This is a genomic window from Nocardia salmonicida NBRC 13393, assembly GCF_001613085.1.
Classification (GTDB): Bacteria; Actinomycetota; Actinomycetes; order Mycobacteriales; family Mycobacteriaceae; genus Nocardia; species Nocardia salmonicida.
In genome coordinates, this window is sequence record NZ_BDBR01000063.1 from 1 (window position 1) to 47,441 (window position 47,441).

A 47,441-nucleotide genomic window follows, 5' to 3' on the forward strand; every position below is an offset into this window, starting at 1 on the left:
CCGGCGCCTGACCGGCGGCCCCTCAGGGCCGCGGACACGCGCGCGCCAGCGCGCCAATAAACACAGCGTCAAACCACCTGGGACTACCGAACCCAGGTCATCTCCATAACCGCCCCCGCAACAAACTGACCCCCACACCCACCACAACCGCCCCCACCTGCACACCCGCCGACACCCGCACCGCCCGCCGCAAATCCCCAGCCGTAGGCGCAGGCCCATCCCCAAGAGTCGGCCGAAGCTCAACCCCATGCCGGTACTCCGTACGCCCCCCGAGCCCGATCCCGAGAGCCCCAGCCATAGACGCTTCGACAACCCCAGCATTGGGACTCGGATGACCACCCGCATCACGTCGCCACGCCCGCAACGCCCCCGAAGAACTCCCACCGACAAGCGGCGCAAGGCCGGCAGTAAGCAACCCGGTAACGCGAGCAGGAACGAGATTGGCAACATCGTCGGTCCGAGCGGCAGCCCAACCGAACCGCTCGTACCGCTCGTTCCGGTAACCGATCATCGCGTCGAGAGTGTTGACCGCGCGATACCCGAGCACCCCCGGCACCCCCGCGACAGCACCCCACAGCAACGGAGCAACCGTCGCATCCGAGGTGTTCTCGGCAATGGATTCGAGAGCGGCGCGCGCGAGTCCATCGGCATCGAGAACCGACGGGTCACGCCCACACAGCGACGGCAACAGTTCGCGGGCACCGGCGAGATCGTCGGCCTCGAGACGGTCGGCCATAGCGAACCCGGCGCGCACAAGGCTGCGACCACCCAGCGCGGTCCACGTCGCCAACGCCGTCACCAGCACACCGCCACGCCCCCGACCGCGGGTGGCGAGCAGACCGATTCCGACGACCGAGCCGACCGCGATCACCTCGTGCACCACCCCGGCGCGACGATCATCGACGTAGGTCTTCGCTTCCAATGCCACTGCCGCCGAACCGAATCCGGCCACGGGATGCCACCGCCGCGGATCGGCGAACACCCGATCGAGCACGAACCCCAGCACCAGCCCGACCGCCGTCGATGTCGCTTTCCGCACCGGCCGAGGGTAGCGGGCGGCGGGGATGTCACACCGGCGACCACTGGTTCGTCATCACTGTGACGGCACTTCTAGACTCGCCGGGACCGAGCAAGATCAACCGAACGGGCGCACACCATGACCTCACCGCAGCCTCTCGACCAGGCCGAACTGGCCCGCCGCTTCGAGGAACATCGCCCCTACCTGCGTCGACTCGCCTACAGCACGCTCGGCAGCCTCACCGACGCCGAGGATGTGGTGCAGGACGCCTGGCTGCGCCTGCAACGACAGCTCGAAGCGGGCAAGGCCGACGAGATCGACAACCTGCGCGCCTGGCTCACCACGGTCATCGGCCGCCTCGCCCTGGACCAGCTCGGGTCCGCGCGCGCCCGTCGCGAACAGTACGTCGGCGAGTGGCTGCCGGAACCGGAAGTCACTTCCTGGGACGATCCCGCCGACCGTATCTCCCAGGACGAACGCGTCACCACCGCGCTGCTGGTGGTCCTCGAGTCGCTCTCGCCCGCCGAACGCACCGCTTTCGTGCTGCAGGATGTGTTCGGCATGACCGGCCCCGAGGTCGCCGAGGTAGTCGGACGCACGCCCGCCGCGGTCCGACAGCTCGCCTCTCGCGCCCGCAAACATGTCGAGAACGGCACGCCACGTTTTCCCGCGTCCCCGGTCGAACAGGAGAAGGTCGTCTCGGCGTTCGCGCTGGCCTGGCGTTCAGGCGATCTGAGTTCGCTGCTCGGCGTGCTCGACCAGAACGTGGTCCTCACCGCCGACGGCGGCGGCAAGGTGCCCGCCATCCGTCAGCCGGTGCGTGGCGCGGAGCTCATCGCCAAGATGCTGCTCGGCTGGTACAACACCGCGAACGGCTGGGGTCGGTCGGTGCTGGTCAACGGCATGCCCGGCCTGGTCGTCTTCGACGGCACCAATGTCGGAGTTTTCTCGTTCATCATCGACGCGGGCCGCGTCGTGGCGATCAACGTCGTCCGTAATCCCGACAAGCTCCGCGACCTCCCCACCGAGGGCAACCCGGACTGGTACCTCGGCGGCGGCGAGTAGCCCGTTCCGGTTATGCGCCGATCGAATACCCGTGCGCGGCCGCGACTTCGGCGGACAGCAGCTTGCCGTCGACAGCTGTGAGACCCGCGGCCAGACCCGGGTCCGCGGCGCATGCTCCACGCCATCCCTTGTCCGCGATCACCAGCGCGAACGGCAGGGTGGCGTTGGTGAGTGCCACGGTCGAGGTATGTGGCACCGCGCCCGGCATGTTCGCCACGCAGTAGAACAGCGAATCAGCCACGGGGAAAGTCGGATTCGCGTGCGTGGTCGGCCTGGTCGAGGCGAAGCAACCGCCCTGATCGACGGCGATGTCGACGAGGACCGAGCCGGGCCGCATCCGCGCGACGAGTTCGTCGGAGACCAATTTCGGCGCCTTGGCTCCCGGCACCAGGACCGACCCGATCACCAGATCTGCGGCGACCACGGCTTTGTCGATCTCCAATGCGTGCGAGGCGAGGGTGCCGACCCGGCCGGCGAAGCGCGCGTCGAGCACACGCAACCGCGCGAGATTCGTATCGAGCACGTTCACCCGGGCTCCCATGCCGACCGCGATACTCGCCGCGTTCGTCCCCGCGACGCCGCCGCCGAGCACCACCACGTCGGCCGGTCGCACCCCGGGCACACCACCGAGCAGCACACCACCGCCACCCATCGGCGCCATCAGGTGATAGGCCCCGACCTGCGCGCTCAGCTTGCCCGCCACCTCGCTCATCGGCGCGAGTAACGGCAGTGATCCGTCGGCCCCACGCACGGTCTCGTAGGCGATGGCGACGATCCCCGAGGACAGGATCGCGTCGGTGCATTCCTTCGACGCCGCCAGGTGCAGAAAGGTGAACAGCACCTGATCGCGGCGCATCAGCGGATATTCCTGCGCGACAGGTTCTTTCACCTTCACCACCAGATCCGATCGAGCCCAGACCTGATCGGCGTCGGCCGCGATCCGCGCACCCGTGGCGCGATAGTCGTCGTCGGCGAATCCCGACCCGACCCCGGCACCGGCCTGCACGAGCACCTCGTGCCCGCGCCCGACCAGTTCAGCGGCGCCCGCCGGCGTGAGCGCCACCCGGAACTCCTGCGCCTTGACCTCCGTCGGCACCCCGACGACTACGCCCGTTCGCGTCATCCGACAAGCCTAGGACCCGCACCAGAGCTCACCCGCCGCCTCGATCGCCTGTCGCGACCTCCCGTCTACGCCGGGGCCGCAGCCGCCGGGCTCGACGTGGTTTCCGGGGCGGTCGCCGGAGCCGTGGTGGCGGACGGCGATGTCGTTTGCTCTGTTGTCGTCACCGGAGGCGGGGTGGTGGTAGTCGGGTCCACGGTTGTCGTGACCGGCGGGGCCGTCTCGCCGCACTCGTTGTGACCACAGGTGTCTGTTCCGCACTCCGGGCCCGGCATGCACGTGTGCCCGGGCGGGAGTCCACATTCGTTGTGACCGCAGGAATCCGTTCCACACTCCGGGCCCGGCACGCAGGTGTGCCCGGGTGGAATTTCGCCCTGCGCGGGCGTGCCCGGCGCAGCCTGGGTGGGCGAGTGATAGTACGACGACTCCGGCGCCGATCCGCCGCCCGAACCCCCCGGAACAGTCGCGGCCGCAGGTGAACTCGTCGGCGACACCGATGTCGTTGCGGTCGCGGTCGCCGAGGTCTTCGACACCGAACTCGATCCCGACCCACCGGAATCGCCGCCATCCGACGAACACGCACCGACCGCGAATACGACCGAGGCCAGCAGCACACCGAGAACCACGCGAGACAGATTGCCCCTCAGTAACTTCCGCAACACGTCTTCTCCTCAGCACACGGACCCGCGCCTGCCAGGAGCAGGCGCGGGTCGACGAAAGATGTTAGATAGCAGAACTATTCAAGGAATCGCCGCTCACACCGAAAACATTTCACCCCGCACCGGAACGATCAGCTGGTGCGCGCGATCGGCGTAGGCGAAGGTGCGCTCGAGGTAATCCAGCGACTCACTGAAGTGACCCCACCCCTCCGCGTGCACGGCGACGATCACCGCGTCCCCGAGCGCCTCGGCGGCCGCGACGGCGGTGCGGGCATTCAATGTGACGTCGCTGTCGCCGAACCGCCCCACATTGGCCCCGCCGATGTTCAACACCGCGGCGTCGATGCGTCCGATCCGCTCGGCGATCCGCTCCACCAGTTCCACCGACGCGTTGTCACCGGAGACGTACACCGTGGGCTCCCCCGGCGCACGCAACACGAATCCCGTGACCACACCGCTGAACGGCTCGCACCCCTGCGGTCCGTGCAGCGCGGGTACCGCGGTGATCTCCACCGCGCCGACGGTCACCGTCTCCCACGGCACCAGACCGCGCACACCCTCGATCCGGTCCGCGGCGTCGGGGGTCGACAGGACCGTGTCGACTCGAGCGAGAAGGGCGCGACCCGCGTTGTCGAGGTTGTCGGCGTGCTGGTCGTGCGAGAGGAGCACGACATCGATCGTTCCGATCTCCTCGACCGGCACAGCGGGACCGCTGAGCTTGTGCAGGGTGATCGGACCCGGGTAGTCGCCGGGCTCGTCGAAGGTGGGATCGGTGAGCCAGGTCAGTCCGGCGTAACGGAAACGCAGGGTCGGACCGCCGATATGCAGGGCGGCGGCCAGAGCGGGGCGGGTGATCATCTCGGTCATGTGGACAACTTTCGCCGAGCGAGCCCCGTCCTGACAGTGGCCTGCAGGCCGTACACCGATAAGATCGGGCCATGACCTCGGTGGCCGTGATCGCGTTCGACGGAATCAGTCCGTTCCACTTGTCGGTGCCGACCCTGGTGTTCGGCAGATCCGGCATCGGCGTCGACAACACGTCGCCCTATGACGTGCGGGTATGCGCCGAGGAGCCCGGAACACTGTCCACGGCAGCCGGTTTCGACATCACGGTCCGACACGGCCTCGACATCGTGAGCACCGCCGATCTGGTGGTCTTTCCCGGATGGCTACGCGACCGAGGAATTTCGCCCGCGCTGAACGAGGCGGTCCACACCGCCCACGCGAACGGCGCCCGGCTGATCGGGCTGTGCCTCGGCTCCTGGGCGATCGCGGCGACCGGCCTCGCCGACGGCCGCGACGTCACCACCCATTGGGCCGCCGCCGACGCCCTCGCCCTGGCCTATCCCGCGATCAATGTGCGCGCCGACACCCTGTGGAGCGACCTGGGCGACGTGATCACCTCCGCCGGCGTCGCCGCGGCACTCGACTGCTGCCTGCACATCGTGCGCACCGACCTCGGCGCACGCGCTGCCACCGAACTGGCGCGATCGCTGGTCACCGCCCCGCACCGCAACGGTTCGCAGGCGCAGTACATCCCGATCGCGGTACCCGACGAAGACCCCGACGACCCGATCGAATGCGCGATGGCCTGGGCTCGCGCCCGCCTCGACACCGCCGTCGACCTCGACAACTGGTCCCGCGAGGCACTGATGTCGCGACGCACCTTCACCCGCCGCTTCCGCGATCGCACCGGCACCAGCCCCCAGCAGTGGCTGTTGCAGCAGCGCATCGACCATGCCCGGCTACTGCTGGAGTCGACCGACGACACCGTCGACCGCGTGGCTCGCGACACCGGTTTCGGCAGCACGGTGAGCCTGCGCCACCACTTCCACCGCATGCTCGGCACGTCGCCCGCGGCCCACCGCGCGCAGTTCCGCGGTGCGGCGCAATAATGACGTTCATGATCATCAAGGTGAGCGGGTTCACTCCCGAGATCGACGACACGGCCTGGATCGCGCCGAACGCGACCGTGATCGGCCGGGTGCGCCTCGGCGCCGAGGTCGGCGTCTGGTATTCGGCGGTCCTGCGCGGCGACCTCGAACAGATCAGCATCGGCGCACGCACCAATATCCAGGACGGCTGCGTGCTGCACGCCGACCCCGGTTTCGCCCTCACCGTAGGCACCGGCGTTTCGGTGGGCCACAACGCGATTCTGCACGGCTGCACCATCGGTGACGATGTCCTCGTCGGCATGGGTGCGACGGTGCTCAACGGCGCGGTGATCGGTGCGGGCAGCCTGATCGCGGCCAATGCGCTGATTCCCGAGGGCGCGCAGATTCCGCCCGGCTCGCTCGTGGCCGGCGTGCCCGGCAAGGTGCGTCGTGAGCTCACCCAGGCCCAGCAGGACGGGATCAAGCTCAACGCCGCGGTGTATCTGCACAATCTGACCAACCACCGTGCCGCCGAGGTGTTGTGACTAGTCACACTGAGCAAGTGACCAGTAGGTTTCCCTGATAGCATTTGTCCTGCGTATTGCGTGCCGATCATGAGAGTGGCGATCGGCAACCGGATACGCGAGGCAGGAGGTATCACGGTGGCATACATGCATTCCGGTGTGCACCGAGCGACGGGTCGGCTCAGCGTTGCCGATATCGCCGCCCAGCCCGGTGGCATCGAGGCACTACACATCCGCGTTCACGAACTCCGTTCTTCCGGAGTGCATTTCGCGGCCAATGCGATCGAGCAGGAGATGGCCGCGTTGGATCTTTCCCCATAGGGATAATGGGGTAATGCCTACTGTTTCGTCGATCCTCGCGCGGATACTCGAGAAACCCGTCACCGATGGGGAAAAGCTGCTCGACAGTGCGCTGTCGGCGTTCCTGGACTACGGGATCAAACGCACGAGCATGGGCGAGATAGCGCGGCGGGCCGGCATCAGCCCGGCCACCCTGTACCGGCGCTACGAATCCAAGAACGACCTGGTCGAAGCCGTCGGCGTGCGCGAGGCGCAGCGCTATGTGACCGATATCGACGAGCGGGTACGCGCGGTCACCGCACCCGACGAACAGCTGGTCGAGATCTTCGTCGCCTTCGTCACCACCATCGCGGGCAACGAACTGCTGCGCCGGTTGCTCAGCACCGAACCGGAGATCATCCTGCCTCGCCTCACCACCGAGGCCGGGCCGATTCTCGCCGTCGGGCGTGCGTATCTGGCCGAGAAGCTACGCGAACTACCGGTCCCCGAATTCGACCCCGATCTGGTCGCCGAGATCATGGCGAGGCTGGCCCTGTCGCTGGCGCTGACCCCGGACGGGCTCATTCCGCTCGACGACGCGGAAGCCGGGCGGGAGTTCGCGCGGCGCACCCTGCTACCGATGGTCGGTATCCGCGACCTCCCCTGACACCCCGAACGCCGCCGCCACCACCTCATCGATGCCCGAATCAGCCACCGGCACACCGTCTTCCAGCAGCGCGCGTACCCTTCGCACGACCTCACCCGCCGCCGCGCAGGCCGGATCGGGCAGCGGCAGTCGCGCTACGTACTGGGTGATCCAGCGGCGTCGGCCCGAGTACAGCCGGTTGCCGCAGACTGCATCGTAGAACCGCAGGCCCAGTGCCGAATTCGCCACGCCCATCAGCAGATATGCCAGGTCGGTGGCTGATCGGCCACTGCCGAGGTCGGTGAGCGAGATCCAGTAGCAGTCACCGTTGACGACCGCGCCCGACCGATCGAGCGCGAAGCGCGGACGTTCGCTGATGTCGGGGAACACCAATTTCGGGGCGCCCCAGAGGTGCGGGCGCTGCGGCACCCAGATCTCGAACCACTTCCGGCCACCGTCGAGGACATAGCGTCTGCCCGACAGCACCTGTTCGTGAGAGCGCAGATACGCGGCCGCACCGGGGAACTCGGCGAGATCGATCGGGGTGCGCCGTGGCTTGCGCAGATCGTAGGGATAGAGCACCCTCGTGCCACGCGCCATCGCGACTCGCCACGGTTGCAGATCATGGTGGGTGATCAATTCCCGCAGCAGCTCGGGCTCGGGCGTCGGATCCATCTGGTCCCACCGGTCCGAGATGAACACCCGATCCGCCGTGGTCTTGATCCCCACCCTGATGCGTGCCGTCTCCCCGAACGAGCGCCAGGTGCGATCGGCGATGCGGCCGAGCCAGTGATCGACCGAGGGGCGCGACATACGCCAGGCGGTGTCCCCGTGACGATCGGACCGGCCACTGTCGACCGGGTCCACCACCGCAGGGCCGGGTAACGGCCCGCCCGTCGGGACCGTTGCGATGCTCGCGGATTCGCCGGTCGCCAACACGCCGACCTCTATCGCGAACACCCGCCCGCCCTCGCGGACGAGACAGGCGTCCTCACCCGCGAGGGCGTCGAAAAGCTCGGTAGTGCAATCGGGTTCGACGCCCAGCTCCTCGTAGACCGAGACGTAGCGGCAGTCGGGTGGGCCGGTGGCGCGCAGAGCCACGGTGATCGCGGGCAGCACCGCGGCGGCGAAGAGTTTGGTGTCACCGAGGTCGTAGAGCTCCACCGGCGTCAGTTCACCGGTGAGGATCCGGCGCAGGTTCGCCCCGGCCCGCGTGGTGAGAAACCGATTGGCACAGAGCAATCCGAGCACTCCCCCGCCAGTCAACAGCCTCGGCGCGACGGCCACGAAGGGATGGGTGAGGTCGATCCGGCCGCGGAGGCCGAACTGCTTGCTCAGCAGTTGGGCAGTCGCCCCGCCCAATTGCTGGGTCCGGACATACGGCGGATTGCTGATGATCAGGTCGAAGGAGCCGTCGGCCAGATGAGCGGATGCCGCCAGGAAATCGCCCGCACGGCAGTCTATTTCGACGCCGAGCGCGGCAGCCCGCCCGGCGATTTCGTTGACAGCCTCTCGATCCAGGTCATATCCCGTGAGATGAACCGTGACATCCGGTGCGCTCGCGGCGATTTCCCGATGCACCGCCAGTAACAGCTCGCCGTCCCCGCAGGCCGGGTCGAGCACACGCAGCTCCCCGGCGCGCGGGACGTAGCGCAGCGCCCGTCGCGCCAGGAACCGCGCGAGCTCCGGTGGCGTGTAGTGCCTGCCGTGCCGTTTGCGCTCGTGCGCGTCGCGGGCCTGCAAAGCCATGCGGTCGATTGTGCCCCGGAACGGACCCGATGCGGCGCAGGCGCGAGCCAGGCCGTAGCGCGAAGGCTTCACCTGCGCATATGCCATCGAGTGTTTCAAACAGTGCTTTGCACCACTTCGGCAGGGGTAGAGCAAGAAGTGGTCGATAGGTAACGTCTGTCCGGTTTCACCCCGCTGCACCGAAGCCGAGGACGATGTCGAGACTCAGCACGCTGACCGCCGCACTCACCGCCGTAGCCCTGGCCGCGCTGCCCGCGTCTCTCCCGGTCCTCGCGCACGCCGACCCCGGGCACTACGCGCCGGCCATGTTGATCCTCGACGCCTCCGGCTCGATGGAGCGCCCCGATCAGGGCGGCACCATGATGGATTCCGCCAAGCGGGCCGTCCGTAGTTTCGTCGCCTCGGCGCCTGCCGAATCCTCGGTCGGTCTCACCACTTACGGCACCGGCACCACCAATTCCGAGGCGGACAAGGCGGCGGGCTGCCGCGACGTGCAGGTGCTGCAGCAGCCGAATACCATCGACAAGCCCGCCCTCACCGCCGCCGTCGACGGTATCCAGGCGCGAGGCTGGACTCCGATGGGCGTCGCGCTGCGCCAGGCCGTCGACGCGCTGCCCGATTCCGGGCCGCGTTCGATCGTGCTCGTCTCCGACGGTGACGACACCTGTTCGCCGCCGGACCCGTGCGAGGTCGCCAGGGAGTTGAAGCAGCAGGGCCTCGACCTGATCGTGCACTCGATCGGGTTCGCCGTCGACGACAAGGCACGTGCCCAGCTCACCTGCATGGCGCAGGCCACCGGCGGCACCTACAGCGATGCCGCCGACGGCGCGGCGCTGGAACGCATTCTGCCGCGGGTCAGTTCGGCCGCCCTGCGCAATTACCAGGCCTCCGGCACACCCATCACCGGCACCGACGAATACCGGACCGCCCCGATCGCGAAGCCCGGCCAGTACCTCGACACCGTCGGCCAGCAGCAGAAGCGGTTCTACGCGGTCGACGTGCCCGCGGGCGCCACCGCCTACTTCACCGGGATCGTCTCGTTCCCCCGGGCGAAGGGCGTTTCCACGACCGAGGACATGAACGCACTGGAACTGCGGGTCTACGGCCGCGACGGCGTGGACTGCACTATCCGCGAGCGTGAACTCGAGACCAGAGCCAGCGACGGTGTGGCGCTCACCGTCGCAACAGCTTTCAAGGGAGCGACCGAGGAACCCACCAGCGCTGATTCGGCGAAGTGCAAGGGTGCGGGTCGCTACTACTTCGAGCTGAACTGGGATCTGGTGGCCAAGGGCTCGCCCGCGCGACTGCCCTTGGAAGTACTCGTCGGCGTCGAACCCGGGGTCACCGATCCCGGACCGGCCGCGGTGAGCACCCCGGTCACCTTCACCGACCCGGCCGGGCCCGCGCAACCGGTGAGCGGTGCGGGCTCGTTCACGGCCGCCGCCACCTTGCCCGGCAGCGGCAACTTCACCGACACGCTGCAGTCGGGTGAGTACGTCTTCTATCGCGTGCGGCTCGACTGGGGGCAGGGACTGGCCTACCGCGTGCGGTTCGCCGAGACCGGCGGCGCGAACAGTACCGCCGCGTCGAATGTGGAAACCACCCTGTATTCGCCGCTCGGTCGCGCAATCGACTCCGACACCGCCGCGTACACCGGCAGGTCGAGCGCCGAACTCACGCTGGCTTCGGTGCCGGTGCGATACGCCAATCGAGAAGAGTCCGACGCGCAAGTACAGCGGGAGTCGGTGGCCGGCTGGCACTACATCGCCGTCAAACTCGGCATTCCCATGGGCGCGGACGCGATGCCGCCGACTCCGGTGCAGCTCGACGTCACCGTGTCGGGCACGGCCGAACCCGGGCCGACCTACCTCGGTGTCAGCGCGCAGGCGGCGCAAGAACAGCCTGTCGCCGTGAGCAGTCCGGCCACAGTCGCCCGGCCGTGGGCCATGTATGTCCTGATCGGGGCGGGAGCGGCGCTGGTCGTCGGCATCGGTGTCGCGATCTCGGTCGTCGCCCGTCGACGCGACTGATTTCGGCTCCGCCGACACCCGAATGCGCGGTGTCGGCGGGTTCCGCGGCGTTGACCCACCTGCTAAGTTAGTCTCAAAATGAGACTAGTTCTCCGTAGCCAAGGGAGCCGCGCGATGGCGCAGACCGACCACGACAGCGATTTCGCCACCCTGCGGCGGTTGGCCGACGAACGCTGGACCTGCCGCCAGTTCGCCCCCGAACAGGTCGACCGCGCGACGATCGAACAGCTCCTGACCCTCGCGCAGCGCACCCCTTCGTGGTGCAACACCCAACCGTGGCAGGTCGTGGTCACCACGGGCGAGGGCACCGACCGGTTCCGCAAGGAACTCCTCGACCACATCCAAACCGTCGGCACCGCACCCGATTTCGAATTTCCCGCCGCCTACGAGGGCATCTACCGCGACCGTCGTCGCACCTGCGGTTTCCAGCTCTACGACAGCGTCGGCATCGTCAAGGGCGACCACGAGAAGACCATGCGCCAGATGGTGCGCAACTTCGAGTTCTTCGACGCCCCGCACGTCGCCATCGTCACCTCCGAAGCCGACCTCGGCATCTACGGCGCCATCGACTGCGGCCTCTGGCTCGAGAACTTCCTGCTCGGCGCCCAGGCCCTCGGCCTCGGTGCCGCCCCCCAGGCAGCCCTGGCCTCCTACGCCCCCTTCATCCGCGAGTACTTCGCCATCCCCGACACCCGCAAGGTCGTGTTCGGCATCTCCTTCGGCCACCCCGACCGCGACCACCCCATCAACACCTTCCGCACCGCCCGCGCGCCTCTGGAGGACCAGATCACCTGGCATACGTCCTGAGTCAGGCGGGACGTGCGGCCGAGGTCATTCCGGGACCGGCTTCCAGCTCGATATCTCGAGCAGTGACCTCCAAGTCGCACGTGTCGCATGTCAGATGCGCGTGCGCTTCACCCGTGCAGCCGCGATGCCGGTATTCCACCGGCGGCCCGTCCGGCGCCATGTAGGTGTCGCCCCAGTCGCGGATCGCCATCAGGATCGGATAGATGGCGTGGCCTTTCTCGGTGAGGCGGTACTCCTCGTAGGCACCGTCCTCGGCCGGGCGTTTCACCAGGATCTCATGCTCGATCAGGCGCTCGAGGCGATCGTGCAACCGGCTGCGTGAGATGCCGAGCGCGCTCTGGAACGCATTGAACCGGCGCACTCCGGCGAAGCTGTACTTCAGAATCAGCAAGGTCCAGCGATCACCGAAGATCACCAGCGGCCGCGTGATCGAGCACGGGACATCTGCGAGTTCTTCATAGCGCACCCTGCCATTATGCGCGGTAACCCCTGTCGCTGGTTCGAACCAGCGACAGGGGTTACCGGAGTACGGGTCAGATCAGAGCGGGATGTTCTTGTGGTGGCTCTTGCGTGCTGGTGCCGACGCGAGGGCCGCGGCGATGATGCTGCGGGTCTTGGCGGGGTCGATGACCTCGTCGACTACGCCGATGGCTACGGCGCGTTCGACGCCACCTGCGAGCTGCTCGTGTTCGGCGGTGAGGCGCTCGTGGAGGGCTTCGCGCTCGGACTCGGGGGCGGCGGCCAGTGCCTTCTTGTGGAGGATGCCGACGGCGGCCTTGGCGCCCATGACGGCCACTTCGGAGCCGGGCCAGGCGTAGACGGCGGTGGCGCCGAGGGAACGGGCGTTCATGGCGATGTAGGCGCCGCCGTAGATCTTGCGGGTCACCAGGGTGACGCGGGGAACGCGGGCTTCGGCGAAGGCGTGCAACAGCTTCGCGCCGCGGCGGACCACGCCCTCGAGTTCCTGGCCGACGCCGGGCAGATAGCCGGGGACGTCGGTGACCACGACCAGCGGGATACCGAAGGCGTCGCACAGACGCACGAAACGTGAAGCCTTCTCGGCACTTTCGGAGTTGAGGCAGCCGCCGAGGCGCAGCGGGTTGTTGGCGAGGACGCCGACGGTGCGACCGCCGAGACGGCCGAGGCCGGTGACCATGCTGCGGGCGTAACCACCCTGGAGTTCCTCGAAGGAGGATTCGCCGTCGACGTTGTCGAGCAGCTCGTGCACGATCGGCTTCACATCGTAGGCGCGCTTGGCCGACTCCGGCAGCATCGCCTTGAGGTCGACGTCGCCGTGCTCGGCCGCGATCAGGTCGAAGTCACCCTGCTCGGCGAACATCGACACCAGCCGACGCGCGCGGTGCATGGCATCGGCCTCGTCATCGGCGGCGATGTGGCAGACGCCGGACTTCTTGAAGTGTGTGGTGGGACCACCGAGGGTCTCCATGTCGACGTTCTCGCCGGTCACCGAGCGAACCACGTCGGGTCCGGTGACGAACACGCGGCCCTCGGGCGCCATGATGACCACGTCGGTCAGCGCGGGACCGTAGGCGGCGCCACCGGCGGCGAAGCCGAGTACCACCGAGATCTGGGGCACGAGACCGGACGCGCGAACCATGGCCTCGAAGACCAGGCCTACCGCGTGCAGTGCCTCGACACCCTCGGCCAGGCGCGCGCCACCGGAGTGCCACAGCCCGACGACGGGAATGCCGGATTCGATCGCGGTGTCGATCGCGTCGACGATGTGCTTGCAGCCCTCCACGCCCATCGCGCCGCCCATGACGGTCGCGTCGGAGCAGTAGGCCACGGTACGGACCCCGTCGACCTCGCCGATCGCGGCGAGCACGCCGGAGCGGTCGCGCGGATGCAGCGGCAGGACGGTGCCGGGGTCGAAGAAACGTTGGAGCCGACCCAGTGGGTCGCGCGGATCGGTGGTGGTGTCTTGAAACGCGGGAGCAATGATGGTCATCGCGCTCACTCCTTCGAAAGAGATTGCCGCTGCGGCGGCTGCTGTGGCGAACCGCCGGTGGGGGTCGAACCATTCAGTTGGCACGACCCCCACCGGGGATCGGAATGCAGTCGGCGGCTTATGCCCGACCGAAGGCGAGCGCGACGTTGTGCCCACCGAAACCGAAGGAATTGTTGATCGCGTACTCGATTTCCTGGCGACGGGCTTCCCCGTGCACCACATCGAGATCGATCTCCGGATCCTGGTTGTCCAGGTTCAGTGTCGGCGGAACAATGCCGTCCCGGATAGCGAGCACCGTGAGGATCGACTCGAGGGCGCCGACGGCACCGATCGAGTGACCGAGTGCCGACTTCGGCGCGTACACCGAAGCGTGCTTGCCGATCGCCTTGTAGATCGCGTTCGCTTCGGCGGAGTCGCCGATGGGCGTCGCGGTCGCGTGGGCGTTGATGTGGGTGATGTCGCTCTTGGTCAGACCAGCGGTCTGCATCGCACGCGTCATCGCCCTGGCCGCACCGGTGCCCTCGGGATCGGGAGCGACCAGGTGGAAACCGTCGGACGTGATACCGGCACCCAGCAGACGAGCGTGGATGGTGGCACCGCGAGCCTTGGCGTGCTCTTCGGTCTCGATGACCATGAGCGCGCCGGCCTCACCGAAGACGAAACCGTCGCGATCCTTGTCGAAGGGACGCGAGGCGCCCTTGGGATCGTCGTTGCGGGTACTCATCGCACGCATCATGGAGAACGCCGCGATCGGCACCGAGTCGATGAAGCCCTCGACACCACCGGTGACGACGATGTCGGCGTCACCCATCACGATCATCCGCCACGCGTTGGCGATGGCCTCCGAACCCGACGAGCACGCCGAGACCGGAGTGACCACTCCCGCCCTGGCCTTCAGCTCGAGACCGACGACCGCCGACGGACCGTTCGGCATGACCATCTGAACAGCCAGCGGCGAGATCTTGCGATAGCCACCGTTCTTCAGCTTGTCGACCGAGTCGATCAGGGCGTCGCCGCCGCCGAGTCCGGTGCCGATCGCGACGCCGAGACGGTCGTTGTCGACCTCAGGGCTGCCCGCGTTCTTCCACACCTCACGACCGAGGACGGTCGCCAGGCGCTCGACATACGCCATGCGGCGGATCTCGACCCGGGTCAGCAGGGTGTCGGGGCTGACCTTCAGGTGACCGCCGATTCGCACCGGCAGGTCGTATTCCTCGATGAAGGAATCCTCGAGAACGTCGATTCCGCTCTCACCGTTGAGGAGTCCCTTCCACGTCGCATCGACATCACCAGCGATCGACGTGGTCGCCGCCATCGACGTGACGACGACGTTGGGGAAGTTCCCGTTCAAAGTACTGGGAGCAGGAGTGGTCAAAGTTCGGCCCTACTCGCCGGCGCTGTCGAACTTGGCCTTGAGCTCGGCGGCGACGTCGGAGTTCTCGGCCTCGAGCTTCTGGACGTAAGCGACGGAGTCGCCGACGGTCTTCAGGCTGGCCAGATCCTCATCGGGGATCTTGACGCCGTACTTGTCTTCCATCTGCACAGCGATCTCGACCATGGACAGCGAGTCGATGTCCAGGTCGTCGACGAAGGACTTCTCGAGGGTCACCTCGGAGGGTTCGATACCCGTAACCTCTTCGATGATCTTGCCGAGTTCTTCGACGATCTGTTCCTGGGTCAGAGCGGCCACTTTGGTGGCTCCCTTCTTGTTGCTATTTGTAGGGTTCGTGAACGGCCTGCACTTCGCTGTGCACGACCGCCGGGGGGAAAGCTAGCCCGAGGTGGTCAGTTCGACCAACGCGGGGAGGTCTTCGGGGGTCTTGAGGGCCAGATTGGGCGTGCCCTTCAGTTCCCGCTTGGCGATGCCGACCAGCGTGCCCGCGGGCGGCAACTCGACCACGGCCGAGACGGCCGCGGCGCGGATGGTCTCGTTGCACAGGTCCCAGCGCACGGGGCGAGTGACCTGAGCGGCGAGCTTTTCGATCGCGTCGGCGCCCGAGGCGACCGGTTGTCCGTCGAAGTTCGACAGCAGCGTCCGGATCGGGTCGCTAGGCGAGATCTGGGCGATGGCATCGGCGACAGCTTCCTGTGCCGGAGCCATGAAGACAGTGTGGAACGCACCGGCGACGGGCAACGCGCGGACCCGTGCCTTCTCCGGCGGGTTCGCGGCGAGCTCCGCCAGAGCTTCCAGGCGGCCCGCTGCCACGATCTGGCCTACCGCGTTGCGGTTGGCCGGGACGAGATCGAGTTCGGCGAGCCGTGCGAGCACGGTGGCTTCGTCACCACCGAGCACCGCGGACATACCGGTCGGCTCCAGCGCACAGGCCTTGGCCATCTCCCGGCCGCGGATGGCGGCGAGGGCGACTGCCTCGTCGGCGGTGATGACACCGGCGACAGCGGCCGCGGCGAATTCACCGACTGAGTGTCCCGCGACGACTGTATCCGCCGGAATCGACCCGGGGGCGATTTCGGCGAACGCGAGCAGTGCGGCGGCGACCACGAGCGGCTGCGTCACCGCGGTGTCGACGATCTCCTCGGCCGTCGCGGTGGTGCCGAGACGGACCAGGTCGAGGCCTGCGGCCTTCGACCAGAGCTCGAGGCGATCAGTCGCACCGGGAAGTGCGAGCCACGGCGTGAGCATGCCGGGTGTCTGGGACCCCTGTCCAGGGGTAAGCAACGCGATCACCCCCTAAGACAACACTGTGACCCCCACCGCATGAGATGTCGGCGCGAATGAAGGTTTCGGATCGCTTTTGTAGGGGTCCCACAAAATCCGAGGTGGGGTGTCGGGATCGACCGTTTCCCCGATCCCGTTACAGGGGGTCCTTGGCCATTGGGATGGGTGGGGTTTCTGTGACTGAGGGTGACGATTCGTTATGCGTTCGTGTCAAACGGCCCACTGTTGCTGCAATTCGGAGCACATACGCGTCCCGGGGATTCATCGGATCCCGGCCGGTGACTTCGCCGATTCGCTTGAGTCGGTACCGGACGGTATTTGGATGGACGTACAGCTGCCGAGCGCAAGTTTCTACTGCTCCGCCACAATCCAGGTACGCGTCGAGTGTGTCGGATAACGAAGATCCGGCAGCGGCCAACGGGAGCACAAGATACTCGTTCAACGCCTCTATCGCAGCTCTATCGCCCAGCAACGCGCGTTCGGGCAACAACTCCGTGGCGTGAACGGGCCTTGGCGCCCCGCGCCAGCCGACAACGGCCTCCATTCCCGCCAATGCCTCGATCGCCGACGCGTGCGCGGCGCCGAGGGTGCGCATCGTGGGGCCGATCACCACCGGACCGTCGGAGAACACCTCGGCCAGCAGATCGGTGAGGAACGGCGAGCCGATGCCCGACTCCCCCAGGTGCCCGCTGACCACCATCACCAGCCGCGCGCCCTGCACCACCGCCAGCGCGGCCCTGCCGTGTTTGGTCGCGATGGTGTGCACGGCGCCGACCGTCGACACGCCCTGGTCCAGCGGCGGTGTGCCGACCAGCACCGTGGCGGGCGCGGTGGCGTCCCAGTTCAACGTGGCGGCCCGCGAAAGCATGTCCGGACCGGTGTCGCCCCGGACCACCGCGTCGACCACCAGGGCCTCCAGGCGGGTATCCCAGGCGCCGCGCGACTCGGCGGCGCTGGCGTACACCGAGGCGGCCGCGAAGCCGAGCTCACGCCCGTATCGCAGCACCGCCTCGGTGAGCGCCACCAGCTGACGATCGTTGCGCGCCAGCGCGGGCAGCCACTGTTCGAAGAAGTCCATGGCCACCCGCACCATGTCCACGGTCTGGCGCAGCGTGAGCCGCCGCGCCAGATCCTGCGGAATCACCTGGAACGCGTCCAGGCTGAAGCGGATATCGGAATCGGGATCCTGCAACCACTCCAGGAAGTTCACGACCGCCGTCTGCACCAGCATCTGCACGCCCGCTCGCTGCGCGGCGTCCAGATCGGCGAAGAACGGCAGCCGATCCTGCATCGACCCCACCGCCTCGGTGGACAGCCGGCCCGAGAACTGCTTGACCCGCTTGAGCAGCGTGTCGGGCAGCGGATCACGGGTCTGCCGGTTCGGGGACAGAGCCCCCGTCGGCAGATAGACCTCGTGTTCGCTGGTGCCCTCGGTGATCCGACGGGGCCGCGGCGGTTTGCGCTCCACAGTCCAATAGTCCGCTACGCGAGTTCCTCTGCCGCGTCCGCACTCGGCTTCGGCGCGGCGGACACGCTGTCGATGCCGTATTTCGCGGCCGCTTCCACCGCCTTGGCCTTGTCGAACGTGCCGTCCTTGACCAGACCCTCCAGCACCGCGACCACGATCGACTGCGCGTCGACGTTGAACACCCGGCGCGCGGCCGTGCGGGTGTCGGAGAAGCCGAACCCGTCGGTGCCGAGGGTGATGTAGTCGCCGGGCACCCACTGCCGGATCTGATCGGCCACCGCGCGCATCCAGTCCGTCGCGGCGACCACCGGTCCCCGCGCGGCCGAGAGCGCCTGGGTGACATACGGCGAGCCCGAATCCGCATCGGGGTGCTTGAGCGCCGCGATCTCCTTGTCGAGCGCCTCCCGGCGGAGCTCGCCGAACGAGGTCACCGACCACACGTCCGCGGCCACACCCCACTCCTGAGCGAGGATCTCCTGTGCGCGCAACCCGTCGGGCACGGTCACGCCGGAGACGAGGATCTGGGCACGAACCTCGCCCTCACCACCGTCCTGGTACAGGTACAGACCCTTGAGCAGACCCGCCACGTCGAGATCATCGGGCTCGGCCGGCTGCTGGTAGGGCTCGTTGTACAGGGTGATGTAGTAGAAGATGTTCTCCCCGCCGAACGTGCCGACCGCGGACACCTCGGTACCGGGCAGCTGACTGGCCGGGGCCTCGCCGCCGCCGTACATCCGGCGCAGGCCATCGCGCATGATGTGCGCGATCTCGAACGAGAACGCCGGGTCATAGGTCACTACAGCGGGGTTCGACGAGGCCAGCAGCAGCGACTGCCCGTCGTTGTGCTGCAGACCCTCACCGGTGAGGGTGGTGCGGCCCGCGGTGGCGCCGAGGACGAATCCGCGCGCGAGCTGGTCGGCCGCGGCCCAGAAGCTGTCGCCGGTGCGCTGGAACCCGAACATCGAATAGAAGATGTAGAGCGGGATCATCGGCTCGCCGTGGGTGGCGTAGGAGGTGGCGACCGCGGTGAACGAGGCGGTGGAACCGGCCTCGTTGATGCCCTCGTGCAGGATCTGGCCGACCGCGCTCTCCTTGTAGGCGAGCATCAGTTCCGCGTCGACCGAGGTGTAGAGCTGGCCGTTGCGGTTGTAGATCTTCAGCGTCGGGAACCACGAGTCCATGCCGAAGGTGCGGGCCTCGTCGGGGATGATCGGCACGATGCGCTTGCCGATCTCCTTGTCGCGCAACAGTTCCTTGACCAGGCGCACCAGGGCCATGGTGGTGGCGACCTTCTGCTTGCCCGAACCCTTGCGCACCGAGCGGTAGGCCTCGTCGCCCGGTAGCTTCAGCGGCACGGCGGGCGAGCGTCGCTCCGGCACGAAACCGCCGAGCGACTTGCGCCGGGCCAGCATGTACTCGATGGCCGGATCGTTCATGCCGGGGTGATAGTACGGCGGCAGGTACGGGTCCTTCTCCAGCTCGGCATCGCTGATCGGGATGCGCTGCAGATCGCGGAAGTCCTTGAGGTCCTGCAGCGCCAGCTTCTTCATCTGATGGGTGGCGTTGCGGCCCTCGAAGTGCTTGCCGAGGGTGTAGCCCTTGATCGTCTTGGCCAGGATCACCGTCGGCTGGCCCTTGTGCGCCATCGCCGCCGAGTACGCCGCGTAGACCTTGCGGTAGTCGTGGCCGCCGCGCTTGAGATTCCAGATCTCGCTGTCGGACATGTTCTGCACCAGCGCCTTCGTGCGCGGGTCGCGGCCGAAGAAGTGGTCGCGCACGTACGCGCCGTCGTTGGCCTTGTAGGTCTGGTAATCACCGTCCGGGGTGGAGTTCATCAGGTTCACCAGCGCGCCGTCGCGGTCGGCGCCGAGCAGCGCGTCCCACTCGCGACCCCAGACCACCTTGATCACGTTCCAACCCGCGCCGCGGAAGAACGACTCCAGTTCCTGGATGATCTTGCCGTTGCCGCGCACCGGGCCGTCGAGCCGCTGCAGGTTGCAGTTGATCACGAAGGTGAGGTTGTCGAGCGCCTCGTTGGCAGCCACCTGGATCAGGCCGCGCGACTCGGGCTCGTCCATCTCGCCGTCGCCTAGGAAGGCCCAGACGTGCTGGTCGGAGGTGTCCTTGATGCCGCGATCGGTGAGGTAGTGGTTGAACCTGGCCTGGTAGATCGCGTTCATCGGGCCGAGGCCCATCGACACCGTCGGGAATTCCCAGAAGTCCGGCATCAATCGCGGGTGCGGGTAGGACGGCAGGCCCTTGCCCAGACCGCCGTGGCTGTATTCCTGACGGAATCCGTCGAGCCGGTCCGTGCTGAGGCGGCCCTCGAGGAAACCACGCGCGTAGATGCCGGGCGAGGCGTGGCCCTGGATGTAGACGTGGTCGCCGCCGCCGGGGTGATCCTTGCCGCGGAAGAAGTGGTTGAAACCCACCTCGTAGAGCGCCGCCGAGGACGCGTAGGTCGAAATATGACCGCCGACACCGATTCCGGGGCGCTGCGCGCGATGCACCATGATCGCGGCGTTCCACCGGATCCAGGCGCGGAAGCGGCGCTCGACTTCCTCGTCACCGGGGAACCACGGCTCGTTCTCGGTGGGAATCGTATTGACGTAATCAGTGGAGGTGAGCGCCGGAATCGAGACACGGCGTTCGCCGGCGCGCTCGAGCAAGCGCAACATCAGGTACCGGGCGCGGCCGGGGCCTTCGCGGTCGAGCATGTCATCGAAGGATTCCAGCCATTCGCTGGTCTCCTCGGGATCGATATCCGGTAGATACGACGCCACTCCTTCGCGGATGACCCGTACCCGTTCACCGGTGGGTTTGGTGGTGGATTCACCGCCCGCGGCGGAGGTCGCTACTGGATCGTTGGAAGCTGCAGAGTGGATCAGGTCGGTCAAATCTGCTCCTCGTGATGGGGGCTGAACTGCTTGGTCGGCGTCGCTGTCCCCGGGCCTGCCCGCTTGGTGTGCGGACCACCCGTTACGAAAGGTTCGGGTGCACCCCCATCCTTACCGAAACGGCTGCCCAGGTCATCACCTGAGCGGGAATACCATTAGGTAGGTTCTGCGGGGAATACGAGTCGCGCAGGTGAGTGAGAGGGAACGCCGAACGATGAGGGTGCTGCACGCGCGTCGGCTGGGGCTGATCTGCGCCTTTGTCGCCGTGACCGCGGGGTCGGTGATAGCCGGTTGTGCCGAACAGATCCCCGGCACACCGACGACCGACGCGGCCGAAGTGGCCGCCTACAAAACCGCGGCCGCCGCGTCGTCCTCGGCAGCCGCGTCCTCGCGCGCCGCGGCGGCGCGAGAGCGGGCGATCACCGACAACTGTGGGCAGTTCGCCACCACCACCGGCGCCGGCGTCACCGCCTACAACGACTTCGTCTCCGCGCACGACGCCAACGCCCCCGACTACGCCGTCAAGCGCGAGTCCGCGGCTACCACCCTCGACAACGCGGCGACCAAGGTCGAGTCGGGCATCGTCACCGCGGCGGGCGCGTTGCCGACCGAATTGGCCGACAAGTTCACCGCCTACGTCGTCGCGGCGCGCGAGCTGGCCGTGCAGACCAGAAAGATGACCTACAACTCACCTGTCGGCAAGCTCAACGAGGCCAGTCGCGCCATCAACCAGGCACGAACCGCAGTCCACGACGCCTGTTGAGACGGCCGATTTTGCCCTGCCGACACGCGGCATACGGTCCCAATTCATCCGATCAGCTTGCGCTGCGGCCGATAACCATGTTCGCTTGCACCTATCTTACTGTCGGAAGTTTAGGGAGGACACCACCGTGGTCGCCGCGGCGGACGCGCAGAACTACGCTCAGAAGCTTGGCATTTCTCACGGCTTGGTTGTTCAGGAATTGGGCTGGGACGAGGACACCGACGACGCATTGCGCGCCGAGATCGAGGAGGTCAGCGGCGGCGAAATGGTCGACGAAGACTCCGATGAGGTCGTCGACGCCGTCCTGCTGTGGTGGCGAGAAGGTGACGGCGATCTGGCCGACGAGCTGATGGATGCCATCAGCCCGCTGGCAGATGAAGGCTTCATCTGGGTCCTCACCCCCAAAACCGGTCAACAAGGCCATGTCGATCCGAGCGAGATCGCCGAAGCCGCACCCACGGCCGGCCTGACCCAGACATCGACCATCAGCCTCGGCAGTTGGACGGCCTCACGGCTCGTTCAGCCGAAGGCACCGTCCAAACAGCGCTGAATCCGCCGTTCGCTAGGGTCTCAGTTGGGCTCGCGAGCCCGGCTGGGACCCGACACGACGGAGGATTCGTAGTATGCCGCTAGAGGTTGGCACTCTCGCGCCGGATTTCACGCTCAAGGACCAGAACAACCAGCCCGTCACCCTGTCGGACTATCGCGGCAAGAAGAACGTGCTGCTGGTGTTCTATCCACTCGCTTTCACCGGCATCTGCCAGGGCGAGCTGTGCAAGGTCCGGGACGAGCTGCCCAAGTTCCAGAACGACGACGCCGAGATCATCGCGATCTCCGTCGGCCCTCCACCCACCCATAAGATCTGGGCCGCGGAACAGGGCTACCTGTTCCCCCTGCTGTCGGACTTCTGGCCGCACGGCGCCGTCACCCAGTCCTACGACGTCTTCAACGAGAAATCCGGCTACCCCAACCGCGGAACCTTCGTTGTCGACAAGTCCGGCTACATCACTTTCGCGGAGATGAACGGTCCCGGACAAGCCCGTGACCAGGCGGCTTGGGAGAAAGCCCTCGCCGCGCTAGATTCATAACCCGACACCGCCGGTACTCCCCGGCGGTGCCAGGGCGTATAGCTCAGCGGTAGAGCACTGGTTTTACACACCAGCGGTCGGGGGTTCGATCCCCTCTGCGCCCACATATCAAGTTGCAGGTAGAAGTCCTGCAGGAGCGGTGCAACTGCCAACCGCGCTTGCACACATGGCAGGCAGGATCGGCGCGCAATATGGGCTGCGCGTCGCGGTCGGTGACACGTTGGCCGACCTCGCCGAACCGTAACTACTTCCCGCGTCCGAGTCCCTTCTCGATCCCCTTCGACAGCCCGGGTGCTTCGCGTGCCCGTGACTTCACCTCGGGATGCAATTCCCGTTGTAGCGCTCGCTCGCGCTCCAACTCCAATCGCTTCTGCTCCAACTCTTCCCGCGACCGTGCCACAGCAGACGCGGACATCCCTCGGTCCGTCGCCTGTCGCACGTACACCAGGTTCAGGTCTACGCCCTTGTCGACCATCTGAATTTGCTTAGCGAGCGCCACCTCTGGGCTGTGCTTGTCTACCCACCGGGGACCGTCACCGACCTCGACCACGAGAGCATGAGCTTTGTCGTCCGCCCGTGCCATTCCCCGCGCTATGGCGTCGACCACCCGCGGGTCGATACCTCTCTCAGCCAGACGCTTCGCGTCCAATCGCAGAATGCTTGCCAGTTCCGGGGCCCGTTCCTCACGGGCCTTGTCTTCTAGCCGGTCCACCCCGCGAGGCTTGCCCTGCTCCAGCGCAGCCCGCTCCAGGGCTTTGTTGTGCGCGTCGACGATCCGGGCCATCAGCTCCCGGTTCTCCCGCTCACGCACCTCCCGCAACTGTGCCTCCCGCACCTGGGCCTGCTCGCGGGCTTCACGCTCGCGAACTGTCTGCTCCGCGGCCATCACATGCTCGACCGTGATTGCCTTTCCAGTTGCCTCCCGCTGTTGGGCCAGTACGAGTTCCGCGACCTCCCGGTGCATCGCCGTCGGCAACGCCAACCCTGCCAGCGCCTCCCGCTCCAGCGCCTCTCGCGCCTTGCCCTCGCGTTGCTGCACGAGGTGCGCCGCCATCCCGGACATCGCACGAGCGATCTCCGGATCAACCCCCGGCAACTCCAGTTGCTTCGCCGGGGCCTTGGTCGGCACCTGCGCACGCGCCACGTTCACCGCGGACAGGACGACCTCGCGATCCACACGTTCCAGCTGCGCCACCAAGCCCTGGTGTCGGGCCTCCCGCTGCTGGGCCTGGACCTGCTCGACGATCTGAGACTCTTTCAACCGCAGGTGAGCGGCTTCGCGGGCGATCTTGTCGCGCTCCTGGGTGATCCGGCCATCGACCTCCAGCAGATTCGCCAGCTCCAACCGGGACGCGACCAACACGCCCGAACCGATCGGTTGCCCGCGCTCCTTCGCCATCGTGATTTCGTGGGCGAACTTCTCCAACGCGCGCGGCGCGGTCTCCAGTGCGGGCGATTCCCTGACCTTCTCGATCAGATGTCCCAGTCGTTCCACAGCTTTCGCGTGCGCGATGGGGCGGCCCGCGTCGATGTACCGCCGAAACTCGCTCTCCGACAGCTCGATCACCTTGAACCTGTCGGGGTAGTCCGCCGCCAGCTTGCGCGCTTCCCGCATCACTTCCGGGGCCGGTGGGCGCGCGGCACGAACGATGTACTCGGAAACATCGCGGGTCGTACCGCTGCTGAGTAGTGCGCGTTCCTTCGCCAGTTGTTCCTGCCCTTTGGCGATGGTGATCCCACCGGCCTTGTATTCGGTGGTGTTGGTGACGATTTCACGACCGGCCTGCTTCACGACCTGCGCGGCGTCGTGTTGTCGGGCAGTATGCCCGGGGACCGGCTGTCGATACTCTTGCTGCCACCCCTTTTCCGGGGTGCGGTCGTGGAGGCGCTGGTGGCCGTAGGCCAGCATGTCGTGCAGCGTCTTCGCGTCGCCCCACAACTCGACCGCCCGTTCCCACGATGCCGGGCTGCGGATGTGTTCGAGCTGCTTGGAGGTAAGCGAGACCTGCGTGGCCGCTTCGGCGATCTTTGCCAGCACATACGCCTGGTGCCCGCGGTCACCTGCTTCGGTGAGCCCCCGGTCCGTGCGAGGAACGATGTCGCCGCGAGGCAGCTCGGGCGGCTCGGGGGTAGGGCCGGTCACAGGCCCGCCCCAGCAGGGTTACCGGTAGACGGGTGTCTCCCAGGTGACGAGCGCGTCCAGCTGCCGCGCCAGGGTGTCCGGTTCCCTGCCGAAAATAACTCGGCGGATCGACTCGGCTGGGTCGATGTACACCCCGACGCCGGGGAATTCGAGAGCTGCGCCGATCGGGTTGCCTGCGAGGATTTGCAACCACACCCATTTCCCGGCGCCGATGGCGCGCAGGTAGATATGGCCGATGGCGCGGGCAGCGAGGTCGAGATACGCCATCTCGTCGTCAGTGACCGTCTCGCCGGGGTCCGGGAACCGTGCCAGGGCTGCGTCCTCGATCGCTGCCAATCCTGCCGGTGTCCAGGGGTCGTCCAGGTCGGCGAGGTCGGGCACCAGGGTGACAAGCTGGGCGAGGTCATCGGCCTCGGCGGCAAGCCACGCCCGGAACTCGGGCGACCGCTGCTGTCGGTCGTGACGTTTGCGTTCCAGCGCGGTATACGGCTGATCGTCGCCCATGGGGTGCGCCCTTCCGGTGTGCTCGCGTCGAGTGTGATCCGGTCTGCGTGTTCAAGCGTAGCCATCGCGAACCGTTCAGTGTTCCGAGTCCCTGAGCTGAGCACCAGCCCAACGGCGGCACTCGTCCAGGTGGACAGCCACGAACCGCGCCGGTTTGTCGCAGTCGCCGTCGCGGTCCTCGGTGACGCGCCAGAGCATGTTCCAGCGGTTGGCCCACATGCCGTTCGCGAGGACGATCGGCCCGGTCATGTCGTCGGGCGTGGCTGCGCCTATCGCGGCGGCTGTGTCGGCGTGCAGCGCAGACAGTTCGCGTGCCAGGTCTTCGTCATTCACGACGCCCGCGCCCTTCCAGGTTCGAGCTGGCCGGCCGATGGGCTCGGGGACATGATCCCCTTGTCCACCAACAGCGCGAACGCGCATCGTTTCGCCGGGCACTCGTCGCGGTGGCATGGCCGATGCTGCCGCATCAGGATCCGCGCGTAGTCGACCGTGATCGGTCCGCGTGGTGCGGCATGGTTCAGGACCGGCGACGGGCGGCCCTCCGCTTCGTGCTCACTGCTGATTCGGTCGATGATTTCCTGCACCGTGACCGCGTTCGCCGCGGTGCGTGGCTCCGGTACTCGCTGTTGCTCCGGCACCTGAATATCCCGCTCTAACCCCCACATAACGGCCTTCTCTCTCCAGAGTTGGTGTGCCTCCGCCGCCGGGGGAATGAGGGCCACCCGGCGGCGCGGCTGCAATCAGATTCGCTGCGCGCAAGGGCATCGAGGGACAGGAAAGGGACAGAGACAGAACGGGACACGCGAGACGTATCGATCTACCCTCGGACTATGGGGACACATGTAGGTCAAGCCCTCGCGGTGGAACGCAAGATTGCGGGCCTCGATCAACGCCAGCTGGCCAACCGCGCGGGCTACTCGCTGTCGATGATCAAGGCCGTCGAACAAGGCCGTGAAGTCGCCTCCCCGGGATTCATCGCTGCGGTTTCTCGCGTGCTCGGCATCGACCCTGACCGGCTGTTCGGCACGCCCTTCCTCGACACCCTCGAGGAAGACGGTCCGCTCGCCGGTCTGGCCGAGCTGCGCGCTGTCCTGGCCGAAGGCGCGTACGTGCAGCCGCTCGACCCACCGCCGGACGCCGAGCTGGCGCGGGAGCTGGTCGCGGTAGAAACCGCCCTGCGAAACGACCGCACCCGCCGCGCGCTGGCCGCTCTGCCCGAGTTGCTGCGCAAGGCGCACGGTGCCGTGCAGATGGCCCCTGACGACACCGCCCGTGAGCGGGCCTACGAACTGCTGTGCGCCGCCTACATCGCGGCAGAGGGCGCGTGCTGCCGACTCGGCTACTCATCGCTGACCGCGCTGGTACTCGACCGGCTCGACGACGCGGCGACCCACACCCTCGACTCGGCGTATTCGGTGCGCTCGCTGGTGAAGCGGTCCCGGTTGCTAATGGCTCACGGATCGACCGATGTGGCGATGTCGTTGGTAGCTCGGGGTATCGGCCTGGTCCCTGGCGACAGCGAGGGTGAACGTGTGCTGCGCGGTTATGCCCACCTGCGCGGCGCAATCGTCGCGGCCCGCGGCCGGCGACTCGAGCTAGCGCGCGACCACATCACCGAGGCACGCGCGCTGGCCCGGCCGATGGGCCACGAGAGCAACCTGTACACAACCGACTTCGGGCCGGGCAACGTCGAGGTGCACGCCTGCGCTGTCGAGCTCGAGGCAGGCGACCCCGGCAAGGCCGCACACGACGGGGCCGCGTTGGTCCTGCCCGCCGACATGGCCGCGCCCCGCGCCGGACACCACTGGCAGGACAACGCGCGCGCCTGGCTCATGGCCGGAAAGCACGACCGCGCGCTTGCCGCGTTGAACAAGGCGCGCGCGGCGGCACCGCAACAGACCCGCCTCCATCCGTCAGTGCGGGAAACGGTGTACGGGATCGCCGCGGCGCAGCGTCGGCAGTCGGATAGCTTGCTGGGGTTCGCGCACTGGCTCGGCGCGGGCCTGTAGCCAGCGGGTAAGTCTGCGCGACTGGAAACCCCCGACTCACCAAGAACTCTCCAAGACAGGCAGAAACGGGCGGGACTGAGCGCGACAGACCAGACGTCATACCCACTCTGACCTGGGCCAGATGGACGGGGCGGGACAGGCTGGACGTCGATGCTCGGTTTTACACACCAGCGGTCGGGGGGTTCGATCCCCTCTGCGCCCACCTTCGAAACAGCGTGTCAGACGCTGTTTCCGCCGCCCGGCTCCACTTCCCCGATATCGCTCGTCCGGTGACCGCGGCCGGATCGGGTGGGGTGATCCACGTGCCCGGCAGTGGCTCCAGCCACGAGACTGCTCCGGCGCAATGGAATTCGGCGCGCAATCGGGTCCTTCGTACGGGCCGACACCGGCTATGTGGGCCCTGCCCCGGGCTGGTCACCCTCTCGCCCACCGCGACAACCTCACCGGCGGCCTCGAAAACCGCCAGGTACGGCGGACGCCGGCCGTGCCGGAACAAGCCATCGGACTTCGAGAGGTCGGCGAAGTCGACTCAGGCGGCGCTGACGCGGATCAGAACCTCGCCCGGATCGGGGCTGGGCACCTGCGCATTGTTGAGCAGGCGCACCTCACCACCTGGATCGCACCGGCTCCGCGTGCGCCGCACACGTGAGCGAGGTGGTCACGATCCGCTGGTTCGTCCGGTGCAGCGCCGCGACGTACTGCTCCTCGATCCGCTCGACGATCGTGCTCACCGGTTCGATCGCGCGGATGGGCTGGAGCCCCTGGCCGGCCGCCCACACGTCCTTCCATCGCTTCATCGATTCCGCACCGGCGGTGTAGTTCTTCTCCCCGGTCGGCGGTGTCAGGTTGTCGGGGTCGAGGCCGCAGGCGACGAGGCTGGGCGCGAGCCAGGACGCGGGGGTGCCGGTGATCGCGGAGCTGATCACGAGGTCGTCGGGTCCGTGGTCGACGACCATCTGCTTGTACCCGTCCACGGCCATGCTCTCCTCGGCCGCCAGGAACCGGGTACCCATGTAGACCAGGTCGGCGCCCGCCGTGATCGCCCCCGCGACACCGTGCCCGTCACTGATGCCGCCCCCGATGATGATCATTCCGTCGAAGAACTCACGCACGGCGGAGGTGAACGCGAAGGGCGACAGGTGGCCGGTGTGCCCGCCCGCGCCCGCCGACACGCAGGCCATGCCGTCCACGCCCGCGGCGGCGGCCTTGTGCGCCAGGCGCAGGTTCACCACGTCGGCGATCACCGTGCCGCCGTATCCCTTGACGATGTCCATCACGGGTTTCGGGGACCCGAGGGCGGTGATGACGATCTGCGGCTGATATTCGGCGATGAGGCGCAGATCGTCCCCGAGGCGGGCATTGCTGCTGTGGGTGATCACGTTCGCCGCCCACGGCGCGACCTGGCGCCCGGTGGCCTCCGCCGCGCGGAGCTGATCGGTGATCGATCCCATCCAGGTGTCGAGGTCGGTCGCGGTGCGGCAATTCTGCGTCGGGAAAGAACCGACGATGCCGGCGGTGCAGGCGGCGGTGACGAGCTCCGGGCCGGACACCAGGAACATCGGTGCCGCGACGACGGGCAGGCGCAGGGTGGACAGGAACGAGTCGGTCATGGTGTTACCTCTGTCGGGTGTCGGTGTAAGTGCTTGTGCGCGTTCACGATGCGGCTCGGACGAGGGCGTCGAGCAGTTCGGCGGCCGCCGCCCGATCGACCTTTCCCAGCGCGGTCAACGGGAGACGGTCGACGCGGTGGGCGGACTTGGGGCGTTTGTAGTCGGGCAGTCTCGTGCGGCTCTGGGCCAGCACGACGCCGTCCTCGACCGTCGTGTCGGCCGAGGTGTACGCGGCGACGATGCGTTGCCCCCACACCTCGTCCGGCAGTCCGACGACGACGACATCGTCGACCCCCGGGATCGCGGAGATCGCCTCCTCCACCTCGCGGGGATAGACGTTGTACCCGCCGGTGATGATCATGTCCTTGCTGCGGCCGGTCAGGTGGATGTAGCCGTCGGGGTCCCGGTAGCCGAGGTCGCCCGAGTACAGGCGTCCGTCGACGTGACTCTTGCCGAGATCCGTGCGCGTGCCCGCATTGTGATAGCCGGGGCTGACGGCGGGGCCCGCGACGACGAGCTCGCCGATCTCCCCGTCGGGGACGGTGCCGCCGAGCGCGTGGAACGCGATGGCCGCCGCCGGGCAGGCGCGCCCCACCGAACCGAGCAGATCGGCGTTCCCGAGCACGCCACGGCGGTGGTCCGCCGCGGTCAGCACGGTCAGGGGCGGGATCGCCTCGACCATTCCGTAGTACTGGACGAGATTCGGCGTGATGCGGTGATACGCCTGCCGGATGTGCTCGACCGGCATCGGGGCGCCCGCGTAGGCCAGCATGCGCAGGCGGTGCAGCGCCGACAGCCGGTCGTCGTCGAAGTCCAGCAGCCGGGCGATGACCGTGGGCACCAGCGCGGTGTGGGTCGCGGCGTGGGTGGCGACGGCGTCGATCAGGCCCGCCGGGTTGATGTGGTCGAGCAGCACCTGACGCCCGCCGGCCTCGAGGAAAGGCAGCACGAACAGCCCGCTGGTGTGGATGACAGGGCCTGCGTGCAGGAACACCGCGGGCTCGGCGCCGTCGAGGGTGCCTGCGAGCACCTGGTCGCGCATCGCGCCCAGTGAAGCCAGCCGGTTCGCGTGGGTCCGCTGGGCGCCTTTCGGTACTCCGGTGGTCCCGGACGAATAGTGCAGCGCGCACAGCGAATCCGGGGCCGGCGTTGGCATCGCGGCGTGGCCCACGGTACCGGCCGCCAACTCGTCGAGCGACGGACCGGTCGACGACGTCGCGCCGACGGTGATCACGGTCGGTGTGGTCGCCCGGGCGGTGAACTCGGCCGCGCCGTCGATCCGGGGGTCGACGATCAACGCGTCCGGCACGCAGTCCCCGGCGACGCGTTCCCAGTCCACCGGGCCCACGCGCGGATTGAGCGAGACCCGGACGAAACCGCCGATCGCCAGCGCGAGATCGACCTCGACCGCCGCGGTGCAGTTGCCGAGCAGAACCACGACCCGGCTTCCCGCCGCGAGACCCAGGCCGAGCAGGCCCCCGGCCAGGGCGTGTGCCCGGTCGGACAGTTCGGTGAACGTTCGAGTGTCGCGGCTGTCCTCGATCGCGATCGTGGGCCCGTACCGATCGGCCGCGAGACGAACCACGTCGGCTATGGACATGAGATCCCTTTCATTCGCTACAGTTATTGAAGTAGACAACGGCGGGCGCGTTTCCGCAAGGGCCACGCAACCGACCGAACACCAGAGGAGCCCCATGACCCGACGCCTTTCCCCCGCCGACCGACGCGCGCCGTGGGTGATCGATGCGGTCCGCACGCCGTTCGGCGCGGTCCGCGGCGCGCTCGCCCACATCCGCGCCGACGATTTGGCCGCGCTGCCGATCGCCGACCTGGTCCGCAGGCATCCCACTCTCGATCCAAGCCGCATCGATGACGTCGTCTGGGGAAATGCCAACGGCGCGGGCGAGGACAACCGCAACGTGGCCCGGATGGCTGTGCTGCTCGCGGGACTCCCGCACACGATTCCGGGCGTGTCGGTCAACCGGCTGTGCGGATCCGGCGCCGAAGCGGTGTTGTCCGCGGTCAGACGGGTCGCGGTCGGTGACGCCGAGATCGCGATCGCGGGCGGCTCGGAGAGCATGAGCCGCGCACCGTACGTGCTCCCGCCGGTGGACACCGCGTTTCCGCGATCGATGGAACTGATCTCCACCACCGTCGGGTGGCGCATGCCGAACCCCCGTTTCCCGACGGCCTGGGTCCAGACGCTCGGCAGGTCAGCGGAGTTGGTGGCCGAGGAACTGGGCGTCGGCCGCGCAGAGCAGGACGCATGGGCGCTGCGGTCCCATGAGCTGGCTGGGCGGGCATGGACCGACCGCGTCCACGACGGCTTCGTCGTGCCACACCCGAACCTCGACCGCGACGAATCGATCCGCGAGCCCGACGCGGCGACCCTGGCTGCCCTACGCCCGGCCTTCTCCAGCGGTGGCAGCGTCACCGCCGGGAATTCGTCTCCGATCAGCGACGGAGCGGTCGCTGCCCTGGTGGGCACCGGAGCCGTCGCCGACGAACTCGGTGTCGAACCACTCGGCCGGGTGCTGGCCTCTGCGGTCGTCGGCGCCGAGCCCGACAGGTTCGCGCTGGCGCCGGTGGCCGCCATCTCGAAAGCGCTGGACCGCGCGGGTCTAGAGCTCGCCGATGTTCGAGTACTCGAGCTCAACGAGGCGTTCGCCGCGATGGTGCTGTCGTGCCTGCGTGAACTTCCCGGCATCCCGGTCGACCGGGTCAATCCGTTCGGCGGCGCCATCGCCCTGGGTCATCCGCTCGGCGCATCGGCGGCGCGAATGCTGGTCGATTGCCTGCGTCATCTTCGCAGGCTCGGCGGCGGCATCGGGGTCGCGGCGGCCTGCATCGGTGTGGGACAGGGCATCGCTATTGTGTTGGAGGCCTGAAGAAGCGAGCGCCGGAATGCGATCGTCGCAGGTACTACGGAGAGGTGGGTGAGGTGACCGAATCCGGTACCGCCGCACCTCCGAGCCCGGTCGCCCAGACGATCGACCTGCTCGGCGACCGGCTGACCCTCGCCATCCTGCGCGAGGCCTTCGTCGATCACGTGCGCCGCTTCAGCCAGTGGATCGACCGCACCGGCGCTCCGCCCGCCATGCTGACGGCGCGACTGAACGCGCTGGTCGAGGCCGGCCTGATGGAGCGAAGGCCGCAGACCGACGGCGGCGACCGTCACGACTACATGCTCACCGAACTCGGGCTGGCGACCTGGGAGATCCTGGCCAGCGTGTGGGCGTGGCAGCGCGAATGGTCCCCGGAAGGGCTGCTGCAACCCGAGCTGGTGCACATCGATTGCGGCCATCGGGGACCACCGGCGATGGCCTGCGCGCACTGCGACGGCACCGTCGACGCCCGGGACGCGCGGCTGGAACTGGACCGCGATTCGCTGGTCCTCGTCGCGCACAGCGGGCGACGGCGGTCGACCCGCAGTGCCCCGTCGGTGAGCCGGGCCGACCTGCAGTTCACCGAGGTCATGGAGGCGATCGGCGATCGCTGGAGCGCCATGGTCACGGGCTTGGCGCTGTCGGGGGTGCGCCGCTTCGGCGAGTTCCAGTCGATCCTGAGCATCTCGCCGACGACCCTCACCGAGCGGCTGGGACGGCTGTCCGAGGTGCAGATACTCACCCGCAGCGACGGCGGTGGCGGGCGCGAATACGTGCTGACCCCACGCGGCCGTGGACTGTTCCCGATCTTCGCCTTCCTGATCTCGTGGACGCAGATCGCACATCCCGACGCGCTCCCGCTCGGTCCGAGACTCCGCCACCCCGAATGTGGTTCCTGGCTGCTCCCCGCGCTGCGCTGCCGCGGATGCGACGCCCGGCTGGATCGCACCTCCGTGCACTTCGAGCCCTTCCCGTTCGGCGCCCAGCTCCCGCGCTAGCCGACAAACCCTCCCCCTTCGAGCGGTTCGACCTTGTCGGCCGTTGACAATTCACGCTGTGTCCTGGTTCACTTCAATAACAGTAGTTATTCCGAGTGAGTGGACACACGCCCCGTCCTCCGATGACTGACTGATCTCGGCACAACTGTTGACACAGGAACGAGCGCCCATGTTCTTCGATTCCCACCTCGAGCTGCTGCAGGCAGCGGCACAGGCCAACCGCACCCGCACCGCGTGGACCGGGTACGCGCCCATCGCCCCGCCCGACGCCGCGCGAGCCGACGCCCTACTCGGCGCCTACGACGGCGCCACCCTGTCGCTGTCGTCGCCCACCCGCTCGGTGATCACCGCCGACGAGGTCTCCCCGTACACCGGGAAGTCGCTCAATGTCAGCTACAGCGCGCCGTCGGTGGACGAGGCGCTCGTGGGCGCGGCGGCCGCCGCCACCGCCCTGCGCGACGCCGGCGTCGAACGCCGGGTCGGCGTGTGCCTGGAGGCGCTGCACCGGATCCACCAGCGTGGCCAGGAGTTCGCGGCGGTCACCGCGCACACCACCGGGCAGAGCCTGGCCATGGCGTGCAGCGGAAGCGGGACCAACGCCCTCGACCGCGGCCTGGAAGCGGTGGCGATGGCCTGGTCGGCCATGACCCGGGTGCCCGGACAGGTGACCTGGCAGCAGCGATTCGGCAAGTCGGAGGTGACCCTGCGCAAGCGTTTCCGGGTCCGCCCGCTCGGCACCGCGCTCGTCGTCGCCTGCGCCTCGTTCCCCGCCTGGAACGCCTATCCGGCGATTCTGGCCAACCTCGCGACGGGCAATCCGGTACTGGTCAAGCCGCACCCCCGCTCGGTCCTGGCGACCGCGCTCGCGGTGAGCGTGCTGCGCGAGGTGCTGGTCGAGGCGCAGTTGCCCGCCGACGCCGTTCAGCTGGTCGTCGACACCGCCGACGCCCCCGTCGCCGGGCAGCTGGCCACCAGTCCCGAAGTGCGGATCGTCGACTTCACCGGCAGTCCCACGTTCGGATCGTGGCTGGAACGCAACGTCGCGAACGCCCTGGTGTTCACCGAGACCGCGGGCGTCAACACCGTCGTCCTCGATTCCGTTGCCGACCTGTCGGCGGCCATGCGCACGCTCGCCGGCGGTCTCTCGCTCTTCAGCGGCCAGATGTGCACCACGCCGCAGAACTTCTACATCCCGGACGCGGGCGTGCGCACCGACGACGGCGTGATCGCCCGGGACGACGTCATCGCCGCGCTCCTGTCGGCGATCGACGACCTGGCCGGTGCACCTCGCCGCGCCGGTGCGGTCTGCGGCGCGCTCCAGTCCGACGCGACGCTGCACTCGATCACCGCGCTCGCCGACGCGGCCGAGGCGAATGGAACCCTGCTCCGCAAGCCGGTGCCGTACGCGCATCCCGACTACCCCCAGGCCCGGGCGGTGACGCCGCTGGTCATCCGGGTCGATCCCCGTCGGGGCGAGACGCTTCCCGAGGGCGAGCAGTTCGGTCCGGTCGCGTTCCTGATCGACTGTGCAGACACCGCGTCGGCGGTGGCGCACGCGACCGCGAGCGTCCGCAACCACGGCGCGATCAGCTCCTACCTCTACTGCACCGACGACGCCGTCATCGACGAGGTGGCCGACGCGTACGCCGATGCCGGGGCCTCCCTGTCGGCGAATCTGGTGTCCTCGATGCCCATGCAGTTCGCGGCCGCCTACAGCGACTACCACGTCACCGGCCTCAACCCGGCGGGCAACGCGACCCTCACCGACGAGGCCTTCATCGCCGGGCGATTCCGCATCGTCCAGGATCGCCGCCAGGTCGAGGGGGAATGACCATGTCCCAGTTCACTTCCGGGGTCTACATCTACGACGCGGTCCGCACGCCGAAGGCCCGGGTCCGGCGTCAGGGCGGCACGTTCGCCGATGTCCCCGCCCACGAACTCCTCGCCCAGTTGCTGACCGCCCTGCAGGAACGCGGACTCCCCGCCGACACGGTCGACGATGTCATCGTCGGCACCAGCACGGCCGTCGGAGAACAGGGCGGCAACGTCGCCCGCGCCGGGCTGCTCTGGGCGGGCTGGCCGGACCAGGTCGGCGCCGGGGTGGTCTCGCGACTGTGCTGCTCGGGGCTGGAGGCGATCGAGTCCGCCGCGGCCAAGGTGGCTTCCGGCATCGCCGATGTCGTCCTCGCCGGTGGCGTCGAATCGATGTCGCGGGTACCGATGCTGTCCGACCGGCCTGCCTTCGTCGGCGACGAGGAGCTCGGCGATCGCACCGGCTACGTGACCATCGGGGTCTCCGCTGATCTCCTCGCGGCCCAATACGGTTTGACCCGAACCGATCTCGACGCCTATGCGGTGACCTCGCACCAGCGTGCCGCCGCGGCCCCGCTGTCGGAGTCGGTGATCGCGGTCCGCTCGGGCGGCACCACGGTCCTCGAGTCGGACGAGGGACCCCGGCCGCAGGTCAGCCTCGAATCCCTCGGCGAACTCGCTCCCCTCTTCGGGGACGATCCGTCGTGGAGCAGGGTGGCGATGCGGCTGCCCGCGGTCGGCCGGCCGGAGGGCGGGCTGCACACCGCAGCCACCGCTCCGCAGATGGCCGACGGTGCGGCGATGGCGGTCTTCGGGTCCGCCGCCGCGCGCGACCGGATCGGCCGGGAGCCGATCGGCGAAGTGGTGGGCGTAGCCCAGGTCGCCGTGCGCTCGCCGCTGCTGACGGCACCGGTCGCCGCCGCGCGGCGTGCACTCGAGAAGGCGGGAATCACCGCGGACCGACTCGACGTGATCGAGGCGAACGAATCCTTCGCGGCGTCCGTCCTGGTGATGACCCGGGAACTGGGGCTCGATCCGACCGCGGTGAACCCGCTCGGCGGATCGCTCGCCACCGGCCACCCACTGGGCGCGGGCGGTGGCGCATTGCTCGTCAACGCCCTGGACCAGCTCGCCCGCATCGACGGCGAGTACGCCCTCGTGACCATCCCGGCAGCGCTCGGGCTCGGTGCCGCCGTCGTCGTGCGCCGACTCCGTTGACCCTCCACCCCGAACCTCTCGCACCGAAGGACGCCATGCACGCCAACTCGGACGGCAACGCCGCCAACCGCTTACGCCCGTGCCATCCCGATCACCGAGTCCAGGACTACCTCGAACACCAGTGGTGGTCGCCGCTGACCGTGCTGGATCTCCTCGACGACCAGGTCCGTCGCCGCGGCGATGCTCCGGCGGTGACCGATCCGACGAACCTGCCCGCGCTGTGCGGGATCGAGCCGACGGCACTGACCTGGCGCGAACTCGACGCCCGCGTCGACGACCTCGCCGCCACGCTGCACGAGTCCGGTGTCGGTCCCGGCGATGTCGTCGCGGTGCTGATGCCCAACTCCGTCGCCCTGATCGCGACCTACTTCGCGCTGTGGCGCCTCGGCGCGATCGCGGCCCCCATGCCCGCCTCGTATCGACGGCACGAACTCACGCGGATCGTCGAATCCGCCTCGGCCGTCGCGGTGGTCACCGTCAGCAGTCTCGGTGACCGGACACCGTCCGAGGAAGCGCTCGGCCTGATCGGCGAACTGCCCTCGCTGCGTTCGGTGTTCACCTTCGGCCCACCCGCGTCGAACGGCGGCCTGCCGCTGGACGCGGCCCCCGCCACCGGCGAATCGGTCGATGCCGTGCGTCGCGCCTACACCGCGCTGCCCCGATCGGTGAACGACTGCATCACCATCTGCTGGACCAGCGGTACCGAGGCCGCGCCCAAGGGCGTGCCCCGCTGCCACGGGGACTGGATCGCGGTCGGGCAGGCGGTGCAGGACGGTCTGGAGACCGACGAGGCGTCGGTCATGCTCAACCCGTTCCCGGTGGTCAACATGGCCGGGTTCGCGACATCGCTGCTGCCGTGGCTGCTCGGTGGTGGCCACCTGGTGCTGCACCACCCGCTGGACATGGCCGTGTATCTCGATCAGCTCCAGCGCTATCGCGTCACCCACACGAGCATGCCGCCCGCGATCCTCACCATGCTGCTGCAACGAGAAGACCTTCGGGCCGCGCACGACCTGTCCGCGCTGCGCCGGGTGGGGTCGGGCGGCGCTCCGCTGCCCCCCGGCGTGGTGCGCGACTGGCAGTACTCGCTGGGCGTCGAGGTGCTCAATTTCTTCGGCTCGAACGAAGGCGTGTGTCTGCTCGGCGCACCGTCGGACACACCGGACCCGATGCTCCGCGCCGAGTACCTACCGAACTACGGTGCGCCGGACAGGTCCTGGGTCACCACCGTGGCCGAACGCACCTCGGTGCGCCTGGTGGATCTGGCGACCGGCAGGCAGGTCACCGCCGTCGGCGGGCGCGGCGAACTGCGTCTGAAGGGACCGACGATCTTCGCCGGCTATCTCGAGGGAACAGCGGCGTCGAGCCCGTTCGACGACGACGGATACCTCTGCAGCGGAGACATCTTCGAGCTGTGCGGGGACAACGGCGAGTACCTCAGGTTCGTCGACCGCAGCAAGGAGATCATCATCCGGGGCGGAATGAACATCGCTCCGGCCGAGATCGAGGGAATCCTGATCGACCATCCCGCGGTCGCCGACGTGGCGATCGTCGGCTACCACGACGACGTTCTCGGCGAGAAGTGCTGTGCGGTCGTCGTTCCCGCCACCGGAGACGGGGTCGCACTCGAGGACCTGGTGAACTTCCTGCGCGCGAAGGAGGTGGCCTCGTTCAAGTTGCCGGAGCGGATCGTCACGGTCGACGAGCTGCCCCGCAACCCGATCGGAAAGCTGCAGCGGCGCGACATCCGCAGCGCGATCGAGCAGGCAGGCTGACGTGGGATCGCCAGATGGTGACGACGCACCGGTGGGCCGACCACGCGAGACGCCGACCGGGTCCGACCGGCCCATCGCCGATGAGCTGACGGCGATGCTCGACGGGCGGTTCCCGGGCCTGGTCGGGATGCGCATCCTCGCGGCCTCGGCATCGGCGGTCACCGGCGACCTGCGGGTGCGCGAGGAGTTGCTGGCGCCGAACGGATACCTGCACGCGGCCACCGTCGTGGCTTTGGCCGACACGGTGTGCGGTGTCGGCGCGCGGCTGGCGCTGCCCACCGAGGCGGCCGGATTCACCACACTCGAACTCAAGACCAACTATCTCGGCACCGCACGGGCGGGGACGGTCACCGTCGACGCGACGCTCGTCCATGGTGGACGGCGCACCCAGGTCTGGGACGCCACCGTCCGCGACGACGCCGGGCGGGCGATCGCGCTCTTCCGCTGCACCCAGATGGTGCTCTACCCGACGGCGCCGCAACAATATTCGCACTCTCGAAGAGAACTCTGCAATACCGAAACGGAGCAGGCATGACTTCCACCCAGCCCCGCGCGAACGGCGAGCCCATCGCCGTCGCTCGCCCGGTCGAGGCCACCGACGACAATCCGTACACCCTCGGAGTGTTCGCGCCCGTCCACGACGAACTCACCCTGGACGACCTCACGGTCATCGGTGAGATCCCCAAGGACCTCAACGGCGTGTACCTGCGCAACGGCCCGAACCGGCAGTTCGAGGCGCCGGGCCGCTATCACATGTTCGACGGCGACGGCATGATTCACGCCGCGCACTTCGAGAACGGGAAGGTGCGGTACCGCAATCGGTACGTCCGGACCAAGGCCTTCCACGACGAGTCCGAGGCGGGCCGCGCCCTGTGGACCGGACTCATGGAGAACCCCGAGGGCAATCCGTGGGGCAACGGACACGGCCTCGGGATCAAGGATTCCGCCAACACCGACGTGATCTACCATCGCGGCGAGGTCCTGGCGACCTGGTACCTGTGCGGAACGCCCTACAGCGTGGATCCGCTGTCGCTGGAAACCCTCGGCGCACAAGACTTCCTCGGCACCTTCGCGGGCGACATGATGGCCCACCCGAAGGTCGACGAGGCCACCGGCGAACTGATCTGGTTCGACTACGGCCCCGACCAGGACTTCCTGCGCTACGGCATCATCGGCGCCGACGGTCGTCAGACGCACCTCACGCAGATCGATCTGCCGGGTCCGCGCCTTCCGCACGACATCGGGATCACCGACAACTACTCGATCCTCATGGACCTGCCGCTGGTGCAGGATCACGATGCGCGCCGGGCAGGCAAGTACCGGATCTTCTACGATCAGGAACTTCCCGCCCGGTTCGCCGTCATTCCCCGGCACGGACAGGGCAGTGAGGTGCGCTGGTTCGAGGTGAAGCCCTGCTACATCTACCACGTAGTCAATGCGTGGGAAGCGGGCGAGGAGATCATCATGGACGTGTGCCGGGTGAAGAATCCTCAGCACCAGACGACGTTCGCCTCGCCACTGTCGAACATGCTCGCGTACATGCGACTCGATGCCCAGCTCTACCGGTACCGCTTCAACCTGCGCACCGGCGCCACCATCGAGACCGAACTCGACAACGCCAACATCGAGTTCCCCAGCGTGGATTCGCGGGTCATGGGCCGCCCGCACCGGTATTCCTACAGCATGAGCCTCGGCAACGAGCCGACCCTGCTCTTCGACGGCCTCGTGCGCTTCGATTCGCTGACCGGCGCCAAGGAGGAACACAAGTTCGGTGCCGGGCGTTGGGGTTCGGAGGCGCCCTTCGCTGCGCGCGACGGATCCACCGGCGAGACCGACGGCTACCTGGTCTGCTTCGTCAACGACGAGGCCGAGGACAAGGGCGAGATCAACATCTTCGACGCCGAGGACGTCGCGGCGGGACCGATCGCGCGGGTACTGCTGCCGCGCCGGGTGCCCTCCGGCTTCCATGCCACCTGGGTGCGCGCCGATCAGCTCGCCGAGGCCCGCGCGTAGCGCGACGAGGATGAATCGAAAGTCTCCTGGTGCGAGGCGGTCCGAAACCGCGTCGCCCAGGAGACTTTCGTCGTTGGTGGCTAGGCCGTCGCCGGGCGGGCGCGGCCGCCGGTCACCGGGTACCCCGGACGACGACCGTGGTCACCACGGTCGTGAACGAACCGCCGATATTGACGGTGAGGGCCCGGCGGGCGTCGTCGACCTGATGGTCTCCGGCCCGGCCGGTGACCTGCCGAGCCGAGTCGAGCACCATGCGAACTCCGGTGGCGCCCACCGGGTGCCCGTGCGCCATCAGCCCGCCGCTGGGGTTCACCGGCAGCCGCCCACCGCGTTCGATAGAGCCGTCCGTCACCGCCTCGCCGCCCTTGCCCGGATCGGCCAGACCGATGTGCTCGAGCGTCACCAGCCCGTTGATGGTGAAGCAGTCGTGGATCTCGGCGACATCCAGATCGGCTACGCCCGCGATCCCCGCGCGCCGGTAGGCGTCCTCGACGGCTCCGCGCAGGTGCGGGAACAGGTAGTCCTGGTCGGCGCTCGCGGCGAGTTTGTCCGTGAGCAGCAGCGTGGCCGTGCGATGGCCGAATCCGGCGATCGTGGCCTCCTGGTCCAGGTCGGCTCCGGTCCGCTGCGCCCATGCCCGCGCGAACTTCGGTCCGGCCAGCACCACGGCGGCGGCGCCGTCGGTGATGCGCCCGCAGTCGGTCTTGCGGAGCATCCCCTCCACGAGGGGGTTCACCTCGTCGTTCTCGTCGAAGGATCCCGCCGGGAAGTCCCAGTCCCGGGTCTGCGCAAGGCCGTTGCGGGATCCGTTGCCGAACGCGATCTCCGCGAATCGGCCCAGATGCGCGTGATCGAGGCCGTAGCGCCGCTGGTATTCCTGCGCGATGTCGGCGAAGAGCGCGGGCCACGGGTACTGCGCATCCAGCGCCTCGCGCCCCGCCCACGCCGCGGTCCCCAGATATCCGGCAGCCGTCTGCGCGGACACATTGCGCATCAGCTCGACGCCGACCACCAGCGCCACGTCATAGCGGCCCGATTCGATGTCCGCGCAGGCGGCGAGGATCGCGGTGCTGCCCGAGGCGCACGCCGCCTCGTGCCGGGTGCTCGGCAGCCCGTCCAGGCCCGGCACCGCCGCGACCACCATGCCGCCGAGCTGGGCCTGGCCCGCGAAGAGTTCGCCGGCGAGGTTGCTCACGTGGATCACGCCGACCTCGCGGTCGTCCACTCGCGCGTCGGCCAGGGCGGCGGGCACGGTCTCGGCGAACATGTCGACCAGGCCGAGCCCTTCCTTCGACCAGTTCCTGGCGAAGTCGGTCTGGGCGCCTCCGAGCACGTACACGGGGTTCGTCATCTTTCCTCCTTGTTGTCGCATCCAAGGCTAGTTACGACCCGCTGTTACTACAAGATAAAGAGTTACTAAGACTCACTCGTTTCATTGGCAAATCGCCAGTAAAAAGGCGAAACATCGCCGATAATGCCGGTAAGACCTCCCGGATTGAACCGTGCATTTTTTTCGATTACTTCTAAGTGAAGAGCTACTCGCGCAGACGCCCGGACACAGCGCCGTGGCGCCCGGCCGGACCCTGTTTGCGATGATTGACGCCATGTCCTCAGTCCCGACCCACCCGGCATCGTCCGCGCTGGGGCACGCCCTGCTCATCGCGGGCGACAGATGGAATCTGCAGATCACGCGGGCCGTCTTCGGCGGCGCCGAACGTTTCGCGCAACTGCGTGAGGAGTTGGGGATCTCCGACGCCGTTCTGTCGCATCGCCTGGGCCGGCTGATCGAGGACGGGATCCTCGACGCGCATCCGTACTCGACCGCGCCGCCGCGCAACGAGTACCGCCTCACCGATCTCGGCGACGATCTGTGGCTGGCCTTCGTCGCACTGTGGAGTTGGGACCGCCACTGGGCGCCGTGGGCGCCCGACCGGCCGACCACCCAGCTGCGGCACCGCACATGTGGGCACCTCATCACCCCGGTGTTCGGCTGCGGCGGGTGTCAGGCGATCGGGGTGACCGCCCGCGACGTGCGGACCGAGGTCGACGCGCCGCTGCTCGTCGACGTCGCCGACCGCCGGTCCCGGCGCACCGCGAAGGCGGACGCGCCGGGGATGGACTCCAGCAGCGTGCTCGCCGATCGCTGGTCGACCTTCCTGCTCGCCGCTGCCCTCGAGGGCAACCGCCGGTTCGGCGATTTCCAGGACCGGCTCGGGTCGATCTCGCCGGTCACCCTGACCGACCGCCTCGCGTACTTCGTCGACAACGGCATGCTGGTCCGCACGCCGATCGTGGACGGCGCGCGACGACAGGAGTACCGCACCACCCCCAAGAGCCTCGACTTCTTTCCCGTGTTCGCCGCGCTCAACGCGTGGGCGGCGCGACGTTTGACCGAGGACGGACGGTCCGGTCTGACGATCGTGCACAGCGCGGGCGAGCACCTGCTCGAACCCCAGTACACCTGCAACGCCTGCAACGGCGTATTGCGCAGGGCCGACACCCAATTCAGCCGACCGGGGGCAGCATCCTGACGAGCCGCCCGATCCCGTCGCACCACCAGACGAGCCCGGACACGCGTGGCATACCGGAAAACACCGAACGATCCGGGAAATCAGGTGACGCTGTGTCGGATCGAGACCGGACTACCGCGTTGGAAGCTGGGGCGGCACGAGGACGCGGCCCGATTGTGGCGGGTTGCCGAGCAACGCGATATCACGCGCCCACAGATATTGTCCCGAACGCGGCAGTCAGTAGTCGAAGGCGTGTTCTGGCTGGCAGACGTACATCGGGGATGGCAGGTAGCGCACGATGGCGTCCAGGAGTGGGGTGATGTCGTCGCTGGCGAGGGGTGTGCCGCACAGCATGGGCACGACGTCACCGTTGCGGGTGCGTCGGCGGATGCGGTTGTGCAGGTCTCGGAGGGTGAGGGAGTCCGCGGGATCATGTTCGGTCAGGGTCTCGACGAGTGTGCGGCACCACCGCTCGGCGGCTTTCCCATGGATTCCGAAGGATTCGGTTGCCGTGGGGCCGAGGGCCACCATCGGAGCCAGGTCGAGGACATCGTCGAAGTCGGCGCCGGTACCGACGGGGATCTGCAGTGCCAACGGCGCTGCCCCACGAATGTCGGCGATCGCGCGGACGCAGCGGTCGAAGTCGGCGGTGGGTTGATCGAGCCCGCTCACCAGGCAGGCCACCTGATGGTCGTCGGCGACTCGCAACATGGTTTCGAGCCGGGGGGTGCTGTGCGCGGCGGCGTTCACGACCGCGACTACTCCGTCGGCTACGCGGATGGAGCGTTCCAGGTCGGCGATGAGGGCGTCGCTGGATAGCTCGGCTACGCGAATCGTGTGCTCGATATTCATAACCCGACACCGCCGGTACTCCCCGGCGGTGCCAGGGCGTATAGCTCAGCGGTAGAGCACTGGTTTTACACACCAGCGGTCGGGGGTTCGATCCCCTCTGCGCCCACTCACAGACAGCAGGTCAATTTGATCTGAGCTGCACATCCGGTGGCCGGGTCACTCCTCACGCAGGTCGCTACGGACGGCGGCTTGGAACTTACGATTTACCGGCAGCAGCGAGTCATAGAAGCGTCCGTTCGTCCAAGGTTCCGAACTCCAGAACATCACGTTGAGCTGATCTGCAAGTTCGGTGGTCGCGACCTGCAACTCGTCGCCCGCTACGTAGGCGAGCTTGTTGTGAGCGACCCACATCCGGCGAATCAGGGTTCGGTCGCGCTCCCCACCCGAAGCAAGATGCTCTTCGAGCTCTTGGTAGATCTCGTTGAAGGCATGGGCGGCTTCACGACGCTCTTTGCGTAGCTCAGCCCGCCGAGCCCGAATATCCTTCCGCTCAGCGGCCTTGGCCGTTGCTCGCGATGTGAAAATCGTACTCACCACGCCGAGCAGCGTGCCGAGCAGCGCTGCAATTGCTGGGTCTATCGCCACCGCGTCAGTTTCCCAGATCCCAAGTGCGCGTGTGGCATTGTTGCCCGGTGCGACGACCGGGCACTATTCCGGCGGCCTCGTTTCCTGCCCGCGCTCGGATTCGACGCGCGCTTGGATCCCGCCCACCGTCCGATCCGCTGTGATGCGTTCGGGCCAGACGATCGCGCCGACCAGGACGGCCGCCGGGATGACAACCGCGAGAACGAACCCGAGCGTGATCATGAGTCCGCCCTCACGCCGATCGCGAAAAGCGGGAGCGGCTGGTGATTGCGCGATTCGGCGGCCGCGAGCCAATCGGCGACGTCGGCCAAGGAGCCGAGGCAGACCACCCGGAAGGGACTCGCGAGGGCCCAGCCTTCCGACGCTGACTTCACGGTCATCGAACGGAGCGCCGCACGTTCGCGCAGGGCGTCCAACGTCTCATCTATCGCCTTGCTCATGGCGCGCCTTCCAGGGCCGAAGTTGGTAGGCATCCGGTAGCGAGGCCCAACACAGAGGGAGTGGCCATCAGGATCTGTCATTCGCTACCGCAGCCGTGTTCAACGTACGAACCGCGAGGTCAGCAAGACTATGACTTTGCTTCAGTTTGCTCGAATCTACGCAAATACTGGTCAGCACACTGGGTTTCACGCGACCATGAACGTGCGTGACGAAAACTCACGCACACCGCTGGAAGGGAGGGTCCAAAGTGAAGCTTCATTTTCTGGGATCAGGTGGATCGAACACGAACGGGTGCCCATCGCTCTACGAGACAGACCAGGACACATTCCTGGTGCAGGGCTGGACGACCGACACCGCCGACAAGGTCGAAATCCCCCACTTGCTCACCGGTTTCGCAAAGCCACGCACCTACTTGGGGCGCAACGCTCACCGACACCGGCCGAGGGACGTTCACTCTCACCGGCCGCCCGGTCACTGAGGCGGACACGCTCGCACAGATCCACCTGGCTGCCGACGAAACAGCCATCGAGGTACCGCTAGGAAAGCGAGAGTTCTACGGTCATGCAGCAACTCAGTGACGACGGGTTCGGTGAGCTGTTCCGCCGAACCAAGCGCGACGCGTTCCACCTCGAGGTCCAAGACGCCTACGCCGTGGACCTCGAAAGCGGGCCATACACGCGATGGTTGGCCGGTGAACCCGACGACTACGGATGGATGACGCCGTGGCTCGACCAGGTGGCCGACCTGACCGCGTCCGGTGCGACTGTGCGCCGGGTTCGGGTGGTCAGCCGTCCGCACACCGACTACACGCGGTGGTGTCTGCATGTCGCGCGGGAGAACATCCGCGCGGGGGAACAGATCCAGTACATCGACCGCGCCGACATCGACCCTGAGCTACTGACCGCCGACGATTGGTGGCTCTTCGATGACGAGGTCGCCTCGTTCAACGTCTTCGAGCCGTCCGGCCGTTTCGCGGGCGGTGCGGTGACCACGGACCGCAGGATTCTCGCGATGCTGCGGGAAGTTCGAGACACGGTCTGGCTGAAGTCGGTTCCTCGCGATGAGTATGCCGCCGGAGAACCCCAGCGGTGACAGGCGCCGTCCACGCGGCACGCGAGGCCCTGGGGCTCCAACTCCGGGGCTTTCGCCACGACGCCCGACTCACCGGTCGCGCCCTCGCGGGTCTCGCGGGCTGGCACGAATCCAAGGTCAGCAAGATCGAATATGGAAAACAGACGCCGTCCGAGGACGACGTTCGGACATGGTGCGAGTACACCCGCAGCACCGAGAATCTGCCCGACCTCATCGCAGCTCTGCGCAACATCGAGGCGGCCTACTTGGAGTACCGGCGCGTCCTGGCCACCGGCACGAAGCGTCGGCAGAAACAGGCCGTCAAGCTCGAAGCCGACACCGAGGTCACACGCTGGTACGAGCCGCAGGTAGTGCCCGGTCTCCTGCAGACGGCCGACTACGCGCGTTGGATACTTGCCCGCGTCACCGATTTCTACGAAACCCCGAACGACCTCGAGCAGGGCGTAGCCGCCCGCATCGAGCGGCAACGGGTGCTCTACCACGGCCGTCATCGGTTCTGGTTCGTCATCGCTGAGCAGGTGCTCCACACGACCGCCGGGGACGATCAGGTCATGTTGGGCCAACTCGACCGCCTCCAGACCGTCATGGAGCTTGCGCGGGTGTCGTTGACGATCGTCCCCGCCGCAGCGGTCTACCGAGCACCGACGATCAACGGGTTCGTCATGTTCGATGACCGCTTGGTCCAGGTCGAAACAATCTCCGCAGAGCTGAACGTCACCCAGCCACGAGAGATCCGGCTCTACGCACGAGCGTTCGATGTCCTCGCCCGTCAGGCGGTCACCGGAGAGCGCGCACGGACGTTGATCCGCCGAGCGATGGAAAAACGGCTGAGCGCCCTGTGACCCCCGAGACGGCAACAGCGCCGGAATCAATCAGGATTCCGGGGCTGTTCTGTGTCGGCACGCCTACATACGACTGTCCCGCCCCGCCGTGGACCGGGTGTCGACTCGGCGGTTGCCCTATTTCGCTGGCTAGGGTGAGCGCAGCTGCTTCTTCGGTGTGAGAGGACAACCCCATGACTGGGACTGTGCTTCCGAGCTGGAACGACAGAGATGCCAAGACACCATCTACGGAACGTCCGCCGACCGATGAGCGACACGACCGCTGTTGACATCGCCGTGCCGAGCATGACCGCCTGATCGGCCGGGACCGGCCTAAACTGATCTTGTGGGCTTCTCGGTGCCGGCACCGATGCTGGCCAAGGCCGGACGGCCACCACAGCCGCCAGGTGGCTGGTGCGCGGAAATGAAATGGGACGGCGTCCGCGCGATCGCCCACTGCACCCCGACCGGGATCAGCCTGTGGAGCCGCAACTTACGCGAGATCACCGGCTCCTACCCCGAGATCGTCACCGCGCTGACCGAGATCACCGACAGACGCACCATGCTGCTCGACGGCGAACTCGTCGCCCCCGACGACCACGGCGCCCCCTCATTCTCCCGGCTACAGCGACGCATGCACGTCCGACGCCCCTCAGCCCTACTGATCGACCAGGTACGAGTCGACTACATCGTGTTCGACCTGCTCGGCGTCGACGACCAGAGCCTGCTCGACGACCCCTACCGCACACGCCGCGCCGAACTGGCCGACCTCACCCTCGACGACGGTGAGCACGTACGGGTTCCACCGATGTGGTCCTTGGCCGAGACCGACGCCGAGGAACTGCTCCGGATCGCCGCCGACTCCGGGCTGGAGGGAATCGTCTGCAAACACGGCGACTCGATTTACGAACCCGGCCGCCGCTCCTCAGCCTGGACGAAAGTGGTCTTGCGACTCACAACCGAGGCCGTGATCGTCGGCGCGGTCCCCGGCAACGGCGCCAACGCCACCACCTTCGGCGGCCTGGTCCTGGCCGGACACACCCCCGACGGACGCCTGCGCTGCATCGGCGGCGTCGGCACCGGCTTCACCGCGGCATCACGACGCAGCATCCGCACCGCACTGGACAAAGTCCGTCGCGAAACCAGCCCCCTCGACAACCCACCACCGCCGCCCATCGCACACGCCGCGTGGTGGGTCGAGCCAGTCTTCGTCGCCGACATCGAGTACCGCGAGATCAGCGGCGACGGCCTACTGCGACACCCCAGCTTCCGGGGAATCCGAACCGACAAGACTCCGCAGGAGATCACCCTTCCCAACACGGACGGATAGCGATAAGCCCCAAAGGCTCGCCCGGGGTGGGACTTCGACACGGGCCCTAAGGGATGTCCCGTAAGTCTGAATTAGCGACGGCGAACGATCCGCCCGCCAGGAATCAGTAAGCGTGGGCGAGGTTGGCCAGAGTCGCTACCCCAGCCATCGCGACACCTACCCCGTCACCACGTAAACGGCAGTCCCGCAGTATCTTCCATGTCTTCATCC

44 protein-coding genes, 2 tRNA genes and 1 pseudogene are annotated in these 47,441 nt (G+C 67.7%); 24 read left to right on the top strand and 23 right to left on the bottom strand.

What is annotated here, in order from left to right; translation table 11 throughout:
* Positions 1 to 97: 97 nt before the first annotated feature.
* Positions 98 to 1,039, bottom strand: coding sequence for a cobalamin biosynthesis protein (locus NS1_RS39640; RefSeq protein WP_084504778.1), 942 nt, complete (start codon positions 1,037 to 1,039; stop codon positions 98 to 100).
* Positions 1,040 to 1,156: 117 nt separating this feature from the next.
* On the opposite strand from NS1_RS39640, the gene sigJ reads away from it, so the two are divergent.
* Positions 1,157 to 2,083: an RNA polymerase sigma factor SigJ gene (sigJ, locus tag NS1_RS36450; RefSeq protein ID WP_062992003.1), complete on the top strand. Its 927-nt coding sequence runs from the start codon at positions 1,157 to 1,159 to the stop codon at positions 2,081 to 2,083.
* Positions 2,084 to 2,093: 10 nt separating this feature from the next.
* Here sigJ and ald read toward each other — a convergent pair whose 3' ends face one another.
* The gene (gene ald / locus NS1_RS36455; protein WP_062992005.1) at positions 2,094 to 3,206 is read right to left on the bottom strand and encodes an alanine dehydrogenase; all 1,113 of its coding nucleotides are present in this window, start codon (positions 3,204 to 3,206) and stop codon (positions 2,094 to 2,096) included.
* A gap of 752 nt (positions 3,207 to 3,958) precedes the next feature.
* A complete protein-coding gene (locus tag NS1_RS36465) occupies positions 3,959 to 4,729 on the bottom strand; it encodes an MBL fold metallo-hydrolase (protein ID WP_062992009.1) in 771 nt (256 codons plus the stop codon).
* Positions 4,730 to 4,800: 71 nt separating this feature from the next.
* On the opposite strand from NS1_RS36465, the gene NS1_RS36470 reads away from it, so the two are divergent.
* The 4 genes from NS1_RS36470 (at position 4,801) to NS1_RS36485 (ending at position 7,206) form a co-directional block, all read left to right on the top strand.
* Positions 4,801 to 5,757 carry a GlxA family transcriptional regulator gene (locus NS1_RS36470; RefSeq protein WP_062992011.1) on the top strand — a complete coding sequence of 319 codons (957 nt, stop codon included), beginning with the start codon at positions 4,801 to 4,803 and terminating at the stop codon, positions 5,755 to 5,757.
* An 8-nt stretch (positions 5,758 to 5,765) separates the two neighbouring features.
* On the top strand, positions 5,766 to 6,281 hold the full coding sequence (locus NS1_RS36475; RefSeq protein ID WP_056821791.1) for a gamma carbonic anhydrase family protein: 516 nt from the start codon (positions 5,766 to 5,768) through the stop codon (positions 6,279 to 6,281).
* 117 nt (positions 6,282 to 6,398) lie between these two features.
* Positions 6,399 to 6,581, top strand: a complete 183-nt coding sequence (locus NS1_RS36480) for a hypothetical protein (protein WP_062992070.1) — start codon at positions 6,399 to 6,401, stop codon at positions 6,579 to 6,581.
* Positions 6,582 to 6,594: 13 nt separating this feature from the next.
* Entirely contained in the window at positions 6,595 to 7,206 is a 612-nt protein-coding gene (locus tag NS1_RS36485) for a TetR/AcrR family transcriptional regulator (protein WP_056821144.1), read from the top strand.
* Here NS1_RS36485 and NS1_RS36490 read toward each other — a convergent pair.
* Positions 7,174 to 8,934, bottom strand: coding sequence for an Eco57I restriction-modification methylase domain-containing protein (locus NS1_RS36490; protein WP_062992013.1), 1,761 nt, complete (start codon positions 8,932 to 8,934; stop codon positions 7,174 to 7,176). The genes NS1_RS36485 and NS1_RS36490 overlap by 33 nt on opposite strands.
* Before the next feature lie 194 nt (positions 8,935 to 9,128).
* Here NS1_RS36490 and NS1_RS36495 point away from each other — a divergent pair, with 194 nt between their 5' ends.
* Positions 9,129 to 10,964, top strand: a complete 1,836-nt coding sequence (locus NS1_RS36495) for a vWA domain-containing protein (protein ID WP_062992016.1) — start codon at positions 9,129 to 9,131, stop codon at positions 10,962 to 10,964.
* A 114-nt stretch (positions 10,965 to 11,078) separates the two neighbouring features.
* Entirely contained in the window at positions 11,079 to 11,771 is a 693-nt protein-coding gene (locus tag NS1_RS36500) for a nitroreductase (protein ID WP_062992018.1), read from the top strand.
* 1 nt (position 11,772) lies between these two features.
* On the opposite strand, the gene NS1_RS36505 is transcribed toward NS1_RS36500, so the two are convergent.
* The 7 genes from NS1_RS36505 to aceE form a co-directional block, all read right to left on the bottom strand.
* The gene (locus NS1_RS36505) at positions 11,773 to 12,237 is read right to left on the bottom strand and encodes a winged helix-turn-helix transcriptional regulator (protein ID WP_062992020.1); all 465 of its coding nucleotides are present in this window, start codon (positions 12,235 to 12,237) and stop codon (positions 11,773 to 11,775) included.
* 72 nt (positions 12,238 to 12,309) lie between these two features.
* Entirely contained in the window at positions 12,310 to 13,740 is a 1,431-nt protein-coding gene (locus tag NS1_RS36510) for an acyl-CoA carboxylase subunit beta (protein ID WP_056821154.1), read from the bottom strand.
* Between the two features lie 118 nt (positions 13,741 to 13,858).
* Complete coding sequence (locus tag NS1_RS36515; RefSeq protein WP_062992022.1) at positions 13,859 to 15,115, bottom strand: KasA/KasB family beta-ketoacyl-ACP synthase; 1,257 nt, start codon at positions 15,113 to 15,115, stop codon at positions 13,859 to 13,861.
* A 9-nt stretch (positions 15,116 to 15,124) separates the two neighbouring features.
* Complete coding sequence (gene acpM / locus NS1_RS36520; RefSeq protein WP_062992023.1) at positions 15,125 to 15,430, bottom strand: meromycolate extension acyl carrier protein AcpM; 306 nt, start codon at positions 15,428 to 15,430, stop codon at positions 15,125 to 15,127.
* An 81-nt stretch (positions 15,431 to 15,511) separates the two neighbouring features.
* Positions 15,512 to 16,426: an ACP S-malonyltransferase gene (locus NS1_RS36525; RefSeq protein WP_062992025.1), complete on the bottom strand. Its 915-nt coding sequence runs from the start codon at positions 16,424 to 16,426 to the stop codon at positions 15,512 to 15,514.
* A 127-nt stretch (positions 16,427 to 16,553) separates the two neighbouring features.
* Positions 16,554 to 17,855: a PucR family transcriptional regulator gene (locus NS1_RS36530; protein ID WP_174562713.1), complete on the bottom strand. Its 1,302-nt coding sequence runs from the start codon at positions 17,853 to 17,855 to the stop codon at positions 16,554 to 16,556.
* A gap of 44 nt (positions 17,856 to 17,899) precedes the next feature.
* Complete coding sequence (aceE, locus tag NS1_RS36535) at positions 17,900 to 20,782, bottom strand: pyruvate dehydrogenase (acetyl-transferring), homodimeric type (RefSeq protein WP_062992029.1); 2,883 nt, start codon at positions 20,780 to 20,782, stop codon at positions 17,900 to 17,902.
* Between the two features lie 214 nt (positions 20,783 to 20,996).
* On the opposite strand from aceE, the gene NS1_RS36540 reads away from it, so the two are divergent.
* The 4 genes from NS1_RS36540 to NS1_RS36555 all read left to right on the top strand — a co-directional run bounded on the left by NS1_RS36540 (position 20,997) and on the right by NS1_RS36555 (position 22,737).
* Complete coding sequence (locus NS1_RS36540; RefSeq protein ID WP_056821167.1) at positions 20,997 to 21,545, top strand: Rv2240c family protein; 549 nt, start codon at positions 20,997 to 20,999, stop codon at positions 21,543 to 21,545.
* 127 nt (positions 21,546 to 21,672) lie between these two features.
* Positions 21,673 to 22,095, top strand: a complete 423-nt coding sequence (locus tag NS1_RS36545; RefSeq protein ID WP_056821168.1) for a DUF3052 domain-containing protein — start codon at positions 21,673 to 21,675, stop codon at positions 22,093 to 22,095.
* A gap of 73 nt (positions 22,096 to 22,168) precedes the next feature.
* The gene (locus NS1_RS36550) at positions 22,169 to 22,633 is read left to right on the top strand and encodes a peroxiredoxin (protein ID WP_056821170.1); all 465 of its coding nucleotides are present in this window, start codon (positions 22,169 to 22,171) and stop codon (positions 22,631 to 22,633) included.
* Positions 22,634 to 22,665: 32 nt separating this feature from the next.
* Positions 22,666 to 22,737, top strand: a tRNA-Val gene (locus NS1_RS36555).
* A gap of 140 nt (positions 22,738 to 22,877) precedes the next feature.
* Here NS1_RS36555 and NS1_RS36560 read toward each other — a convergent pair.
* From NS1_RS36560 to NS1_RS41080, 4 genes are all read right to left on the bottom strand, one after another.
* A complete protein-coding gene (locus NS1_RS36560; RefSeq protein ID WP_157125596.1) occupies positions 22,878 to 24,671 on the bottom strand; it encodes a coiled-coil domain-containing protein in 1,794 nt (597 codons plus the stop codon).
* Positions 24,672 to 24,794: 123 nt separating this feature from the next.
* Positions 24,795 to 25,280, bottom strand: coding sequence for a hypothetical protein (locus tag NS1_RS36565; RefSeq protein ID WP_062992033.1), 486 nt, complete (start codon positions 25,278 to 25,280; stop codon positions 24,795 to 24,797).
* A gap of 75 nt (positions 25,281 to 25,355) precedes the next feature.
* A complete protein-coding gene (locus NS1_RS36570) occupies positions 25,356 to 25,613 on the bottom strand; it encodes a hypothetical protein (protein ID WP_062992035.1) in 258 nt (85 codons plus the stop codon).
* Positions 25,610 to 25,864, bottom strand: a complete 255-nt coding sequence (locus NS1_RS41080) for a hypothetical protein (protein WP_169812877.1) — start codon at positions 25,862 to 25,864, stop codon at positions 25,610 to 25,612. The genes NS1_RS36570 and NS1_RS41080 overlap by 4 nt, the downstream gene beginning before the upstream one ends.
* A 246-nt stretch (positions 25,865 to 26,110) precedes the next feature.
* Here NS1_RS41080 and NS1_RS36580 point away from each other — a divergent pair, with 246 nt between their 5' ends.
* Positions 26,111 to 27,289: a helix-turn-helix domain-containing protein gene (locus NS1_RS36580; protein ID WP_062992038.1), complete on the top strand. Its 1,179-nt coding sequence runs from the start codon at positions 26,111 to 26,113 to the stop codon at positions 27,287 to 27,289.
* 605 nt (positions 27,290 to 27,894) lie between these two features.
* On the opposite strand, the gene NS1_RS36590 is transcribed toward NS1_RS36580, so the two are convergent.
* The gene (locus NS1_RS36590) at positions 27,895 to 28,899 is read right to left on the bottom strand and encodes an NAD(P)H-dependent flavin oxidoreductase (RefSeq protein WP_062992042.1); all 1,005 of its coding nucleotides are present in this window, start codon (positions 28,897 to 28,899) and stop codon (positions 27,895 to 27,897) included.
* Between the two features lie 43 nt (positions 28,900 to 28,942).
* On the bottom strand, positions 28,943 to 30,499 hold the full coding sequence (locus NS1_RS36595) for a class I adenylate-forming enzyme family protein (protein ID WP_062992044.1): 1,557 nt from the start codon (positions 30,497 to 30,499) through the stop codon (positions 28,943 to 28,945).
* A gap of 94 nt (positions 30,500 to 30,593) precedes the next feature.
* On the opposite strand from NS1_RS36595, the gene NS1_RS36600 reads away from it, so the two are divergent.
* The 7 genes from NS1_RS36600 to NS1_RS36630 all read left to right on the top strand — a co-directional run bounded on the left by NS1_RS36600 (position 30,594) and on the right by NS1_RS36630 (position 39,600).
* Positions 30,594 to 31,787 (top strand): thiolase family protein, encoded by a 1,194-nt coding sequence (locus tag NS1_RS36600; RefSeq protein WP_062992046.1) that lies wholly within the window; start codon positions 30,594 to 30,596, stop codon positions 31,785 to 31,787.
* A gap of 53 nt (positions 31,788 to 31,840) precedes the next feature.
* Positions 31,841 to 32,782: a winged helix-turn-helix transcriptional regulator gene (locus tag NS1_RS36605; protein ID WP_062992072.1), complete on the top strand. Its 942-nt coding sequence runs from the start codon at positions 31,841 to 31,843 to the stop codon at positions 32,780 to 32,782.
* Between the two features lie 169 nt (positions 32,783 to 32,951).
* Positions 32,952 to 34,613 carry an aldehyde dehydrogenase family protein gene (locus NS1_RS36610; RefSeq protein ID WP_062992048.1) on the top strand — a complete coding sequence of 554 codons (1,662 nt, stop codon included), beginning with the start codon at positions 32,952 to 32,954 and terminating at the stop codon, positions 34,611 to 34,613.
* A 2-nt stretch (positions 34,614 to 34,615) separates the two neighbouring features.
* Complete coding sequence (locus NS1_RS36615; RefSeq protein ID WP_062992050.1) at positions 34,616 to 35,812, top strand: thiolase family protein; 1,197 nt, start codon at positions 34,616 to 34,618, stop codon at positions 35,810 to 35,812.
* Between the two features lie 35 nt (positions 35,813 to 35,847).
* A complete protein-coding gene (locus NS1_RS36620; RefSeq protein ID WP_062992052.1) occupies positions 35,848 to 37,587 on the top strand; it encodes a class I adenylate-forming enzyme family protein in 1,740 nt (579 codons plus the stop codon).
* 1 nt (position 37,588) lies between these two features.
* Entirely contained in the window at positions 37,589 to 38,122 is a 534-nt protein-coding gene (locus NS1_RS36625) for a PaaI family thioesterase (RefSeq protein WP_255284827.1), read from the top strand.
* Entirely contained in the window at positions 38,119 to 39,600 is a 1,482-nt protein-coding gene (locus NS1_RS36630) for a carotenoid oxygenase family protein (RefSeq protein WP_062992054.1), read from the top strand. The genes NS1_RS36625 and NS1_RS36630 overlap by 4 nt, the downstream gene beginning before the upstream one ends.
* 112 nt (positions 39,601 to 39,712) lie before the next feature.
* Here NS1_RS36630 and NS1_RS36635 read toward each other — a convergent pair whose 3' ends face one another.
* Positions 39,713 to 40,951, bottom strand: a complete 1,239-nt coding sequence (locus NS1_RS36635; protein WP_062992056.1) for an acetyl-CoA acetyltransferase — start codon at positions 40,949 to 40,951, stop codon at positions 39,713 to 39,715.
* 253 nt (positions 40,952 to 41,204) lie between these two features.
* Here NS1_RS36635 and NS1_RS36640 point away from each other — a divergent pair, with 253 nt between their 5' ends.
* On the top strand, positions 41,205 to 42,131 hold the full coding sequence (locus NS1_RS36640) for a winged helix-turn-helix transcriptional regulator (RefSeq protein ID WP_063816370.1): 927 nt from the start codon (positions 41,205 to 41,207) through the stop codon (positions 42,129 to 42,131).
* 216 nt (positions 42,132 to 42,347) lie between these two features.
* On the opposite strand, the gene NS1_RS36645 is transcribed toward NS1_RS36640, so the two are convergent.
* Positions 42,348 to 42,962 carry a GTP-binding protein gene (locus NS1_RS36645; protein WP_062992060.1) on the bottom strand — a complete coding sequence of 205 codons (615 nt, stop codon included), beginning with the start codon at positions 42,960 to 42,962 and terminating at the stop codon, positions 42,348 to 42,350.
* Positions 42,963 to 42,996: 34 nt separating this feature from the next.
* Between NS1_RS36645 and NS1_RS36650 the strand changes: the two genes are divergently transcribed.
* Positions 42,997 to 43,068 (top strand) — tRNA-Val (locus NS1_RS36650).
* Positions 43,069 to 43,118: 50 nt separating this feature from the next.
* Here the strand turns inward: NS1_RS36650 and NS1_RS36655 are convergent.
* The 3 genes from NS1_RS36655 to NS1_RS36660 form a co-directional block, all read right to left on the bottom strand.
* Entirely contained in the window at positions 43,119 to 43,547 is a 429-nt protein-coding gene (locus NS1_RS36655) for a Z-ring associated ZapG family protein (protein ID WP_062992062.1), read from the bottom strand.
* A gap of 63 nt (positions 43,548 to 43,610) precedes the next feature.
* Entirely contained in the window at positions 43,611 to 43,769 is a 159-nt protein-coding gene (locus NS1_RS40610; RefSeq protein ID WP_157125597.1) for a hypothetical protein, read from the bottom strand.
* Positions 43,766 to 43,987, bottom strand: a complete 222-nt coding sequence (locus NS1_RS36660; protein WP_062992064.1) for a hypothetical protein — start codon at positions 43,985 to 43,987, stop codon at positions 43,766 to 43,768. Before NS1_RS36660 ends, NS1_RS40610 begins: the two co-directional genes overlap by 4 nt.
* A gap of 562 nt (positions 43,988 to 44,549) precedes the next feature.
* Between NS1_RS36660 and NS1_RS36665 the strand changes: the two genes are divergently transcribed.
* The 3 genes from NS1_RS36665 (at position 44,550) to ligD (ending at position 47,231) form a co-directional block, all read left to right on the top strand.
* Entirely contained in the window at positions 44,550 to 45,080 is a 531-nt protein-coding gene (locus NS1_RS36665; RefSeq protein ID WP_062992066.1) for a DUF6879 family protein, read from the top strand.
* Complete coding sequence (locus NS1_RS36670) at positions 45,077 to 45,922, top strand: helix-turn-helix domain-containing protein (RefSeq protein WP_062992068.1); 846 nt, start codon at positions 45,077 to 45,079, stop codon at positions 45,920 to 45,922. Before NS1_RS36665 ends, NS1_RS36670 begins: the two co-directional genes overlap by 4 nt.
* 325 nt (positions 45,923 to 46,247) lie before the next feature.
* Positions 46,248 to 47,231, top strand: coding sequence for a non-homologous end-joining DNA ligase (gene ligD, locus NS1_RS36675; RefSeq protein ID WP_084465321.1), 984 nt, complete (start codon positions 46,248 to 46,250; stop codon positions 47,229 to 47,231).
* A 103-nt stretch (positions 47,232 to 47,334) separates the two neighbouring features.
* Here ligD and NS1_RS40615 read toward each other — a convergent pair.
* Positions 47,335 to 47,441: pseudogene (locus NS1_RS40615) on the bottom strand (IS5/IS1182 family transposase); the annotation flags it as partial.

Bases quoted from the DNA above. Each gene is read 5' to 3' on its own strand.
- sigJ (WP_062992003.1), top strand. From the start codon at position 1,157: ATGACCTCACCGCAGCCTCTCGACCAGGCCGAACTGGCCCGCCGCTTC.
- ald (WP_062992005.1), bottom strand. From the start codon at position 3,206: ATGACGCGAACGGGCGTAGTCGTCGGGGTGCCGACGGAGGTCAAGGCG.
- NS1_RS36465 (WP_062992009.1), bottom strand. From the start codon at position 4,729: ATGACCGAGATGATCACCCGCCCCGCTCTGGCCGCCGCCCTGCATATC.
- NS1_RS36470 (WP_062992011.1), top strand. From the start codon at position 4,801: ATGACCTCGGTGGCCGTGATCGCGTTCGACGGAATCAGTCCGTTCCAC.
- NS1_RS36475 (WP_056821791.1), top strand. From the start codon at position 5,766: ATGATCATCAAGGTGAGCGGGTTCACTCCCGAGATCGACGACACGGCC.
- NS1_RS36485 (WP_056821144.1), top strand. From the start codon at position 6,595: ATGCCTACTGTTTCGTCGATCCTCGCGCGGATACTCGAGAAACCCGTC.
- NS1_RS36490 (WP_062992013.1), bottom strand. From the start codon at position 8,934: ATGGCTTTGCAGGCCCGCGACGCGCACGAGCGCAAACGGCACGGCAGG.
- NS1_RS36495 (WP_062992016.1), top strand. From the start codon at position 9,129: ATGTCGAGACTCAGCACGCTGACCGCCGCACTCACCGCCGTAGCCCTG.
- NS1_RS36500 (WP_062992018.1), top strand. From the start codon at position 11,079: ATGGCGCAGACCGACCACGACAGCGATTTCGCCACCCTGCGGCGGTTG.
- NS1_RS36510 (WP_056821154.1), bottom strand. From the start codon at position 13,740: ATGACCATCATTGCTCCCGCGTTTCAAGACACCACCACCGATCCGCGC.
- NS1_RS36540 (WP_056821167.1), top strand. From the start codon at position 20,997: ATGAGGGTGCTGCACGCGCGTCGGCTGGGGCTGATCTGCGCCTTTGTC.
- NS1_RS36550 (WP_056821170.1), top strand. From the start codon at position 22,169: ATGCCGCTAGAGGTTGGCACTCTCGCGCCGGATTTCACGCTCAAGGAC.
- NS1_RS36565 (WP_062992033.1), bottom strand. From the start codon at position 25,280: ATGGGCGACGATCAGCCGTATACCGCGCTGGAACGCAAACGTCACGAC.
- NS1_RS36580 (WP_062992038.1), top strand. From the start codon at position 26,111: ATGGGGACACATGTAGGTCAAGCCCTCGCGGTGGAACGCAAGATTGCG.
- NS1_RS36590 (WP_062992042.1), bottom strand. From the start codon at position 28,899: ATGACCGACTCGTTCCTGTCCACCCTGCGCCTGCCCGTCGTCGCGGCA.
- NS1_RS36595 (WP_062992044.1), bottom strand. From the start codon at position 30,499: ATGTCCATAGCCGACGTGGTTCGTCTCGCGGCCGATCGGTACGGGCCC.
- NS1_RS36600 (WP_062992046.1), top strand. From the start codon at position 30,594: ATGACCCGACGCCTTTCCCCCGCCGACCGACGCGCGCCGTGGGTGATC.
- NS1_RS36610 (WP_062992048.1), top strand. From the start codon at position 32,952: ATGTTCTTCGATTCCCACCTCGAGCTGCTGCAGGCAGCGGCACAGGCC.
- NS1_RS36615 (WP_062992050.1), top strand. From the start codon at position 34,616: ATGTCCCAGTTCACTTCCGGGGTCTACATCTACGACGCGGTCCGCACG.
- NS1_RS36620 (WP_062992052.1), top strand. From the start codon at position 35,848: ATGCACGCCAACTCGGACGGCAACGCCGCCAACCGCTTACGCCCGTGC.
- NS1_RS36630 (WP_062992054.1), top strand. From the start codon at position 38,119: ATGACTTCCACCCAGCCCCGCGCGAACGGCGAGCCCATCGCCGTCGCT.
- NS1_RS36635 (WP_062992056.1), bottom strand. From the start codon at position 40,951: ATGACGAACCCCGTGTACGTGCTCGGAGGCGCCCAGACCGACTTCGCC.
- NS1_RS36640 (WP_063816370.1), top strand. From the start codon at position 41,205: ATGTCCTCAGTCCCGACCCACCCGGCATCGTCCGCGCTGGGGCACGCC.
- NS1_RS36645 (WP_062992060.1), bottom strand. From the start codon at position 42,962: ATGAATATCGAGCACACGATTCGCGTAGCCGAGCTATCCAGCGACGCC.
- NS1_RS40610 (WP_157125597.1), bottom strand. From the start codon at position 43,769: ATGATCACGCTCGGGTTCGTTCTCGCGGTTGTCATCCCGGCGGCCGTC.
- NS1_RS36660 (WP_062992064.1), bottom strand. From the start codon at position 43,987: ATGAGCAAGGCGATAGATGAGACGTTGGACGCCCTGCGCGAACGTGCG.
- NS1_RS36665 (WP_062992066.1), top strand. From the start codon at position 44,550: ATGCAGCAACTCAGTGACGACGGGTTCGGTGAGCTGTTCCGCCGAACC.